Genomic DNA, 48,301 nt, shown 5'->3' on the forward strand with positions numbered 1-48,301 from the left:
CATCCCCTCCTTTCGCCGACGGGGTCGCTCGTGGCCGGGGGGAGGGGTTGTGGCGAGGGGAGGACGTGGAGGGGGGATTGCCACCTCCCTCCGCCGCATCCCCTCCCTCCGCCGACGCGGCGCCCACCGGAAGAACCACGGCACCCGCCGAACGACAGCGCCCCGCGGCCGAGGCCGCGGGGCGCTGGGAGAGGGGGTCAGTCCTCGAGGGGCTTCTTCGCGCTGTCGCGCTTGGCGTCCTCGTCGGCCGCCAGGGTTCCGAGGTACAGCTCGATGACGCGGGGGTCGGTGAGCAGCTCGCGGCCGGTGCCGGTGTACGCGTCCTTGCCCTGGTCGAGCACGTAGGCCCGGTGGCAGATCTGCAGGCAGCGGCGGGCGTTCTGCTCGACCATGATGATCGTCACGCCGGCGCGGTTGATCTCGGCGACGCGCAGGAACGTCTCGTCCTGACGGACCGGCGACAGGCCGGCCGACGGCTCGTCGAGCAGGAGCACCGACGGGTCCATCATGAGCGCGCGGCCCATGGCGACCATCTGACGCTCACCGCCGGACAGCGAGCCGGCGCGCTGACGGCGCCGCTTCCCGAGCTCCGGGAAGAGGCCGGTCACGAACTCGAACCGCTCCGAGAAGACCTTGGGGCGCTGGAAGAGCCCCATCTGCAGGTTCTCCTCGATGGACAGGCTCGGGAACACGTTGTTGTTCTGCGGCACCATGCCGACGCCCTTGCCGACGAGCTTGTCGGCCTTGAGCGCGGTGATGTCCTCGCCGTGCAGGAGCACGGCGCCGCCGCGGATCTTGACCTGTCCGAAGATGGCCTTGAGCAGCGTCGACTTGCCGGCGCCGTTCGGGCCGATGATGCCGATGAGGTCGCCCTGGTAGGCGTCCACGGTGCAGCCGTTGAGGATGTTCACGCCCGGCAGGTACCCGGCGACGAGGTTGTCGGTACGCAGCACCGCGGTGCGGGTGGCGGTGTCGGTCATCGGAGCTTCCCGTCCTTCTCGTCGGCGGCCAGCTCGGCCTTCGCCTCGGCCGCAGCCTCGGCCTCGATGACCTCCAGCTGCGACGTCGTCATGTCACCCAGGTCGGTGTCGTGGTGCGCACCGAGGTAGGCGTCGATCACGGCCTGGTCGTTCATGACCGTCTCGGGCGGACCCTCGGCGACCACGCGACCCTCCGCCATCACGACGACCCAGTCGGAGATGTGGCGGACCATGTGCATGTCGTGCTCGACGAACAGCACCGTCATGCCCTCGCGCTTGAGGTCGAGGATGTGGCCGAGCAGGCTCTGCGTGAGCGCCGGGTTCACCCCGGCCATCGGCTCGTCGAGCATGACGAGCTTCGGGTCGCTCATGAGCGCGCGGGCCATCTCGAGGAGCTTGCGCTGTCCGCCCGAGAGCGATGCGGCGAAGTCCTCGCGCTTGGCGTCGAGCTTGAAGCGGCGCAGCAGGTCGTCCGCGCGCTCCGTGTTCGCCTTCTCCTGCGCGCGCCAGAACGCCGGGATGAGGGCGCGGAAGATGTTCTCGCCCTTCTGCCCGCGGGCGCCGAGGAGCATGTTCTGCAGCACCGAGAGGCGACCGAGCGACTTCGTCAGCTGGAACGTGCGGACCATGCCCTTGCGGGACACCTTGAACGCGGGGACGCTCGCGAGGTTCGAGCCCTCGAAGCTCCAGCGCCCGGTGTTCGGCTTGTCGAAGCCGGTGAGCAGGTTGAACAGCGTGGTCTTGCCGGCGCCGTTGGGGCCGATCAGCGCGGTGATGTGCCCACGGGGGATCTCGAGGTGGTCGACGTCCACGGCCTTGAGGCCGCCGAACTGCCGCGTGACGCCGTCGGCGACGACGATCGGGTCGACCTTCTCACAGCCGGGGCCGACCGCGCCCTTCACCAGCGGGTGGGTGACGGTCGTGTCAGACATTGAACGACAGCTCCTTCTTGTTTCCGAAGATCCCCTGTGGCCGGAAGATGACCAGGAGCATCAAACCGATTCCGACGAGGATGAAGCGCACCTGGCCGGCCTGCGTGCTGCTCATGAAGCCCAGGATGCCGACATCGCGCAGTCCGACGATGATGCCGTTCGACAGCGAGAGCAGGACCCAGAAGAGCATGGCGCCCACGATCGGGCCGAGCAGGGTGGCCGCACCGCCGAGCAGCAGCGCCGTCCACACGAAGAAGGTCAGTGCGGTGCCATAGTTACCCGGCTGGACCGCGCGGGGGAGGATGAACACCACGCCCGCCAGACCGCCCATGACGCCACCGAGCACGAGCGCCTGCATCTTGTAGGAGTAGACGTTCTTGCCGAGGCTGCGCACGGCGTCCTCGTCCTCGCGGATGCCCTTGACGACGCGGCCCCAGGGGCTGCGCATCAGCACGTACACGAGGATCGTCGCGACGATCACGAGGAGCCAGCCGAAGAGACGGACCCACCAGTCGTTCGCCGAGTAGGTCCACGGGCCGATGCCGTAGGTGCCCTCGGGGAGCGGGTTGAGCGCCTGGAACTCGCGGTTGTAGCCGTTCAGGCCCTGCGAGCCGCCGGTGACGTCGGTGAGCCCGACGGTCGACACCACGTAGCGGATGATCTCGGCCGCCGCGATGGTGACGATGGCGAGGTAGTCGGCACGCAGACGAAGGGTCGGGATGCCGAGGATGAAGGCGAACACCACCGAGGCGACGATGGCGATGAGGATCGCCAGCCACACCGGGGCCGAGAGCGACAGCGTCGAGATGGCGAACGCGTAGGCGCCGACGGCCATGAAGCCCGCCTGACCGAAGTTGAGCAGACCCGCGTACCCGAAGTGCACGCTGAGGCCGATCGCCGCGAGGGCGTAGGCCGCGGTGGTCGGGCTGATGAGCTCGCCCGCGGCGTTGTTGAAGATCGAAAGCCAGTCCATGAGTCTTTTCCTCAGCCGATCCGCTCTTTACGTCCCAGTACACCCTGCGGCCGGAAGAGCAGCACGCCGATGAGCACGATGAGGGCCACCGCGTAGCGGAGGTCCGGCGGGATGACGATGGTGGACAGTTCCGTGATGATGCCGATGATGAGCGAGCCGACGAGGGCGCCGAACGCACTGCCCAGGCCGCCGAGGGTCACCGCGGCGAACAGCAGCAGCAGGATCGCGAAGCCCATGTCCCAGGTGACGCCGCGGTACAGGCCGTAGAGCACGCCCGAGAGGCCCGTGAGACCGCCGGCCATCATCCAGACGATCCGGATGACGCGGTCGACGTTGATGCCCGAAGCGGAGGCGAGCGACGCGTTGTCGCTGACGGCGCGGGTGGCCTTGCCGATGCGGGTGCGGGTCAGGAAGTAGGCCACCGCGGCGAGCATCACGACGCTGACGCCCATGCTGATGATCGAGGTCAGCGTGACGGTGACCGGGCCGATCGTGACGGTGTCCGCGATGCCGGTGGCGATGTTCTGCGTGCCGCCGCCGAAGAAGAACAGGTAGCCGTAGCGCAGGACGATCGACAGACCGATGGTCACGATCAGCACCTGCACCAACCCGACCCCGCGTCTGCGGAGTGGTTTGAACAGGACGGCATCCTGCGTGTACCCGAGCGCGACGGAGAGCGCGACGGTGATCAGCAGCGCCAGGATGAGGTTCCACCCCATCGCGGTGAAGATGTAGAAGATGATGGCGCCGAAGGTCAGCATCTCGCCGTGCGCGAAGTTGTTGACGCCGGTGGTGCCGAAGATCAGCGAGATGCCGATGGCGGCCAGCGCGAGCAGCAGGCCGAAGTTCAGGCCGTAGAAGAAGCGCGTGAAGATGGTGTCCCAGATGGACCCGGATGCCGCCGTGCCCTCACCCGTCGGGAACAGCACGTTCACCGTGTTGGTGGTGCCGATGGTGACGTCGCGCGTCACGTTGTCGGGGTCGCGGGGGGCCACGCCCTCGGGCAGGGTGTCGACCTGCAGCGTCGCCGTGTAGGCGCCCGGCCCGGGCACGGCCACCGACCAGCGCCCGTCGGCGCCCGTGGTGCCGATCTCGGAGAACCCGGAGCCCTCGACGCTCACCTCGACGCCTACGAGGGGCTCGTCCTCGGCGCGGATGATGCCGCCGACGGCGTAGGTGCTCGAGACGTCGCCGGTTCCCGCGGATGGCGTGGGAGCGGGCGTCGTCTGCGCGCTCGCGGGTGTCGCGAAGAGCAGGCTCAGGACCGCGATCGCGCTCGCGAGGAGCGAGACGACGAGGGCCATGCGGGGAAGGGTGCGCGATCGTATCGCGGTGGGGGAGGAATGACCCACGGAGTCTCCAGTTCGGCAGCGCTGACGATGTCGCCCGTCAGCTTCGACGTTCGACCGTACGAGCGTAATGTGTCGCCCATGTTTCGCCGACCACCTCGTTAGCGAACCGTGTCGTTGCGTTCTTGTACTCGGTCGGCGGCGGACGGGAATGTTTCCCGCCTCGCGGACGCTTAGAATCGCAGCTGGAGCGCTCATCCGCTCCGGCCGTCGTCGTCCCTTTCGAGCAGGCGCCGCGCGCGCAGGAGGATTAATGGAGCAGCACGACCCCTTCGGTTTCGTCGGACTCACCTACGACGACGTCCTGCTCCTGCCGGGGCACACGGACGTCATCCCGTCCGAGGCCGACACGTCCTCGCGCCTGACGCGCCGCATCACGGTGGCCACGCCGCTCCTCTCCAGCGCGATGGACACCGTCACCGAGGCCCGCATGGCGATCGCCATCGCGCGCCAGGGCGGGATCGGCATCGTGCACCGCAACCTCTCGATCGAGGATCAGGCGGGCATCGTCGACCAGGTCAAGCGCAGCGAGTCGGGCATGGTCTCCGACCCGATCACGACGAACCCGGACGCCACGGTGGCCGAGGTCGACGCCATGTGCGCGCAGTACCGCATCTCCGGTCTCCCCGTCGTCGACCCCGACGGCGTGCTCGTCGGCATCATCACGAACCGCGACATGCGCTTCGTCTCCGGTTTCGAGCGTCAGACCACCCTGGTCAAGGACGTCATGACGAAGGACGGTCTCATCACCGGGCCCGTCGGCATCCACGCCAACGACGTGATCGCGACCTTCGCGAAGCACCGCGTCGAGAAGCTGCCGCTCGTGGACGAGGACGGCAAGCTCGCCGGCCTCATCACCATCAAGGACTTCGACAAGAGCGAGAAGTACCCCCTCGCGACCAAGGACGACTCGGGTCGTCTGCGCGTCGGCGCGGCGATCGGCTTCTTCGGCGACGCCTGGCAGCGCGCGGAGGCCCTGCGCGACGCCGGAGTGGACGTCCTGGTCGTCGACACCGCCAACGGCCAGTCCGCCGGCGTCATCGACATCGTCCGTCGCCTCAAGGCCGACGAGTCCTTCGCCCACATCGACGTCATCGGCGGCAACGTCGCAACCCGCGAGGGCGCCCAGGCGCTCATCGACGCGGGGGTGGATGCCGTCAAGGTGGGCGTCGGCCCGGGCTCCATCTGCACCACCCGCGTCGTCGCCGGCGTCGGCGTCCCGCAGGTCACTGCGATCTACGAGGCCGCGCAGGCGGCGATCCCCGCCGGCGTCCCGGTCATCGCGGACGGCGGTCTGCAGTACTCGGGAGACATCGCCAAGGCGCTCGTCGCCGGGGCCGACACGGTCATGCTCGGCTCGCTGCTCGCGGGAACCGACGAGTCGCCGGGCGAGATCGTCTTCCAGGGCGGCAAGCAGTTCAAGCAGTACCGCGGCATGGGCTCGCTCGGCGCCCTGCAGACGCGCGGCAAGAAGACGTCCTACTCGAAGGACCGCTACTTCCAGGCCGACGTCCCCAGCGACGACAAGCTCATCCCCGAGGGCATCGAGGGCCAGGTGCCCTACCGCGGGCCCGTCGCCGCCGTGGCGTACCAGCTGATCGGCGGCCTGCGGCAGTCGATGTTCTACGTCGGCGCGCGCACCGTCGAGGAGCTCAAGGCCAAGGGCCGCTTCGTCCGCATCACCTCCGCGGGGCTCAAGGAGTCGCACCCGCACGACGTGCAGATCGTCGTCGAGGCGCCGAACTACAAGAAGTAAACGGTTCCGAGGGGCCGGGCAGGCGACTGCCCGGCCCCTCGTCGTCTCCGCGCCGCCGCTACGCTGTGCGCATGATCCGGCGTCGCAGCCATCCCGACGCGTCGGTCTCGACCCGTCGGACCGAGGCGTTCACCGACGGCGTCTTCGCGATCGCCGCGACTCTGCTCGTCCTGGGGCTGACGGACCGTTCGCTGGGGGACATCGACTCGGATGCCGCCCTCGCCGACGCCCTGATCGGCCTGTGGCATCCACTCTTCACCTTCGCCGTCGGGTTCCTCATCCTCTGTCTCATGTGGATGACCCACGTGCAGCAGTTCGAGCACCTGGTCCGCATCGACGCGGTCGGGATGTGGATCAACACCGTCCGGCTGCTGTTCATCGTGCTCGTGCCGTTCACGTCGTCGCTGAACACCGCCTACGCCGACGAGGTGCTCGGACGGGTGCTGCTGCCGGTCAACTTCTTCGTCGCGATCCTGCTCGGGTGGGTGCAGTGGCTGTGGGCCCGCCGCTCCGGGGCGGTCGCGGGGCTGTCGGACGACGACGCCCGCCGCGCGTCGCGGGCCGCGCTCAGCGCGGTGCTGCTCAGCGCCGTCGTCGTGCTCGCGTCGCCGTGGATCGGATCGGCGGCGTTCCTCCTGTTCGTCCTGGACGGGCCGCTGACGCGCCTGCTGCACGGCGACCGTTCCCGCCCGGCCGACGGGGAACGTTCGCGCCCGGCCGACGGGGAACGTTCGCGCCCGGCCGACGGCGAGGGGGAGGGTCGCGGGTAGGCTGGGACGGTGACCATGGAGATCGACCTCGGCCGCGCCAAGCGCGCCCGCCGCGCCTACACCTTCGACGACATCGCCGTCGTGCCGTCGCGGCGCACGCGCAACCCCGAGGACGTCTCGACGGCGTGGACCATCGACGCGTTCCAGTTCGGCATCCCCGTGCTCGGCGCCCCGATGGACTCGGTCGTCAGCCCCCGCACCGCGATCGAGCTGGGCCGTCTCGGCGGTCTCGGCGTCCTCGACCTCGAGGGTCTGTGGACGCGGTACGACGACCCCGAGCCGCTGCTGGCCGAGATCGCCCACCTGCCGGAGGCCGACGCCACCCGCCGCATGCAGGAGCTCTACGCGGAGCCCATCAAGCCGGAGCTCGTGCGCGACCGGCTCGCGGAGGTGCGCGCGGCCGGTGTCACCGTCGCCGGCGCCCTGACCCCGCAGCGCACGCAGGACCTGTACGAGACGGTCGTGGCCGCCGGCGTCGACCTGTTCGTCATCCGCGGGACCACCGTCTCGGCCGAGCACGTCTCGAGCGTCGCCGAGCCGCTGAATCTGAAAAAGTTCATCTACGACCTCGACGTCCCGGTCATCGTCGGCGGCGCGGCCACCTACACGGCCGCCCTGCACCTCATGCGCACCGGAGCCGCGGGCGTGCTCGTCGGCTTCGGCGGCGGCGCGGCGTCCACGACCCGCGCGACGCTGGGCCTGCACGCGCCGATGGCGACGGCCGTCGCGGACGTCGCCGGTGCCCGCCGCGACTACCTCGACGAGTCCGGCGGCCGCTACGTGCACGTCATCGCCGACGGCGGCGTCGGCACCTCCGGCGACATCGTGAAGGCGCTCGCCATGGGCGCGGACGCGGTCATGCTGGGCGTCGCCCTGGCCCGCGCGACCGACGCGCCCGGCCGCGGCTTCCACTGGGGCCCGGAGGCCCACCACGCCAAGCTGCCCCGCGGTCGCCGCGTCGAGGTCGACCGCGTCGGTCCGCTCGAGCAGGTGCTCTTCGGGCCGGCTCCCGTCGCCGACGGCACCGCCAACCTCATCGGCGCCCTGCGCAAGTCCATGGCCACCACGGGCTACTCCGACCTCAAGGAGTTCCAGCGCGTCGAGGTCGTCGTGGCGCCCTACGGTCACTGACATGACCCTCCGCGGCGACGACGCGGTGTCGACGGCCCCGCCCGCCGACCTGTTCCCGCCGACCCTCCGCGAGGTCATGCTGCGGCCGCGGTGGATCGCCCTGCTGGCGTTCTCGCTGCTCGTCGCGGGCGTGCTCGCGTGGCTCGGGCAGTGGCAGCTCAGCCGCGCCGTGGACACCGCACCGCCGGAGCCCGGACTGACGGAGGTCGTCCAACCGCTCGCCGACGTCAGCGAGCCCGGTGCATACCTGCCCGAGCCGCAGGTCGGCCAACGGGTCGAGGCCCGCGGCAGCTGGGTGCCCTCCGACTTCGTCGTCGTGTCGTCGCGCTACAACGGCGACGACACGGAGGGCTTCTGGGTCGCCGGACAGCTGCGCCTCGACGATGTCGACCGCCCCACCTCGATCGCCGTCGCCCTGGGCTGGGCCCCCACGCGCGAGGCCGCGGACGCCGCCGTCACGGCGCTGCAGGCCGACGCCGCTGCCGACCCGGATGCGGTCGTGGACGTCGTCGGTCGTCTCATCTCCGACGAAGGCCCGGTCGCACCTCCGGCCGGCGCCGACCCGCAGACGCTCACCCGCATGTCGCCGCCCGCGCTGCTCGGTCGCTGGAACGACACCGAGGGCGTGGCGGTCTACCGCTCGTACGTCGCCTCGCAGACGGCCTTCGGGCCCCTGGATGCCATCGCCTCTCCCGCGCCCGAGGAGCGGTCGCGGGTCAACTGGCTCAACATCTTCTACGCGGCCGAGTGGGCCGTCTTCGCCGGTTTCGCGCTCTACCTCTGGTACCGCCTCGCGCGGGACGCCTGGGAGAAGGAGGTCGAGGACCTCGAGGACGCGCAGGCCGAGGCCGCGGAGGCGGCGAGCGGAGCGGCAGGGGTCGCAGCATCCCGCGACTAGACTGGCAGCCATGCCCCGCGCCCCCAAGCTCGCCTCGTTCCCGGCGATCCGCGGAGCCCTGAAGTTCTACCAGATCTGCTCCGTGATCACGGGTGTCGGCCTGCTGCTGCTGGTCGCCGAGATGATCCTGAAGTACACGCCCATCCACAAGGAGCTGTTCCTGGGCGGATCGGGCGGCTTTCTGTGGTTCGCGGACGCCATCCCCGGCCCCGGATGCCAGTGGTTCTCGCTCTTCCTCCCGGGCGGCAACGGCTGCGACATCGTCTCCACCGGCGACGGGCTGAACATCTCGCTCGCGATCCTCGTCGCGCACGGCTGGTTCTACGTCGTGTACCTCTTCTCGTGCTTCCGCATCTGGAGCCTCATGCGGTGGCCGTTCCGCCGCTTCATCTTCCTCGCGCTGGGCGGCGTCGTGCCGTTCCTGTCGTTCGTCCTCGAGGTCCGCACCGCCCGCGGCGTGCGCGCCTACTTGGCCGAGCGCGAGGCCGCCGAGGCATCCCCTCCCGCTTCCCCTGCCCGCACCGATAACGAAGGCATCCGGTGACCGAACAGACCGAAACGTCCCAGCGCCCCGTCCTGGTCGTCGACTTCGGCGCGCAGTACGCGCAGCTGATCGCCCGTCGCGTCCGCGAAGCGGGCGTCTACAGCGAGATCGTGCCGCACACCGCGACCGCGTCCGAGATCGCCGCGAAGAACCCCGTCGGCATCATCCTCTCCGGCGGTCCCTCGTCGGTGTACGAGGACGGCGCTCCCCGCCTGGACACCGAGGTGTTCGACCTCGAGGTCCCGACCCTCGGCATCTGCTACGGCTTCCAGGTGATGGCGCAGGCGCTCGGCGGCGAGGTCGCGAACACGGGTCTCCGCGAGTACGGCGCCACCGACGCGACGATCGTCACCGAGGGCACGCTGCTGCAGGGGCAGCCGGTCGAGCAGAACGTGTGGATGAGCCACGGCGACCAGGTCTCCCGGGCGCCCGACGGGTTCGACGTGCTCGCGCGTACCGCGCACACCCCCGTCGCCGCGTTCGCGAACGACGCGCGCCGCATGTACGGCGTCCAGTGGCATCCCGAGGTCAAGCACTCGGATCACGGGCAGAACGTCCTCGAGAACTTCCTCCACAAGGCGGCCGGCCTCCCCGCCGACTGGAACAGCGGCAACGTCATCGCCGAGCAGGTCGAGCGCATCCGCCAGCAGGTCGGCACCGGCCGCGTCATCTCGGCGCTGTCGGGCGGCGTGGACTCCGCCGTCTCCACCGCTCTCGTCCACGAGGCCGTCGGCGACCAGCTGATCGCCGTGTTCGTCGACCACGGCCTCCTCCGAAAGGGCGAGCGCGAGCAGGTCGAGAACGACTACGTCGCCTCGACGGGCGTGCGCCTGATCACGGTGGACGCCCGCGAGACGTTCCTGAACGCCCTCGCCGGCGTCAGCGACCCGGAGCAGAAGCGCAAGATCATCGGCCGCGAGTTCATCCGCGCGTTCGAGCAGGTGCAGGCCGACCTGGTCGCGGAGGCGAAGGCCGAGGGCGAGCAGGTGCGCTTCCTCGTGCAGGGCACGCTGTACCCCGACGTCGTCGAGTCCGGCGGCGGCGCCGGCACCGCGAACATCAAGTCCCACCACAACGTCGGCGGCCTCCCCGAGGACCTGCAGTTCGAGCTCGTCGAGCCGCTGCGTACCCTCTTCAAGGACGAGGTCCGCGCCATCGGCCGCGAGCTGGGTCTGCCCGAGGCGATCGTCGGCCGCCAGCCCTTTCCGGGGCCCGGTCTTGGCATCCGCATCGTGGGCGAGGTCACCGCTGACCGTCTCGAGATCCTGCGTGAGGCCGACGCCATCGCCCGCGCCGAGCTGACCAAGGCCGGACTCGACACCGAGATCTGGCAGTGCCCCGTCGTGCTCCTCGCCGACGTGCGCTCGGTCGGCGTGCAGGGCGACGGCCGCACCTACGGCCACCCGATCGTGCTGCGGCCCGTCTCGTCCGAGGACGCGATGACCGCCGACTGGACGCGCCTGCCCTACGACGTGCTGTCGAAGATCTCGAACCGGATCACCAACGAGGTGCGCGACGTGAACCGCGTGGTGCTCGACGTGACGTCGAAGCCCCCGGGGACCATCGAGTGGGAGTGACGCTCCCTGCGCGCTGACGCCCCGGTATCCCTCGCGGATGCCGGGGCGTCGCCCGTTTCCCGGCGGCTCTGCGTATGCCGGAGTGGCCCCGGGGCCACCTAACGCGCCCCGGGGCCACGTGCGGTGCCGTTGGAGGTCGGTCTCAGTGCGGCGATCGTGCGACCGGCGGCTCTGCCGGGGTACCGGAGTGGCCCCGGGGCCACCTGGCGTACAACGGGGCCACTCGCGGCGCCCCGCTCCATCCGCGGCACGCCACCCCGCGGCTGCTCGGCCGGCGCGGGAGGGTGAAGAACCGGGCCGTGGGCGGTCGGTGCGGGCGGAGTGAGCGAGGATGAAGGGATGCGCGACAGGTTCGTACGCCCGACCCGGGTGGATGCCGTCTTCAACACGCTCGTGGCCGCCAGCACCCGTCTCGGGCTGCCGTTGGCCGGCAGCAGAGTCCTGGCCGTGCGCGGTCGCTCGACGGGGGAGTGGCGGACCACGCCGGTGAACCCGCTGCGTGTCGCCGGAGAGCGCTACCTCGTCGCACCCCGCGGAACCACGCAGTGGGTGCGGAACCTCCGTGCCGCCGGGGAGGGCGAGCTGCGTCACGGCCGGTCGGTGGAGGTGTTCCGGGCGGAGGAGCTCCCGGATGCCGCCAAGCCGCCGATCCTCCGCGCCTACCTCGCCGCGTGGGCCTGGGAGGTGGGCCGCTTCTTCGACGGCGTCGACAAGAACTCCCCGGACACGCGTCTCGCGGAGATCGCCCCGGGTTTCCCGGTCTTCCGGCTCGTCGAGGCGGCCACCCGGTGACCGCGTTCCCCGACGCCTGGTACCTCGTCCTCTCGAGCCGCCTCATCCCCGACCTCGACGGCGGCTACACGATCTCCACCCTCGCCCGCGCGCGGCAGATGGCCGAGGCCGGCGCGGACGGCGGACGCGGGGCGCTCCTGCTGACCGTGGACCCCGGGACGGCGGAGGCGCACGCCGCGCACCGCGAGGAGTTCGTGCGCCGCGGTGCGGCGGCGGCATCCGGAGTCTTCCGCAACCTCTTCGACGAGGCGACCGGTCCCGCGGGGGGCGCGGCGGACTGGGCGCTCGCCGCCGCTCGACCCGGAGGCCCCGATCCGGCCCTCGACTACCGCACGGTGGCCGACGGGGCCATCGAGCTCCCGGTCATCGTGGGCGACCCGGACTGGCACCTGACGACGGCGCCGGTCGTGATCCGGGATGCCACGGGCCGCACCGCCGGCACGGTCGAGGGCTTCGGCGGGCTCTACCGGGCATGGCTCACCGACGTCGTCAGGCGGCTGCGTGCCGAACGCGACCGTCCGGTCGTCCTCGTCTGCGAGTCCCGGCAGCTGGGGGAGCTGCTCGTCGCGTGGGACGACCCGGACGTGCGGATCGTTCACACGGTCCACACCATCCACCTCGACCCGCCGTTCACGGCGGACGCGCCCGTCAACCCGCTGTGGACGCGCTGGCTCGCGCTCGCGCCCCGCTTCGACGCGGTGCTCTGGCCGACGCCGTGGCAGCGCGACGAGGTCCGCGCCCGCTTCGGCGACGACCGTGTCGACGTCGTCGCCCCCCACGGGGTGGCCGGTCCCGCGTCACCGTCGACCGCGGACCGCGCGGGCGGCCCCGTGGCCGTGCTCGGTCGTCTGGCTCCCGGCAAGCGTCTCGACCACGCCGTCCGCGCCTTCGCGCGGGTACTCGCGGCGGTGCCGCACGCGCGCCTCGAGCTCTGGGGCGACGGGGCTGAGCGCGCACGGCTGGAGGCCCTGGTCGCCGAGACGGGTGTGGGGCACGCGGTGACCCTCCCGGGGCTCACGGCCGACCCGGGTGCGGTGCTCGACACCGCCGCGATGTACCTCACCACGTCGGCCTTCGAGGGACAGGGACTCGCGCTCGTCGAAGCGCTCGCGCACGGCGCCCCGGTGGTCGCGTACGACATCCGCTACGGCCCCCGCGACATGCTCGCGCACGGGGGCGGCATCCTGGTGCCCGACGGCGACGAGCAGGCCCTCGCCGATGCGATCACCCGGCTGCTGACCGACGCCGACCTGCGGTCGAGGCTCTCCGCCGAGGCGCTCGCCGCGGCATCCACCCTCACCCCCGACGCGGCGATGCGGACGCTGGCCGCGGTCTGCGTCGACGTCCTGTCGCGACCCGCCCGGCGCTGACGCGGTCCGCGGCGCCGGCCCTCACGGTGGCGCCCTGCGGGTTTCTACCGGTCCTTCTCGCGACGCGCGTCGGCGAACAGCTCCTTCGTCCGCAGCAGCCGCAGCGCCGTCACGAGCACGAGCCCTCCGAGCACGTTGAACAGGAGCGTGTACGCGAACCAGCCGAGCCACTGCAGGTAGGTGATGTCGGCGCCGGACTGGATCGCGCCGAAGACGAGGAGCGAGTCCAGGATCGAGTGGAAGAGCTGCAGGCCGGCCAGCAGGAACCCGCCGATGACGGTGGCGACGATCTTGGCCGGGTCGGAGGTCGTGCCCTGCTGCATCCGGGTCATCAGCGTGATGGTGCTGCCGCCCAGCACGGCGAGGACGATGCTCTGCAGGCCGAACGGCGCGTCGACGTAGTGCGAGGCGGACTCGGCGAGCACGTCGTGCCAGTCGGGGAAGGCGGTGGTGAGCAGCCACATGAACACCCATCCGCCGGCGAGGTTGGCCAGGAGGGTCCCGCCCCAGAGGCGGGCGAGCTGCCCAGCTGTACCCTCCTTGGCGACGAGTGCGGCGATGGGCATGAGGAAGTTCTCGGTGAAGAGCTCGCTGTGGGCGAGGAAGAGCGCGATGAGCCCGACGCTGAACGCGAGGCCGGCGAGGAGCTGATCCCCGGTCTGATAGAGCACTCCGAGATAAGCGGCGACACCCAGCCCCACCTCGAGCCCCCCGAAGAAGCCTGTGATGAGGACCACGCGCCACGGGCGCTGCAGCCGCTCGGCGCCCTCGGTGACGGTGGTGTCGAAGGACTCGGCCAGCTCGTCCTCGACCACCTCGTCCGACTCGCCGACCTCGCGCCGGCGGCCCTCGTCGTCGCTCACGACCGGCCCGCCCACGGGTCGTAGTCGGCGATGAGCTCCTCCTGCGCAGGCCGCTCCTCCTCGGGGACGTGCTGCAGGTTGACCCGCACCCGGTACCAGAGCGAGCTCGACCCCCGCATGCCGTCGACGAGCACGTCGGCGGGGTGCAGTTGCGCAGCGGACTCCGGATGCCGCTGCCTCCAGGTCTCGAGAGCCTCCAGCGCCTCCGGCTTGGTCTTGGTCCGGGCCACCTCGATGAGCGGCATCGTCGAGGCGCGGCGTCCCGAGCCGTCGGAACCGCGGGGAGGCTTCTCGGCAGGGCCCATCTCGGCGGCCAGCGCCAGCAGGCCCTCCAACGACCCGGCCGCGTCGTCGATGCCGGCGTGCGGGTCGCCCAAGGACGCGAAGCGTTCGGGCACGGTGAGCACCGTGAACGCCTCGGGGCGCCGGTCGCGCACCTCGTCCCACGTGAGGGGCGTCGACACGCGTGCGTCGGGGAGCGGTCGGATCGAGTAGGCCGAGGCGACGGTCCGGTCCTTGGCGTTCTGGTTGAAGTCGACGAAGACGCTCTCGCCCCGCTCCTCCTTCCACCAGCGGGCCGTGGCGAGACCGGGGGCCCGGTTCTCCACCTCGCGCGCGAGCGTCTCGGCCGCCAGGCGCACGTCGGCGAACCCCCACTCCGGACGGATGCGCACGAGGATGTGGAGGCCGCGGGAGCCCGACGTCTTCGGCCAGCCGACGAGGCCGTGATCCTCGAGCACCTCGCGCGCGATGAACGCGACGTCGACGATCTGCGCCCAGTCGACCCCCGGCATCGGGTCGAGGTCGACCCGCAGCTCGTCGGGGTGGTCGAGGTCCTCGGCGCGCACCGGGTGGGGGTTGAGGTCGAGGCATCCCAGGTTCACCACCCAGGCGAGGCCGGCGGCGTCGCGGAGGACGGTCTCCTCGGCGGAGGTGCCGGAGGCGTAGTGCAGCGTCGCGGTGTCGATGAAGGCGGGGTGGTTGTCGGGGACCCGCTTCTGGAAGAACGGCTCCTGTCCCAGGCCCTTCGCGAACCGCTTGAGCACCATCGGCCGTCCGCCCGCGCCGCGCAGCGCGCCGTCCGCGACGGAGAGGTAGTAGCGGACGAGGTCGAGCTTGGTCAGACCCGGCTCGGGGAAGACCACCCGGTCCGGGCTCGTGACGCGCACCTCGTGCCCGTCGACGTCGAGGGTCTCCGCGGGCGTCTTCGTGGGACTCATGGCGCGAGGCTAGCGCCGCGGCATCCCGTGTCGAGACCCCTTGCGGGGGATACCGGATGCCACGACCTCACCGCCGCGGGTCGTCAGCTGCCGCTGCGGGCATCACCTGCCGCCGCGGGAACGGCGAAGGCCGTGCCGCGGGAACGGCGAAGGGCCGCCCCGAACGGGACGGCCCTCCGTGCGACGGGATGCGTCAGTTGTTGCCTCGCAGGATCGCGAGGATGCGCAGGATCTCGACGTACAGCCACACGACGGTGACCATGATGCCGAAGGCGCCGACCCAGCCGTAGACGCGGGGAGCGCCGTTGCGCACGCCGCGCTGGATCTGGTCGAAGTCGAGCACCAGCGAGTACGCCGCCATGATGACCACGAAGACGCCGATGATGACACCGAGCGGGATGCCGAAGATCTCGATGCTGCTGCGCAGACCGAAGGCGCCGCCGGCGAGCGGCACGTTGAACAGCATGAGGCCGAGGTTGACCAGGCTGAACACCAGGTAGCCGACCATGGCGATCATGAAGATCTTGGTGGCGCGAGCGGAGGCGCGGATCTTTCCGCTGGCGAAGAGCGCGAGGGTCACACCGACGACGGAGAGGGTCGCGAGCGTCGCCTGGACGACGATGCCGGGGAACTGGAACTCGAAGAACGCCGAGATACCACCGACGAACAGACCCTCGAACGCCGCGTAGGCGACGAAGACGGGGACGGACGGCTTCTTCTTGAAGATGGCGACCATCGCGAGAACGAATCCACCGAGGCCACCGATGATCATCGGGGCGACGTTGGGGCCGGTCGTCACGGAGACGCTGCTCATCGTCCAGATCCAGCCGACGACGGCGGTGACGACGAGCACGCCGAACAGCGCGAGCGTCTTGAAGACGGTGTCTTCGACCGTCATGCGGCCGGTGTCGACCGAGCCGGCGGCGGGGGCGGCGTAAGCCCCCTCGAGACGCGCGTCTGCTGCGGGATCGGCGGCCGGGGGCGGGCTGTAGCGCGTCTGCGCGCCACCGGCTCGGGGGTCCTGGAACGCCGGGGTATTGAATGCCGGGTTGTTGAGGGCCACGGGAACTCACACTCCAAAGTTGTGATCACAGCACCGTGCTGTCAGACAACACTAGCCGAGGGGCCTCGGAGAATGCCGGTGCAGACTGGGATTCCGCTATGAGCGTGCAGGCCGTTCACCCTCCGCGGCTAGCCTGTGCCGGTGGCATCCACGCGCCCTCTGATCATCGGCCACCGCGGCGCCCCCGGGTACCTGCCCGAGCACACGCGATCGTCCTATTTGCGCGCGATCTCGGACGGGGTGGATGCCGTCGAGCCCGACGTCGTGCTCACGCAGGACGGCGTGCTGGTCGTCCGCCACGAGAGCGAGATCGGGGCCACGACCGACGTCGCCGACCGTCCCGAGTTCGCCGACCGTCGGACGACGCGGCTCATCGACGGCGAGAGCGTCACCGGATTCTTCACCCTCGATTTCACCTGGGGCGAGCTGTCGACCCTCCGTTGCCGGGAGCGGATCCCCGCGCTGCGACCGTCGAGCGCCGGTCACGACGACCGCGAGCCGATGCTGCGCCTGCGCGACGTGCTCGCCCTCGCGCGCTCCGGCGGCGTGGGCGTCGTCCTGGAGATCAAGCACGCGGCGTCGTTCGACCGGCTGGGGTTCGACATGGCCGCGCTCGTGCGCGACGAGCTGCGGGACGCCGGGTGGGCGGACGACCCGGCCCTCGTCATCGAGTCGTTCGAGCCGCTCGTCCTGGCGCGGCTGCGGGCCGGCGGCATCCGGATCCCCCTCGTTCAGCTGCTCGAGGCGACGGGGGCGCCCTGGGACCTGCGCGAGCGGGACGGGGCGGATGCCGCGACGTGGGCGTCGATGCTCGCGCCGGACGGCCTGCGGCGGCTGCGCGAGGAGGTCGACGGGATCAGCCCGGACAAACGGATGATCCTCGATCCGGACCGGCTCGGCCGCGTGCGGGGCCCGGCGGCATTCGTCGCCGCCGCGCAGGAGAGCGGCCTGCGGGTGTTCACGTGGACCTGCCGTCCCGAGAACGCGTTCCTGACGCGGGCGTTCCGGCGGCCCGGCGGTCCCGCGGCGTTCGGCGACTGGCAGGGGGAGTGGGCCGTGCTGCGCGCGGCGGGGCTGGACGGGGTGTTCGTCGACCATCCCGACCTGGGCGTGGGGTTCTTCGGCTGAGGCTTCTGCGGCGGCTGGTGTGTCTGCGCCGTCGCCGAACTCCTGTGTTTTGTGGCGGCTGGTGTGTCTGCGCCGTCGCCGAACTCCTGTGTTTTTCGGCTGCGCGCCGCTCACGCTCCCGTGAGGACGGAATCCGGTCGATGTTCAGGAGTTCGGTGGGGGAGCGGCCGCGAGGGGCGGGCGGAGTTCAGGAGTTCGGGGGCGAGGGGCGCGCGGCGTTCCGGAGCGCGGCACGGCGGGCGGTCGAGCCGCAACCCCGACCGGCCGGAGCGGGCCGGACGGGAGGATGGCCGGATGACGAGCGACGTGACGATCGTGGGTGCGGGCATCTCGGGACTGGCGTGCGCGCGGGCGCTGCACGACGCCGGGAGGACCGTGCGGGTGCTCGACCGCGGTCGTCGGCCCGGCGGGCGCCTGTCCAGTCGCACCCTCGACGGTCGGCCCGTCGACCTCGGCGCCTCCTACTTCGTCGTCGGCGACGACGACCGGTTCGGGGCCGTCGTGGCCGACTGGGAGCGACGCGGTCTCGCCCGCCCCTGGACCGACACCTTCCAGGTGATCCAGGACGGTGGCCGGCCGACCCCCAAGACCGGTCCGCTGCGGTGGGCCGCCCCGAAGGGGCTGCGGTCCCTCGCGCTCGACCTCGCCGACGGCCTTGACGTCACGTCGGAGCACACGGTGGCATCCGTCGCCCCTTATCGCGTCGACGACGCCCCCGCGGGGGAGGTCGTCCTGGCGCTGCCCGCCCCGCAGGCCGCACGCCTGCACGACCCGGTGCCCGGTGCAGTGCAGGACTGGGAGCCGGTGATCGCCGTGGTGCTGCGCTGGGAGGCGCGGCGCTGGCCGGCCGACCTGCACGGGGCCTTCGTGAACGGCGATCCCGATGTCGCGTTCCTCGCGGACGACGGCGACCGCCGCGGAGACGGCGTACCGGTGCTCGTCGCCCACACGACCGGCGACCGGGCCCGGCGGCACCTCGAGGATCCGGATGCCGCCATCGCCCCGGTCCTCGCCGCGACCCGGCGCCTGCTCGGCATCGACGCCGACCCCGTGGCGACGTACGCGCACCGCTGGACGTTCGCGCGTCCGGCCGAGACCACCGGCGAGCCGTTCTTCCGGTCCCCCGGACTGTCCGCGTGCGGCGACGCCTGGGGGCAGAGCTCCTCCGTGCGCACGGCGTGGGCGTCGGGGGACGCCCTCGGGCGGGCGCTCGCCGCGGGCTGAGGCGGTTCGCCCGCGGCATCCTGGGTCGGGTGAACGCTCTGCGGCGTGGGTCCCGCGTCGGGTGAACGCTCTGCGGCGTGGGTCCTGCCTCCGGTAAACGCTCTGCGGTGGGGGAAACGCCGTGGCGGGGCGTTTCCGCCGCGAGGGAGCGTTTACCGGGGATCGACGTCGCGGCCTCGAATGGTCCTGCTTCGGGTAAACGCTCTGCGGTGGGGGAAACGCCGTGGCGGGGCGTATCCGCCGCGAGGGAGCGTTCACCGGCGGCCGGGGCGCGGCGTCCTTGGGCGTGTCTGACGGTCCGCCTAGGCTGACCGGATGGATGCCGGAATCGACGCGACGCGAGTGCGACGGGCCTTCGGTTCCGTGCACGCCGTGCAAGAGGTGACCTTCCAGGCCGCGCCCGGGCGGGTCACCGGACTCGTGGGGCCGAACGGCTCGGGCAAGACGACGCTGATGCTCATGCTCGCGTCGCTGCTGCGGCCGGACGCGGGGGAGATGCGCATCGGCGGTGTCGACCCCGTCGCCGATCCGTCCGGTGCCCGTCGGCTCCTCGGATGGATGCCGGACGCCCTGGGCGCGTGGCCCAGCCTGACGTCGCGCGAGGTGCTCGTGGCGACCGGCCAGCTGTACGACCTGTCCCGCACCGACGCCCGGGCGCGCGCCGACCAGCTGCTGGCGGAGGTCGGACTGAGCGCGCTCGCCGGTTCCGCGGCGCGGGTGCTCTCGCGCGGGCAGAAGCAGCGTCTCGCGCTCGCCCGCGCCCTCATGCACGACCCGCGCGTCCTGCTACTCGACGAGCCCGCGTCGGGTCTGGACCCGCAGGCTCGCGTCGATCTGCGGATCCTGCTGCGGCGTCTGGCCGCCGAGGGCCAGACGATCCTCATCTCCAGTCACGTGCTCGCCGAGCTCGAGGAGGTCGTCGACGACGCGGTCTTCCTCGTCGAGGGCCGCACGGTCGCGGGCGACCGCATCGCGGCGGCCGCGACCCGCGTGCGGACATGGCGCGTGCGGCTGACGGCGGACGCCTCGCGCTCGTCCGCGGCATCCCGGGACGCAATCGCCGGGGCGCTGGGCCGGGCCGGCGAGGACGTCCGCGTGGACCGACGCGACGTGCTCGTGCCCTTCACGGACGACGCGGCGGCGGCAGCGGGGCTCCGCGCCCTCGTCGGGGCGGGTCTCCCCGTGGTCGAGTACGCCCCGGCCGTGGGCGACCTGGAGCACACCTTCCTCGACCTCCGGGACGAGGCCGGGCCACCGGACCGCGGGGAGCCGCCGTTCCACGATCGCCCGACCGAGGGGAGCGGCCGATGAACCTCCACCGTCTCGGGACGATCATGGGGATTGAGCTGCGCCAGCGGGTGCGGTCCGTCGCCTGGTACGTGCTGCTCGGCGTCTTCGCCGTCGTGCTCATCGCCGTGATGGCGTTGTCGCTCACGACGTTCGCCGCGTCCAGCGACGGCTCGCAGTGGTTCTTCTCCCTCGTCATCATGCTCGTGCTGCTGCTGACACTGCTCATCTCGCCGACGCTCAGCGGCAGCGCCGTGAACGGCGACCGCGACACCGCGACGCTGGCTCCCGTTCAGGTGACGCTCGTCACGACGGCCGAGATCGTCGTCGGCAAGTTCCTCGCCGCGTGGGTCTCCGGGCTGGCGTTCCTCGTCGTCGCGTTGCCGTTCCTCGTCGTCGCGACGCTCGCCGGGGAGCTCGACCCGGGCACCATCGTGGCCGCCCTCGTCGTGCTCGTGGTCGAGGTCGGCATCGTCGCGGCGATCGGCGTCGGGCTCTCGGCCGTCGTCGCGCGGCCGCTGTTCTCGGTGGCCAGCACGTACCTCGTCGTCGCCGCCCTGACCATCGGCACGCTCATCGCCTTCGGCCTCGGAGGGACGGCTCTGCGGACGGAGCAGACCACGGTCACGCGCGACATCGACTGGGCCGCGCTCCCGCCGGGGTGCGACCCGTACTCGGCGACGGGCTCCGGCACGTGCCCCACCTTCGAGGAGCTCGAGTGCATCGAGTCGACGTACGTGTCCGAGGTGCCGCGCTTCGACCGGGTCTGGTGGCTGCTGGCCGCCAACCCCTTCGTGGTGCTCGCGGACGCCGTCCCGCCGACGTACGACGCTCAGGGCTACCCGCGCGACCTCTTCGGTCAGATCGCCTCGGGAGTGCGCGCGGCCCAGACCCCGCCCGATGACCGCTTCTCGTACGACGGCTGCACGCTGCCGAGCAATCAGCCCGGCGGGGCATCGCCCGAGCAGCAGGCAGAGGGCACGTCGCCGAGCTGGTTCGTCGGACTGCTCGTCCAGCTCGTGATCGCGGCGGGTCTGATGCTGTGGGGCATCGCGCGCACCCGGACACCCGCGAAGCGGCTGCCGCCCGGTACGCGGATCGCCTGAGCGTCCCCGGCGGGGCGCATCGCCGACGGCATCCGGGGGCCCGTCCGTCAGTAAACGCTCCGGGCCGGGGGAAACGCCGTGGCACGGCGTTTCCGGCACGGGAGCGCGTTTACTGCGCCCGTCCTGGCCGCCCGACCGCCTGAGCGACCCGCCCGACCGCCTGAGCGACCCGCCGACTGCGCTCCGGCGTGCGGCGGCAGCGAGCGGCAGGCGGCGGATGGATGCCGTCAGCGCAGACGCTCCGCCAGGTGTACGGCGTCCCACGGCGCACGACCGCGGGCGTCGTTGTCGAAGTAGACGTAGACGTCGCGCGGCATCCCGTCCTCCGATCCGTCGCCGCTCCGCCAGCCGCGGATGCGGGCGGCCCACGCGTCCAGCTCGTCGTCGCCGTACCCGCTGGCGTACAACTCCTGTGAGCCGTGCAGCCGGACGTAGACGTGGTCGGCGGTGACCGCGTCGAAGACGGGCCATCGGCCGGCGGTGTCAGCGAGCACCAGGGAGACGCCGTGTTCGCGGAGGATGTCGGCGGCCCGGGGGTCCGAGAACGACGGCGACCGCGGCTCGAGAGCGTGCCGGAGCGGAACGTCCGCCTCGATCTCCAGCCACGTGCGCCCGTCGAGACGGTCGTCGTGCTGGCGGGCGAGCGCGAGGGCGTCGCCGGTCGTGCGGGGCAGCTCGGCGAGGAAGGCGGCGAGGACGTCGGGGTCGAACTCCACCCGCTCGGGCAACTGCCACAGAAAAGGGCCGAGCGTGGGGCCGAGGGCGAGCACCCCCGAGGCGTAGAAGTTCGCCAGCGCCGTGCGCACCCCGACGAGGCGCAGCATGTGCGTGACGTACCGCGATCCCTTGACGGCGAAGACGAAGCCCTCCGGCACCTCGGCGCGCCACCGGTGGTAGCTCGACGGGCGCTGCAGCGAGTAGAACGACCCGTTCAGCTCGACCGAGCGCAGGCGCTCGCCGACGTACTCGAGCTCGCGGCGCTGCACGAGGCCGCGCGGATAGAAGTCGCCGCGCCACCGGGGGTAGCGCCAGCCCGAGATGCCGACGAACGCGTCAGCGATCAGGCGTGGCCCTCCGCGGCGGGGAAGCCCGGGTCGTCGGCCTTCGGCTCGCCGTCGATCGCGTCGCCGGTGTCGCTGTCGAGGTCGACGTGCTCCTCGTGCTGGGCGGCATCCTCACGGACCTCGTCGGTGACGGCGTCGGTGGGGGCGGCCGAGTCCGCGCGGGCGTCGTCGGCGTGGCGGGAGGGGATGTCAGGGTTGCTCATGCGTCCACGGTGCCTGTTGGCGCGACGACGCGGCACCGGCTTGACACGCGCCGGGTGCCGGCCCGCGGGCCGGGACGGAGCCTCAGTCGGTGGCATCCGGGAGCGAGGACCCCACCACGGACCAGGCCGGGAGGGGATCCTCGTAGTGCGCCCACGCCGCGGGACCCGCCGCGATCTCGTCGTCGGTGAGGGCGGCGTCGTCGAGGAGGCGTCCGAGCACCGCGGGGGAGAGGTCGAGGCCGGTGAGCGCGATCTCCTGTCCGAGCCCCATGCGGCCGTCGTCCGCGCCAATCGGCTCGATCCACATCGCCGACCCGACCTGCTCCCAGCGGGCGAGGATCCCCGGACGCGTCGCCAGGCGGCAGAAGCCGGCGGAGCGGACGAGACGCCCGGCGGCGCCCTCGTCGAGGCGGTCCAGTGCCGCCATCAGGCGACCGGGGTGGAACGGCCGCACCTGGTCGTAGCGGAGGGTCCGGACGCGACGATCGGACATGTACGGGTCGTGCTCGTCGTTGAGCGCCCGCACCCATCCCGCGCGCTCGAGCACCTCGGACTCGCCGTCGCGGACGGCCGGCGAGGCGAGGTCGCGCACGGGATCGAGGGAGAGGCGGACGATCGCGGCCGGGTTGAGGTGCGAGGCGAGCGCCATCTGCACGGCGAGGGCCGCGGTCGGCACCTGCTCCCAGTTCACCCACACGATGCGCGTCGCCAGCTCCAGGGCGGTCGCGGCCTGGCGGGCACGGGCGCCCACGTCCCCGCGGGGGTCTCCGGGCCGGGCGGATGCCACGAGGGCGGCGTCCTCGACCAGGTCCCCAATCATGTGGCGGGCGTCGACGACACAGACGGCCTCGGCCGCGACGCCGCCGTGCGAGAGGAGGGTGTGGACGAGGTCCACGTCCGTGCCGAGGTCGACGACGATCCGGCCGTCATCCGTCCGCGGTCGGGGGCGGGGGAGCGTGTGCGCCGTCCCGTGGTCGGTACGACGAGCGAGGTGCAGCGCGCGTCCCGTCGCGGTCGCGATGCGCTCGGCGTACGCCAGCCGCTCCGGCGCGCACACGCCCATGATCGCGATCGTGGCATCCATGGCATCCACCCTTCGTTTTGTCGTCGGACTCTCGACACCCTACCCTCTTATCGAGAAGAGTTATCAATAAGGAGGTCGCCATGAAGGTGCGCGCATCAATCAAGTCCCTCAAGAACCAGCCGGGGGCGCAGGTCGTCCGCCGGCGCGGGCGCGTCTACGTCATCAACAAGCTCAACCCGCGGATGAAGGGGCGCCAGGGGTAACGAGAACCGTTACCGATTGACTGCACATATTGCAATTCGTTTATGTGTGCGGTGAAGTGGAGGGCGTGGACAAGATCGCGGGCCTGCACGATGCCGCCGAGCTGTTCAAGGTCCTCGGCAGCGAGTCGCGCCTCGCGCTCGTCTGGCTGCTGAGCCGCGAACCGCTGACGGTCGGTGCGCTCGCCGAACAGACCGGTCTGTCGCAGCCGCTGGTGTCGCAACACCTGCGGACCCTGCGGCAGGCCGAGCTGGTGACGTCGGAACGCGAGGGCAAGGAGATCCGCTACGCCCTCGTCGACCAGCACGTCTCGCACGTCGTGCTCGACGCGATCGCCCACGTTCAAGAGCCCACCGAACAGGGGAACGATTCATGAGCACGACCGAGACCCACGCCGAGCACACCGTCGACGAGCACGCCCACGGCGACGACTGCGGCCACCAGAAGATCGAGCACGGCGACCACATCGACTACGTGCACGGCACCCACCACCACGCCCTCCATGGCGACCACTACGACGAGCACGAGTCGCCGGCCGAACACACGGTCGACGAGCACCGTCACGGCGACGACTGCGGGCACGAGAAGATCGACCACGACGGTCACGCCGATTACGTCCACGACGGTCACCGCCACGCCCTCCACGAGACGCACTACGACGAGCACTGAGGCGCCCGTCCCCGACGCACTCGGGACGGAAACGGCCCGTCTTCCCTCCGGGGAGGCGGGCCGTTCGCATGCGGCGTCAGGCCGTCAGGCGGAACGCGCGTCCCTCGAACGTCACGACGTCGCCGACCTGCAGCTGCCGCCCGCGGCGGCGGTCGATCTCGCCGTTGACCTGGACGTACCCGTCGATGATCGCCTCCTTCGCCTCGCCGCCGGAGTCGACGGCGCCGGCGAGCTTCAGGAACGAACCGAGGCGGATGCCCTCGCTGCCGATCGGGACGTCCTGGGGCGCGGGGGAGGTCATGGATCCAGGATGCCAGCACTCCGTGCGCGTCCGTCGCACCGGACGCGCTCGGTCACGCTTCGCGATCGACCAGGCGGATGAGGGTCGGCAGGCCGCGCGACGTCGCCGGAGCGCCCGTGAGGCGTTCGATGACGGGCGTCGCGTTCGACTCGCGGTCGCGCTCGTTCCGGGTGACTGTCCAGCCGACGGCGGTCTGAAGGAGCGAACAGCGACGTCGCGCCGCTTCGCTCGCGGCCCGCTCGTCGAGGGCGATGAGGACGGGGGCATGCAGGGTGAGCTCTCGCCGTGCGGCGTCATCGGCGCCCCGGTGAGCGGCGACGATGTCCGCGAGGTCGTCGAAGCCGTGCACGAAGACCTCGCGTTCGACCCCCGTCCGCACCGCGAGGGCGGACATCGCGTCCGTCGCGAGGGCGGCAGGGCCGGAGAACACCACGGTGCCGTTGCTCTGGAAGGGCGCGACGTCGCGGCATCCGGCATCCTCGAACGACCCGACGAGGTCGGCCGTCGAGACGTGGCCGCGCTGGCCCTGGTTGAGATTGCGGATGAACGCGACGCGGCGCATCGAAGACGGCGTCGGCGAGGACATGACGGTCAGCGGTCGCGGCCCGAGGTGGCGCGCTCCGTCCGCGACGCGCGCGCGGGGTCGGACGGGCTGCTCCACCGGGCCGGCACCCGGCGCATGACGAGGACGTCGTCGAACTGCGCGGAGCCCGCCGGGAGCCCGTCGAAGAAGCTCGACTCGAGGGTGTCGATCGTCGCCGCCTCGACGCGCCACGCGTCCGTGTCGAGTCGCAGGCCTTCCAGGCTCCCGTTACGGGCGGGAGACCATCCGACGGCGTCCTTGCGGAAGAAGTCCGACGCGGATGCCAAGGATGGGAACAGCCCGCTGCGGAACGCCTCGTCGGGAGCGAGCCGCGCATCGACCCGGACCCGCAGGTCGTCGGCGTCGATGTGCACGGAGATCTCGGCATCGGTCTCCTTCGACACGATGCGCGCACGACGGTGGACGCCGGGGAAGACGCGACCGCCCACAAGCCGGGCGAGGCGGGAGGCGCTGTGACGCCGGGGGATGTAGACGCCCGTCCGGGTGCCGCTCGGCGCGTCCCACTCGACGGCGATGCGGTGGGCGGCGTTCTCGCTGCGGTGCCCGATCTCGGGGCCCACCCACGCGGGCCGGAAAGCGCCGAGCCGGATGAGGCAGACCCCGGCGACGGCGCTCCCGTCGATGAGCTGCGGGCGCAGCCCCTGCGGGAGGAGCTCGCGCGCGACGGCGGGGTCGACGCGGTAGTTGACGAGCAGGCGGCGCTCGATGGTCGCAGCCATTGTCGGGATGATGGTCGCCATGGCCCGATCCTCCTCGGCGCGGCCGAGCGGGGCAACGGCGACGGCGGGAAGCGCTACGGCGTCGAGGTATCCGCGACGGTCCAGCTCGCGCTCGGCGCCGGGACGCTCAGAACAGGCGGGTGAAGCGCGGACCGTCGTAGCCGTCGCGGCTGACGTGCTCGGTGAACATGGCGAGGGGGCGCACCCAGAAGGAGTAGTCGTCGTACAGCTTCCGGTAGAACACCATCGGCTCCTCGGTCTCGCTGTGCCGGCCGGTGCCGATGACTTCGTAGCGGGCGCCCTTGAAGTGCTGATAGATGCCGGGCTCGACGGCGACGGGATCAGGTGATGGCATCCCGTGATCGTACGGGGCCGGGTGTGCACCCGGGGGCGTGGACGCGACGGCGGGAGTCGAACCCGCAACGCCTCCGGTTATGAGCCGAGGCCCGGGACCGCCCGGATCGCCGCGATGTCCTCCGACGCTAACCCAGGCCGTCGCGCCGCAGGGTTTCGTTGCGCCGGGTGACGGGATGTGTCCTCAGGCGTCGCGACGACGGCTGTCGAGGATCGCCCGCGTCGAGTGGTCCAGGTGCGCCCGCACGGCGCGTTCGGGGTCGGACAGCGCGGCGGCGACGTACGCGCGATGCTCGGCGGCCAGCGCGCCCGCGGGATAGGCCGGCCGGACATGCGTGAGCAGCAGGTGCATCTCCGAGTCGAGCCGGCGGTACTCCTCGGCGATCCGCGGGCTGCCGGCCGCGTCGACGAGGGCCAGGTGCACGCGCGCATGCGCGTCGAGCGTCGCGGGCCAATCGCCGGACTCCTCCGCGGCGGCGAGGGCGTCGAGGGCGTCGTCGACGTCGGGGGGATGGATGCCGCCCTCCTTCACGATCCGCACGGCCTCTGTCTCGAGGGCGCAGCGCAACTGCTGCAGCGCCACGAGCGCCGCGTCGTCGAGGAGGGACACCCGCACGCCGCGGTACGGCTCGGCGGTGACGAGCCGCTCGGCCGTGAGCCGGGCGAGGGCGGTCCGGGCGGTGTGCCGGGACACCCCGTGGGTCGCGCTCAGCTCCTCCTCGCGCAGCGGCGTGCCCGGGGCGAGCTCGCCGGACAGGATGCCGCTCCGCACCGCCTCCGCGACGAGGTCGGCCGCCCGCGGGCCCGGGGCATCGCCGCCGGTGCGGGCGTTCGGGGCGCCGGCGCGGCCGCCGGCATCGACCGGGCGAACCGCAGCGGCGCGGGCGTTCGCCGCGGGGGAGTGGTCGGGCGCGTCACGCCGAGGGGATGGCATCCAGGGCCCCCTTCCGACGACGCGCGGGGACCGACACGATCGCGAGGCCCACCGCGATGAGGGCGAGGCCGAGGGCGCTGATCGCCGTGAGCTCCTCGCGCAGCACGAGCAGGCCGAGGACGGTGGCGGCGAGCGGCTCCGCGAGGGTCAGCGTCGCGACGGTCACGGCGCTCAGGCGCGCCAGCCCCCAGCCGAACAGCAGGTACGCCACCGCGGTCGTCACGACGCCCAGCCACAGGGCGAGCGCGAGCCCGGCGGGTGCGAACAGCCATGACGTCCCGGCCAGCAGGAGCACCGGCAGGCTGGCCACGGCCGCCAGGCCGAACACCGTGCCCATCACGCGGGTCGAGTCCCACCCCCTCTCGATCAGCGACTTGCCGCCGACCGTATAGAGGGCGTACGACATCCCCGCTCCCGCCGAGGCGAGCAGACCGCCGGGCGCGAGGGCGACGGCGCCGCCGGTGACCCCCGACACGAGGACGACACCCGCGAGGGCGACGGCCGTGGCCAGCATCCAGCGCGAGGTCGGCGGACGGCGGAGGCGGACGGCATCCATGATCCCCGTGGCGATCGGCGCGGAACCGAGGGCGACGACGGTGCCGATCGCGACGCCGTTCTCGCGCGTGCCGAGGAAGAACAGCGGCTGGTACGCGAGGACGCCGACCACGCCGAGGGCGACGAGGAGCACCGTCGCGCGGGACGGGAGGACGGGACGGCCCGGCGCGCGGGTGCGGCCGGCGCGCGCCAGGGCGATGAGGCCCAGGATGCCGCCCCCCACGACGATCCGCGCGGCCCCCACCGCCAGAGGGGAGGCGTCGACGAGGGCGAGCGCCTGCGCCGTCCCCGTGGTGGAGAAGCACAGTGCCGCGGCGAGGATCGCGAGGGCGGGGAGCATGGCAAGATTGTTACACAATCCGCCGAGGCGATGGCGGGGACGCCTCTCGACGGCGGGTAACGTAGGCGCATGGCGATGCGGGCAGGACGGGGGACCCTCGCCGCCGCCACCGCCGTGATGCTCCTCGGGATCGGCGTGCTGCTGGCCGCCCTGGTCGACCCGTTCACCCGTCTGCCCGTCACGGTCAGCGCGGAGACGGAGTGGTACGCCCGGGGCCTGCTCGTGCTCTCCGCGGCCTGGCTCGTGATCGGAATGGTCGCCGCACGAACGCGGCTCGTCCGCCGGCCGGGCGCTGCGGCGGCACGCGCCACGTGGGTCGCCTCGACCCGCCCCTGGCGCGCGAGGGAGTCCGCGCTCGGCGTGCTGCCGCTCGACCGGTGGCTCATGATCGTCGTCCCCGGCGGGCTGCTCGTCGCGACGCGGTTCGTCCAGGCCCCGCACGACGGGGCGCTCAGCGTGCTCGTCGCGCTCGCCGGCTGGCTCGTCTTCGCTCTCGCCGTCCGTCTGCTGCTGGGCCGTCGGTCGCCGTGGCCCGTCATCGCCGCGGTGGGCGGAGCGCTCGTGCTGCGCTGCACGGTCGCGCTCGGCGCGGTGTCGCTGTCCGGCCCGGAGGGCGTCTGGCAGGCGCTGTGGACCCGGCCGACGGTCCGCGTCCTCTACATCAGCATCGCCTTCGCCCTGCTGGCGTGGCTCTTCGTCGCCGCGGGCTGGTCGCTCACGGCGCAGATCGGTGCGCGCCGGGCCACCGGCATCGCCCTCGCCGGCGTGGGCGCCGGATACGCCCTGCCCGCAGCGACCGTCGCCGCCGTCGGCGCGGCCGTCGCCCTCGACTCGTGGAACGACCAGATCGGCGTCCTGCCCTGGAACCTCGGGGAGATGACCGGGGGACGCGGCGGCGGGCTCGCCGTCGAACTCGTCGCGGTCTCTGCCGCCGTCGGCGCCGTGGTCGCGATCATCGGGATCGCGCTCGCGCTGCCCGGGCGGCAGAAGACGCGCGAATCCCTGTAGAAAGCGGCGTCAGCGCGTGATGCTGCGATCGAAGGCGCCGCGCCGGGTCTCGACGACCTCCTTGCCGAGCGGCATCAGCGACACCGGCACGAGCTTGAAGTTGGCGATGCCGAGCGGGATGCCGATGATCGTCAGGCACAGAGCCACCCCGCTGAGGATGTGGCTGAGCGCCAGCCACCATCCGGCGACCACGACCCAGATCACGTTGCCGATGAACGAGAAGACACCGGACGTCGACCGATCGCGGATGTCGCGGCCGAACGGCCACAGGGCGTAGGCGCCGATCCGGAAGGACGCGATGCCCCACGGGATCGTGACGATGAGCAGGCACAGGATGACCCCGGCCACCATGTACCCGATGAAGAGCCAGAAGCCGGAGAGCACCAGCCAGAGGACGTTGAGGATGAGCCGCATAGAGGAATCCTGGCCGCAGGGTCTGTGAGGCGTCCGGGGGTTTGACATCACGTCACCGGGAGGGGCTATCCCTGCGGGAGGCCGCGCGCAAGTGCCCTGTCGCCCACAGGCGGCGCGGTTACCGTGGCGGCGTCACCAGGGAGGGACACATCATGAGCGACTTCACTCGAGCCACCCCCGAGCGCCGCGTCCTGTCGAGCTTCGGCGAGTACGCGGGCGCCCAGGCCGCCGTCGACCGCCTGTCGGACGAAGGCTTCCCCGTCGAGAACACCGCCATCGTCGGCCACGACGTGCGCATCGTCGAGCAGGTCACCGGACGGATGACCCGAGGACGCGCGGCCGGTCTCGGCGCGGCGTCCGGCGCCTGGTTCGGTCTGCTGATCGGACTCGTCTTCGGCATCCTGGCACCCGGTGCCGCGTGGATCGGCCTCCTCCTGTGGGGCGCCGTCCTCGGTGCCGTGTGGGGTGCCGTCTTCGGCTTCGCCGGGCACGCCTTCACCCGCGGTCGCCGCGACTTCTCGTCCGTGCAGGGCTTCGAGGCCGAGCGCTGGGACGTCATGGTGGATGCCGAGCACCTGAGCCGCGCGCAGTCCATCCTCTCCGGCTCGGTCGGCGACGCTCCGGCCGATGTCGTGCCCCCGCGTCCGCCGGCACCGCCGGCTCCCGCGGTCTGATCGTCGAGGCGCCCGCGGTCTCCCGACCGTGGGCGCCTCCGTGCGTCTCGGGGCGGGGCCGATGTCGGAGGCCCCGCCTAGACTTGATCCCGCCATGACCGACGCCTCTCGCACGCCCCTGATCGTCGACGGTCCCGCACCGTCCGATGCCCGTCCCGACGCCGACCTGCTCGTCGGCCTGAACGGGCCGCAGCGCGAGGCCGTCATCTACCGCGGTCAGGCGCTGCTGATCGTCGCCGGTGCCGGGTCCGGCAAGACGAGCGTGCTCACCCGCCGCATCGCCTCGCTGCTCCGCACGCGCGAGGCGTATCCGAGCCAGATCCTGGCGATCACCTTCACCAACAAGGCCGCCGGCGAGATGCGCGAGCGCGTGCACCAACTGATCGGGCAGAAGGCCGACGGGATGTGGATCTCGACGTTCCACTCCGCCTGCGTCCGGATCCTCCGTCGCGAGGCCGAGCAGTTCGGCTTCACGAAGTCGTTCACGATCTACGACTCCGGCGATTCGCGCGCACTCATCAAGCGCCTCGTGAAGGACCACGAGGGCGACTCGTTCGGGCTCACCCCGGCGGGCACGCAGAGCCGCATCTCGAAGCTGAAGAACGAGCTGGCCGACGCCGAGTCCTACGCACGCTCCGCCAACATGAGCGACCCGGCCGAACGCGTCTTCGTCGAGATCTTCTCGTCGTACCAGCGGGAGCTGCAGCGCGCGAACGCGTTCGACTTCGACGACCTCATCGCGCAGACGGTGTACCTGTTCCGCGCGTTCCCGCAGGTCGCGGACGTCTACCGCAAGCGGTTCCGCCACATCCTGGTCGACGAGTACCAGGACACCAACCACGCGCAGTACGCCCTCATCCACGAGCTCACCCGGGCCCCCGGCTCGGACGCCGAGCCGTTCTCGTCCGGCGGGATAATGATCTTCGACGCCGAACCGGCCGCCGAGGAGGCGGCATCCCTCACCGTCGTCGGCGACTCCGATCAGTCGATCTACGCCTTCCGCGGCGCCGACATCCGCAACATCAGCGAGTTCGAGCGCGACTACCCGGGCGCCAAGGTGGTCCTGCTCGAGCAGAACTACCGCTCGACGCAGAACATCCTGTCCGCGGCCAACGCCGTCATCGCCAACAACTTCGACCGCAAAGACAAGAAGCTCTGGACCGACGTCGGCGCGGGCGACCCAATCATCGGCTTCACGGGCTACTCGCAGCACGACGAGGCCCAGTTCGTCGCCGACGAGATCGAGGCGCTGCACAAGAAGGGCGTCGACTACTCGGGCGTCGCGGTGTTCTACCGGACCAACTCGCAGTCCCGTGCGCTGGAGGAGATCTTCATCCGCTCGGCGGTGCCCTACAAGATCATGGGCGGCACCAAGTTCTACGAGCGCGCCGAGATCAAGGACGCCCTCGCGTACCTCGTCGCCGTCGCGAACCCCGCCGACTCGATGGCGCTGCGCCGCATCCTCAACCGGCCGCGCCGCGGCATCGGCGACGTCACCGAGACGGCCATCGCCCGCTACGCCGCCGAACACGGCATCACCTTCCGCGACGCCCTGGCCAACTCGGCGCAGATCGGGGTCGGCCCCAAGCTGCAGAAGGCCATCGACCAGCTCGACGCGGTGCTCACCGAGGCCACGGCCGTCATGCTCCCGGCATCCGGTGAGCTCGCCCCGTCCACCTCGGTGACCGAGGGCCTCACGCTTCTGCTGAACAAGAGCGGCTACTTCGACGCCCTGCGCGCCAGCAAGGACCCGCAGGACGAGGCGCGCCTCGAGAACCTCGACGAGCTCATCGCGGTCACCCGCGAGTTCGCGCGGAACAACCCCGAGGGCACCATCATCGACTTCCTCACGGAGGTCACCCTGGTGGCGGATGCCGATGACCTCGACGACGCGTCGGGCTCGGTGTCGCTCATGACCCTCCACACGGCGAAGGGACTGGAGTACGACGCGGTGTTCCTCACCGGCGTCGAGGAGGACCTCCTCCCGCACCGCATCTCGGCCAACGAGCCGGGCGGACCGCAGGAGGAGCGCCGGCTCTTCTACGTCGGCATCACCCGCGCCCGCAAACGACTGCACGTCTCGCTCGCGATGACCCGCGCCCAGTTCGGCGAGGTCACCGTCGCGATGCCGAGCCGCTTCCTGCAGGAGATCCCCGCGGACCTCATCGACTGGCGTCAGTCGCCAGGCGACGTCAACGGCCGCGGCGGGACGCAATCCCGGGCGCTCAACGCCCGCGGTCGTCGCCCCGGCTCCCCGTCCGGCGGCAACCGGTACGGCGACGACCTCGTCCCCCTGCCCAAGCGCGAGCCGGCGGACCCGTCGAAGTTCCCGAACCGCATCCCCGCCAAGGTCCGCGACAACGGCGACCTGGAGCTCGCGGCCGGCGACCGCATCCGCCACGACGACTTCGGCGAGGGCCGGGTCGACGCCATCACCGGCGAAGGCGCCAAGCGCGTCGCGCACGTGCGGTTCGACAGCGTGGGACCCAAGAAGCTGCTCGTCAAGATCGCGCCGATCGCCAAGCTCTGAGGCATCCCTCCGGTCCGCCGCCTGCCGGTGCGGTGGGGGCGAGGCCCGGCGTGTGTCGGCCGAGTGGTCGGGCGCGCGCTGCGTGGCGGGAACGCACAGGCGGCGGGGGCCGGGGTGGAGCTGCGGGGCGGGAGTGCGCGAGCGGTGGGGCGGGAGTGCGCGAGCGGCGGGGCCGGTGCGGGGGAGCGCGCGGATAGGCTTGCTCAATGGCCCTCTTCTCGCGCCGAAACAAGTCCGACTCCGAAGACGCGTCGGCCGACCGCCCCGACTCGACGATCGAGCCGGGCGAACAGCCCGTCGACCCGGCCGGTCCGAGCGACGCGGACACGACCGCCCCGGGCGACGCCGCCCCGGCCGACGCCGCGCCCACGGTGAACATCTCGATGTCGTCGTTCCGGGGTGTCGGAGCGGCGTCGCCGACCGAGCCCCCGGTGGCCGCCCGCCCGTCGGCACGCCAGCCGGGACCCGCGGAGGCCCCCGTCGGATCCGAGAGCATCCCGGGTCTTCGCGATAACGCGCTGCTCGGCATCGCCCTCTCGGAGCTCACCGACCCGCCGCAGAACGCCGATCTGCTCAACGTCGCCCGTCAGCTGCTGCAGGGGCACGTCTTCCTCCGCGTCAAGGGCGACGCTCGCGCGCTCCTCGCCGAGGGCAAGGAGCTGCCCCTGGCCGTCGCCTCCCGCGGCGACGAGCAGCTCGTCCTCGCGTTCACCGGCGGCAATGCCCTGCGGGCCAGCGTGAGCGCGGACGGCGACCACGACACCTCCGCGATGGGGCAGCCCATCATGGCCCTGCTGCGTCATGTGCTCGCCGGCCCCTACGGCGGCATCGTCCTGGACCCCGCCTCGTCGCCGGCGCGCGCGGTGCTCCCGCGTCCGCTGCTCGAGCGCATGGTCGAGCAGGCCGATCCGGAGCTGCGGATCAAGACCGCGCTGAGCGAGACGCGCACCGACGAGACCGCGGCCGCCGTCGTCGCGGCCATCCTCGCCGAGGTGCCGCTGTGGATCGCCGTCAACCGCACCGAAGAGGGCGGTCCCGTCGGCGTCGCCGAATCGCGGTCGGCTACGGGAGAGCGCTATCTCGAGGTGTTCTCGCACCCGCTCGAACTGCTCGCCCTCGGACGCGGGGACCAGCCCCTGCCGCTCAAGGTCGAGCAGCTCGCCAAGGCCCTTGCGGGCGACGAGGGCCTCACCGGTCTGCTCATCGACCCCGCGGGTCCCTGGATCCGTCTCACCCGCGACGACCTCGCGCCCGTCATCGCCCGCGCGTAGTCCTCGCGTTCGCCGGCTCGGACGTCTGGGCGGGACCCTGGCCGGCTCCGGCGCTGTGCTTGCGCGTGCGCACGTGGCCCCGGGGCGCCGGGGATGGCCCCGGGGCCACTCCGCGACCGTGTGGGGGAGCGGCCTGTGTCGGCCGTGGCCGCGGTTGCGTGTGCGCCTGTGAGGGGAGTGCTCTGCGCCGGCCGTGGTTGTGGCCGCGTGTGGCCCCGGGGCGTCGGGGGTGGCCCCGGGGCCACTCCGCGACGCGCGTCAGTGCGGTTGGACCGAGCGCGAGTCAGTGCGGCTCGACGCCGGGCGCGGGTCAGTGCGGCTCGACCGAGCGCGAGTCAGCTCGGCCCGACGCCGGACGCGGTCAGTGCCCCGACAGCTCCCCGACGGGGACGGCGACCGGCAGGACGTTCCCCGCGGGAGCGAGCGGGCAGGCCCACGCCGGGTCGTAGGCGCACGAGGGGTTGTACGCGAAGTTGAAGTCGATCACGATCGTGTCCGGCGCGGCCCCGGGGCCGAGGTCGGCGCCCTTGATGGTGTCGAGCAGGTAGCGGCCGCCGCCGTAGGTTCCGCCGGGCCGTCCCGCCGCGGCATCCCGGACCGGAATGAAGATCCCGCCGCCGTACGAGGTCAGACGCCACACGTCGAGCGAACCGGTGTCGGGCACCTCGACCCGTCCGATGCGCTCGAAGGCGACCTCGCCGTCCGTGCCGGTGGTGGCGACGAAGGAGGCCTCGTCGGCGTCGAGCAGCGGCAGCTCGAAGCGCCACGCCGCGTCGTACGGTGCGAGCGGGAGCCCGACGAACCCGTCGCGCTGCTCGGGCAGCAGGGGAGTGGCCGGGTGGTCGGCGAACAGCGCATCGCGCTCGATCCGCCACAGCTCGTGCGCGTCCTCGACGTCGTCCATCTCGCGGACGGCGCTGTACAGGGCGAAGACGCGACGGCGCCAGTCGGCGATGTCGAGGGCGGTGCGGGCGGCGCGGGTGGTCATGATCCGAGCGTAGGCGGATGCCGGGAACCGCGGTCCAGGGGTGGACACGCGCGCGCGGGGCCGGGTGACGACGCGGCGATCACGCAACGGGCAGACACGGCCCCGCCCCGGCGGCTAGCGTCGGCACCATGGCAACCCCCCGCATCATGCTCACCGTGCCGGGACCCGACGGCGACCGCGAGATCGGCATCTCCAACCCCGACCGGGTGCTCTGGCCCGACAGCGGCATCACCAAGCGCGAGCTCGCCGAGTACCTCATCGCCGTCGCCGAGCCCTTCCTCGCCGCCACCGGTCACCGCCCCGTCTCGCTCGAGCGGTTCCCCGAGGGCGTGGGCGGCGAGAGCTTCTTCTCGAAGAACCCGCCCAAGGGTGCGCCCGACTTCGTCGAGGCCGTCACCGTCACGTACAACAGCGGGCGGCGGCATCCACAGCTCTTCCTCGGCGAGATCGGGTCGGCGGTGTGGGCGGCCCAGATGAACACGATCGTGTTCCACCCGTGGGCCTCGCTCGCGAGCGACCCCGACCACCCGATCGAGCTGCGCATCGACCTCGATCCGCAGCCGGGCACGGGCATCGCCGAGGCCGTCCCCGCCGCCCGGGAGCTGCGCACGGTCCTGCGCGAAGCCGGCCTTGAGGCGTTCATCAAGACCAGCGGCAACCGCGGTCTGCACGTGTTCTGCCCCATCGAGCCGACGCACGAGTTCCTCGACGTCCGACACGCCGTCATCGCGGCGGCACGCGAGCTGGAGCGACGGATGCCGGATGCCGTGACGACCAACTGGTGGAAGGAGGAGCGCGGCCGGCGCATCTTCGTCGACTTCAACCAGGCCAACCGCGATCGGACGATGGCCGGCGCCTACTCCCCGCGGGCCCTCCCCGCGGCGACCGTGTCCACTCCGCTCTCGTGGGACGAGCTGGACGGCCTCGACCCGCTCGCGTTCACCGTCCGGTCGGTGCCGCAACGGCTGACATCCATCGGCGACCCCTGGGCGGGCTTCTCGGAGAGTCCCGGTCGCGTCGACACCCTCCTGGAGTGGTGGCAGCGCGACGTCGACGCCGGTCTGGGGGAGCTGCCGTTCCCGCCCGAGTTCCCGAAGATGCCCGGGGAGCCGCCGCGCGTCCAGCCGTCCCGCGCACGCACGCCCTCCGCCTGAGCGCACACCTTCTCATCCCGGGACTCGGGATGCCACTTCCCGGCGCAGCGTTCACGGAACCGTGACGAAGCCGGGGGAACGTTCACCTCGACGCTTCCTGAGAGACGTTCTCAGGTCTCCTTCGTTCGTCATGCTCGGGGAAGCCGGCCACCGGTCGGCATCCCCCATACGAAACGGAAGAGACATCATGAACCCTCGCACGACCGGACGCGCGCGTCGTCTGATCGTCATGAGCACCGTCGCGGGCGTCGCCCTCGGTGCCACCCCGGCCGTGGCCGCCTCCGCGGAGACCGCCGAGACGCCCGTCCCGAAGAACGTGATCGTGCTGATCTCGGACGGCGGCGGCTACAACCAGTTCGACGCCGCCCGCCTCTACGAGACCGGCGCGAGCTACCAGCAGGTCGAGGTCGCCCCGAACTCGGGCACCGCGACGAAGGTCCCCGGGACCAAGAGCGAGGTGTACGACGACTTCGCCGTGCAGATCGCGCAGTCGCATTACTCCGCCGGCGGCCGCGCGGCGTACGACCCCGACCTCGCGTGGGGCGACTTCACGTGGGTCGCCTCCGGCGCGACGGACTCCGCCGCAGCGGGCACCGCGCTCGGCACGGGTGTGAAGACCACCAACGGCACCCTGGGCTTCGCCCCCGACGGCACGCGCCTGCTGACCGTCGGCGAGCAGGCCCTCGAGGTCGGCAAGAAGGTCGGCCTCGTCACGTCGGTGCCGTTCAACCACGCCACCCCCGCCGGCTTCATCGCGCACAACAAGAGCCGCAACGACTACCACGGTCTCGCGACCGAGATGATCGACTCGGGTGTCGACGTGATCATCGGCGGCGGTCACCCCAACTACACGGATGCCAACACCTCGCGCTCGTCGCACTTCGGGACCGGCTCGTGGATCTCGCAGACGGACTTCGACCGCGTCACGCAGGGCAAGACCCCGTTCTCGTACGTGGAGAGCAAGGCGGACTTCGAGAAGATCGCCGCCGGTGAGAACGTCCCCGACAAGCTCTTCGGCCTCGCCCGCGTCGCCGAGACGTTCCAGTACAACCGTCCCGGCCTGTCGAACAAGACCGTGCTGCCCTGGACCGACAAGATCAACGCGGACGTGCCCTCCCTCGCGACGTCGGCCACCGCCGCGCTGAACGTGCTCGAGAAGGACGAGGACGGGTTCTTCCTCATGGTCGAGGGCGGCGCCGTCGACTGGGCCGGCCACGCCAACCAGACGACCCGCATCGTCGAGGAGCAGCTGTCGTTCAACGAGTCCGTCGAGGCCGTGACCGACTGGGTCGAGACGAACTCGAACTGGGACGAGACGCTGGTCATCGTCACCGCCGACCACGAGACCGGCTACCTCGCCGGCCCCGGCGCCGGTGTCGAGAAGGGGTGGACCGCGCTCACCGGTACCGCCGGTCAGCTGCCGAACGTGTCGTGGCACTCCGGCAACCACACCAACGCGCTCGTGCCGCTCTACGCGCAGGGCGCCGGTGCGGACGTCCTCCAGGCCCGCGCGGCCAAGTGGGACTTCGTCCGCGGGGCCTACCTCGACAACACCGACCTCGGCAAGACGATCTTCGACCTGCTCGGACACGCGCCGGCCGAGGGCGACGCCGTCGGCGTCGAGGCATCCGTCCCGCTTCCCGCGCAGGCCGGTCAGCTGAGCCTTGCCGTGCCCGCCGTCGAGGGCCCGGTGGCCTTCGCCGGTGACACCTCCGCGCAGAAGGCGGCCCTGCCGCAGGTCGTCGTCACCGACAGCCGCAACGAGGCGCAGGCCCAGGGCCGCGGCTGGACGCTCTCGGGCTCCGCGTCCGCGTTCGTCGCGGGCAACCGCTCCTTCGGCGCCGAGAACCTCGCGTGGACTCCGCGCGTCGTCAGCTCGGCCGCCGGGGCCGTCGCCGGTGGCACCGCCACCCTCGACAAGCCCGCCACCCTCGCCGACGCCGACCGCGTCGGACGTGTGGGCGAGACGGTCGTCGCCGCCGACCTGAACCTCACCATCCCCGCGACCGCCGAGAGCGGCCGCTACGGCAGCGAGATCACCCTCACGCTCTTCGCGAAGGACTGATCGCTCCGGGCCGGTGCGTCCCGACGGGGCGCACCGGCCGTCGTCCTCCTCCCGACTCGAAGGAACCCCCGTGTCCCCCCGCATCCCCGTTCTCACCGCCGCCGTCCTGGCCGGCGGTCTGCTGCTCTCCGCCGGCCCGGCCGCCGCCGCTGTCACGGCTCCCGGCTCCGCCGCTGTTGCGGCTCCCGGCTCCGCCGCTGTTGCGGCTCCCGGCTCCGCCGCTGTTGCGGCTCCCGGCTCCGCCGCTGTCGCGGCTCCCGGCTCCGCCGCGACCCTGGCTCCTGCTTTCGGCTCTGCCTCTGCCGTCGCTTCGGCCTCGGCCGCTGCCTCCGTTTCTGCCGTCGCCCCCGCCTCTGCCGCGGCCGCGCAGTGGAGTGTCGCCCCCGCGAACGCCGACGGCCCCGACGGGCGCATCTCGCTGCGTCACACGATCGACCCCGGCGGCTCGGCGACCGACGCCATCGCCGTCACGAACCTGGGCACCGAGCCCGCGACCTACACGGTGGCGGCGGGCGACGGCGTCGTCGGTGACGACGGTGCGTTCGACATCGCCGCCGGAGCGCCCGAGGACTCCGGCGCCTGGATCACCCTCGAGGGCGCACCCGACGGCACCGTCGCCGTCGCGCCCGGCGAGACCCGCGTCCTCCCGCTGCGCATCGACGTGCCGGCGGACGTGACCCCGGGCGACCACCCGGCCGGCGTCGTCGTCGGCGTCAGCACCGCAGACGACGGCGTCACCGTCACGAACCGCATCGGCGTCCGCGTGCACCTCCAGGTCGCGGGCGACATCGTCCCCGCGCTCGGGGTCGGCGAGGTGTCCACCACGTTCTCACCGTCGTGGATCCCCTTCGCGCCCGGGACCCTCCGCGTCGAGACCGTCGTCACCAACACCGGCAACGTCCGCCTCGGCGCCCTCGCCGCGATCTCCGGTCCGGGGATCACCTCCGCGTCCCTCACCGGCGACGCCACCGAGTTGCTGCCCGGCGACTCCGCGACCGTCATCACCGAGACGAGCGCCTGGCCGATCCTCGCCCTGTTCGGGTCCACTCAGGTGCGTCCCGTCGCACTCGGCGACGATGCAATCACCTCTCCGGCCCCCGTCGACGCCGACTTCGTCGCCGCGGCGCCGTCATGGACCGGCCTCGCCCTCCTCGTGCTCCTCGCGGGGGCCGTCACCGCCCTCGTCCTACGTCGTCGTCGGCGCCGCCAGGCGACTCCGGATGCCACCGAGCCCGAGACCGTCGACGCGACGCGCGAGACCGCCGCGGCAGGGACCCGGTGACGCTCCCGCGCAACCGCGTCGGCGTGCCGGTGCTCACGATGGCGGTGGGCCTCGGTCTGCTGACCGCCGGAATGAGCGGGGCCGTGACGGCGGCGGCATCCCCTCTCGACCCTTCCGACGAGAGCGCGGTCATCCGCCTGCAGGTCGACGTGCCCGCGCGGGCGGGGGTTCCGGATGCCGCCAGCCCCGACCCCCTCGATACCCGGGCCCCCGGTGCGTCCTCCTCGACGCCGGACGGACTCGCCGCGACCGGCGGGTCGCCGTGGCTGCTCGGCGGGGCTGCGGCCGTCGCCCTGGCGGTGATCGGCGCCGCGCTGCGGAGGCGCCCGCGGACGTAGGCTCCTGCCCTGCAGGGCCGGTGGGGCTGGTGGGGTGCTGCGCCGCGAGCGTGCCGGACCCGTGGGGCGGGTGGGGTGCTGCGCCGCGAGGATGCAGGGCCGGTGGGGCTGGTGCGTACTGCGGGGGTGCAGGAGGTGGCATCCGCCCCACCAGTCCTGCAGATGTGCGGACAGCCGCTGCGTCGGCCGTCAGGATGCAGGGCCGGTGGGGCTGGTGCGTACTGCGGGGGTGCAGGGAGTGGCATCCGCCCCACCAGTCCTGCAGACGCGCAGGTCAGTCCAGGATGACGCGCCGGTCAGTCCAGGACGACGCGCAGGTCAATCCAGGACGACGCGCAGGTCAGTCCAGGACGTCGCCCAGATCGTAGGCGCCGACGGACTCCAGCTGGTCGAACGTGCACGATCGGGCTTCGCGGTCGGGGCGCCACCGCTCGAACTGGACGGTGTGGCGGAAGCGCATGCCCTCGAGCTGGTCGTAGCGGACCTCGACCACGCGCTCGGGGCGCAGGCGGACGAACGACACGTCCTTGGATGCCGAGAAGCGGGAACGGTCCGTCTCGCCGACGACCGCGTCGCCGGCGTCGTCGCGCTCGACCAGCGGCTCCAGCTCGTCGATGAGCTCGAGCCGGCGCTTGTCGGTGAAGGCCGAGATGCCGCCCACTCCGTGGAGCCGCCCCTCGCCGTCGTAGAGGCCGACCAGCAGCGAGCCGACGCCGCGACCGGACTTGTGGATGCGATACCCGAGAACGATCACGTCGGCGGTGCGCGCGTGCTTGATCTTGAACATCGTCCGCTTGTTCGGCGCGTAGGCCTGGGCGAGCGGCTTGGCGATGACGCCGTCCAGACCGGCCCCCTCGAACTCGGCGAGCCAGCGACGCGCGAGATCGGGGTCGTCGGTCGTCCGGGTGACGTGCACCGGGTGCGGGACGTCGCCGAGCAGATCGACGAGCTGGGCCCGGCGCTCGGAGAACGGCTCGTCCTGCAGGTCGCGGTCGCCGCGGGCGAGCAGGTCGAACGCGATGAACATCGCCGGCGTCTGCTCGGACAGCATGGTGACGCGCGACGCGGCGGGGTGGATGCGCTGCGACAGCGCCTCCCAGTCCAGGCGCTGCGCCCCCGGCTCGCCGCGGGCGACGACGACCTCGCCGTCGATGAGGCACGGCTCGGGCAGGATCTCCGCGAACGCCGCCACCAGCTCGGGGAAGTAGCGGGTCAGCGGCTTCGCGCCTCGGCTGCCGATCTCGACGTCCGTGCCGTCCCACGACACGAGGGCGCGGAACCCGTCCCACTTCGGCTCGTAGCTGAAGCCGCCCGCGACCTTGCCGTGCTCCGGCACCGCGGGTACCGACTTCGCCAGCATCGGTGCGGGGATGTCGTAGCCCATGGACTCAGGCCTTGCTCTCGTCCCCGGACAGAGGCACGGGGTTCGACCGCTTCTTCTTGCGCGCCCATTCGGCCGGCTTGTCGGGCCCGTTCCACACGGTGACGATGCCCCACACGACGGCGGTGAGCGGCACGGCCAGCAGGGTGCCCAGGATGCCGCCGATCGCGGTGCCGCCGGCGAGCACCACCAGCACGACGAACGAGTGCAGCTTCATCGAGCGGCCCATGAGCACGGGCTGCAGGAAGTTCCCCTCGAGCTGGTTCACGAGCACCACGATCCCGACGACGATCAAGGCGACGACCCAGCCGTTCGTGACGAGCGCGACGAGGGCCGCCAGGATGCCGGCGGTCACCGCACCCACGATCGGGATGAACGCGAGCATGAACACCAGCACGGCCAGGGGCAGGGCGAGCGGGACCTGCAGGATCGCGAGGCCGATGCCGATGCCGATGGCGTCGACGGCCGCGACCGAGGCCGTGCCGCGGACGTACGAACCGAGGACGGTCACCGTCTTGTCGCCGATGCGACGGGCGCGGTCGTAGTCGGCGCCGCGGAAGGGGCGCAGGACGAACTCCCACATGCGGGGCCCGTCCTTGAGGAAGAAGAACAGGATGACGACCATCAGCACGAAGCCCGTGACGAACGAGGCCACCGCGCTCACGCCGGCGAGGGCGCCGGTGCCGAACTGCGCGCTCGTGACGAAGTCCTGGATGCCGCTGATCGCCTGGTTGACCTGATCGGGCGAGAGGGCGAACGGCAGCGTGTGGTACCAGTCCTGTGCCGTCTCGAAGCCCTCGACGGCCTGCGCGCTGAGGTAGTCCCACTGGTCGACGACGGCGTTCACCACGAGCCAGCCCAGCGCGCCGAGCACGGCGACGACGGCGAGCAGCGTCAGCAGGGTCGCGACGACCGCCGGGACGCCTTTGCGTCGCAGCCACATGGTGACGGGGCCGAAGGCCGAGGCGAAGATGAGGGCGAGGATCAGCGGGATGATGACCAGCGTCACCTGCTGGATGCCCCAGATCAACCCGGCGACGAGCACGACGACCACGATGATCTGCACGGCGCGCACGGCGAGGCGTCCGAACCCGTCGGACCAGAGGCTCCGGGGCGTGTCCGCGCCCGGCGGCAGGGCCGCGGGGGCCACGACGGTGCGGGGCTCGGGGCGACGAGAGAACAGGCTCATGGTCCGAAGGTAGCCGGGAGGGCCGACATCCCGCGGGCGGTTGCGCTGCGACCCCGCGGCGGCATACACCGGGCGGTGGTGGGGGTGGTGGCATCCCTCCGCCCGTCCCGCCCGGCTCCGGACCGGGCGGTCGTGGGGGTGGTGGCATCCCTCCCGTGTCAGACGAAGGCGCCGACCCCGGTGATGTCGCGGCCCAGCAGCAGGGCCTGGACGCTCTCGGTGCCCTCGTAGGTGTGGATCGCCTCGATGTCGGCCATGTGCTGCATCACGCCGTTCTCGAGGAGGATGCCGTTGCCGCCGAGGAGGTCGCGCGCGGTCGCCGCGATCCGTCGGGCGGCGCGGGTGTTGTGGTACTTCGCCAGGGACGCCTGTGTGGGACGGAGACCACCGGATGCCTCGAGGTCGGCCAGCCGACGGCAGTAGAGCTGCATCGCGGTGAGCTCGTCGAGCATCTGCGCCAGGCGTTCCTGCACCATCTGGAACGACGCGAGGGGCTTGCCGAACTGCGTCCGCTCCGTCGCGTACGTCCGCGCGGCCTCGTAGCAGGCGGTCGCGTGTCCGAGCGCCGACCACGCCACGCCGGAGCGCGTCGCGTACAGCACCCGCGACGCGTCCTTGAAGGTGTGCGACCCCGGCAGCACGGCGTCGGCGGGAAGGCGCACGTCGTCGAGGGCGATGTGGGCCTGATGGATGCCGCGGAGCGACACCTTGCCGGTGATGACGGTGCCCGTGTAGCCCGGGGTGTCCTGCTCGACGAGGAAGCAGCGGACGGCGCCGTGGCCCTCGCCGCCCTCGTCCGCGACGCGCGCCCAGACGAACGTGATCCCGCCGGAGGCGCCGTTGCCGATCCACTTCTTCGTCCCGCTGAGGGACCAGCCGTCCGCGGTGCGCGTCGCCGTCGTCTCGAGAGAGACGGAGTCGGAGCCGTGGTCGGGCTCGGTCAGGGCGAACGCGCCGAGCACCGTGCCCGCGGCGAGCGGCTGCAGCCACCGGTCCTGCTGCTCCGGCGAGCCGAAGAGCGCGAGGGTGCGCAGCGCGAGGCCGCCCTGCACGGCGAGAGCGGTGGCGAGCGAGCCGTCGCCGCGCGAGATCTCCATGTTCACCAGGCCGGCGGCCAGCGGCGACGAGGCCGGCAGCGCGGGGTGCTCGATGCCGTCGGTGAACAGCTCGAGCTCGCCCATGCGGCGGAGCATCTCGACGGGGTAGGTCGCGGCGTCCCAGTGCCCGTGCATGGTCGTGCCGACCTCGTCGACGAAGGCCTTGGCCCGGTCCCACGCCGCGCGGTCGTCCTGTGGGATGTCGGCGAACAGCGCGTAGTAGTCGGTGTCGCGGCGGCCCAGCACGTCGTAGCGGGCGGTGCGCTCACCGGGGAGGGTGCGGGCGTCAGCGTCGATGCTCATGGTTCCCAGTATCGCGCATGGCGGTACTCAGTGTCACCCTCGTCGCCGTGAGTCGGCTGGGACCCGTGGTGGAGCCGGGGAACGCGCCGGGCCCCGGGCGGGAGCGCGCGGGTCAGCGGGGCAGGGCGGCGGGGCGGAGCGCGAGGCCTGCGTGCGACGCCCCGGCGCCGGGTTCGGGCGGGAGCGCCCGCCCTGCGTGCGACGCACGCGCGGCGGGTTCGGGCGGGAGCGCGCGGGTCAGCGGGGCAGGGCGGCGGGGGCGGAGCGCGAGGCGTGCGTACGACGCCCCGGTGCCGGGTCCGGGCAGGAGCGCCCGCCCTGCGTGCGACGCTCACACGCGGGGTCCGCGGGAGCGCGCGGGTCAGCGGGGCAGGGCGGCGCGCAGGCGGCGGGTCACCTCGGCGGCCGGCATCCGCCGCGGGAACGTCGCCACGACGAGGTCGTCGTCCGCGGAGGCGTCCCCGTCCGGGTGCACGCCGTACCGTCGCATGGCGTCGTCGAGGGCCCGGCGCAGCACTGCCGCCGGCACGCGGCCGCCCCGCAGCAGGCGGCGCAGCACGTGGTTGTGCACCGAGGTGACGAGGGCTGCGAAGCCGACGGCATCCAGGGGGTCCAGTCCGGGCAGGGACTCGCGCAGATACTCGTCGAACAGGCGCTCGTAGCGGAAGACCGTGACGATCTCGCGATCGCGCAGCCCGGGGACCTGGCGCACGATGGCGTAGCGGCGGCGGGCGAGCTCGGGGTCGGCGGCGAAGTGACGGAACACGCGCATCGAGGCGTCGCAGACCGCGGCCCACGGGTCGTCGTGGGGCTGCGCGAGGTAGGCGCGGGACTCGTCGAGCAGCACCTCGTGGTCAGCGAAGACGACGTCCTCCTTGCCGCCGAACTGCCGGAAGAACGTCGAGCGCGACACTCCGGCGGCCTGGGCGATCTGTTCGACCGACGTGTGGTCGTACCCCTGCGAGGCGAAGAGGTCGATGGCCGCGGCGACGACGGCCGTGCGGCTGGGGGCGGGGGACGTGTCGCTCACACCGCGAAGCCTATTGGCCCGGCGCGGGGAGGGCGGGCGCGGCGCGGGTGGGGCGTGGGGCGCGGGGCGCGGGGCGCGGGGTGGGGCGGTGCGGCGAGGATGCAGGAGCGGTGGGGCTGGTGGGGCGCGGCGGCGAGGATGCAGGGGCGGTGGGGCTGGTGGAGGCGTGGGAGTCGCAGGGGGTGGCATCCGTCCCACCGGTCCTGCAGAAGGGAGGGCGCGGGCGAGGGAGGCGGGCGCGGCGCGGCGCGGGTCGGGCGTGGGCGACGCGGCGGCGAGGATGTAGGAGCGGTGGGGCTGGTGGGGCGCGGCGAGGATGCAGGGGCGGTGGGGCTGGGGGAGGCGTGGGAGCCGCAGGGGGTGGCATCCGTCCCACCCGTCCTGCAGACGCGGGCCGGACCCGGGAAGGCGACGTGGGCCGGACCCCGGGAAGGCGACGCGGGCCGGACCCGGGAAGGCGACGTGGGCCGGACCCGGCGGCGACGAGTGCCGGACCCGAAAATGCGGCGCGGGCCGGACCCGGGAAGACGACGCGGGCCGGACCCGGCAGGGAGGCGCGGCGGCCCGTAACCGACTCGGCGGGCCGGGGCAAGTGGATGCCGGCGGCCAGGGTCCCGCAGTGGGATAGGACCATGACTTCGCTCTGGCAGTCCGCGTCCGCCCCCGTCGAGGGCACCCCCCTCGTACCCGACCGTCGGCACGACGTCGTCATCGTCGGGGCCGGCATCACGGGACTCTCGACCGCCGTGCTGCTGGCCGAGGCGGGCGTCGACGTGGCCGTGGTCGACGCCGGACCCGTGGGGCAGGGAGCGACCGGGGCCTCGGCGGCGGAGGCATCCCTCCTCCAGGGGACGACGCTGGCCACCCTGCGGTCGCACCATCCCGCCGGTCTCGTGCGCGCCTACGTCGACGCCAACCGGGCCGGGTTCGACTGGCTCGTCGAGCGCGCGGGGGCCGACGCCGACCGCCGGACGTCGTTCACCTTCGGTCGCGGCCCGGACACCGACCCCGCGCTGGACGCCGTGCTCGCCGCCGCGAAGGAAGCGGGGCTGCCCGTCCGCGAAGACACCCCCGACGACTTCGGCGGACGGTCGCGGGCGCGCGCCGTGGCCCTCGACGACCAGCTCGCCCTCGACCCGGTGCGTCTCGCGACCACCCTGGCGCAGCAGGCGGTCGCCGCGGGGGCGGCGCTGCATACGGGCGTGACCGTGCGCGACGTGCACGCGCTGCCGCAGGGCCGGATCGACACGGATCAGGGCGCGCTGTTCGGCGACACCGTCGTCCTCGCGACCGGGACGCCGCTCACGCGGCGCGGACTCTACGACCTCAAGACCCGGGCGCTCCGGTCCTGGGCGATCGCCTACGAGCTCGCGGACGCGACGCATGCCCCGGGCGGCATGTGGTCCGAGGTGGGCGCCGATGGACGTGGGGTGATGGCGGTGCCCACCTCGTTCGGGCGTCCCGCCCTGCTGGTGACGGGCGCGCGGCATCCGGTCGGGTCGGGGCGGTCCGAGGTCGCTCTGGCCGAGGAGCTCGCGGCCTGGGCGCGGCGCACGCTGCCCGTGGGGGACGAGCTCGCGCGCTGGTCCGGGCAGGACTACCAGTCGCACAACCTCGTGCCCTTCGTCGGAGGGATGCCGCGCGGTCTCGGCCGCATCCGCTTCGCGACGGGGTATGCGGGGTGGGGGCTCACCAACGGACCCGCGGCTGCGATGCGGCTGGCCGACGAGATCCGCGGGGTGTCGCGCCGGAACCGTCCGCAGTGGCTGCGGACCATCGGGACGCGCATGACCGTCCCGGCCGACCTCGGGAGGGGGCTGGCCGAGGCCGCCCGCCGCGCCCGAACCGTGGGCGCGGCTCTGTCGGGTGCGGTTCCGGCCCCGGCCCCGCGGCCGGCCGAGGGCGCCGGAGTCGTCGTGCGTCGCGGCCTGCGGACGGCGGCGGTGTCGACGACCGCGGGGACGACTCGCACGGTGGTCGCTCCGGTTCCGCTCACCTGGAACGACGCGGAGCGGTCCTGGGACAGCCCCGTCGACGGCTCGCGCTTCGCGCCCGACGGTCGCCGGCTCGAGGGCGCCGCGTCGCACGACCTGCCGGAGGTGGGGCGCGCCTCCTGAGCTCCGGCGGGTGGGCCGGCTCGCGGCGCGGCGGTGGTGCGGGGTGGCCGGTGCGGCTCGCGTAACTCCTGAGTCCTGGCGGTGGGTGCGGGGCGCGGTGTGGGGCGGTGCGGCTCGTGTAACTCCTGAGTTCTTGCGGTGGGTGCGGGGCGCGGTGTGGGGGCGGTGCGGCTCGTGTAACTCCTGAGTTTCGGCGGGCGGGTGGGCGCCGGTGTCGGCGTGCCGGGCTCCGGAGGAATGGATGCCGCGGGCCAGCGGCATCCATTCTGGACGGCTCCACCGCGTCGTTCTCCAGCGCGCGGCACCGGATCTGCGCGGCTGCCGCCGGCGTGGGTCGGTGCACGCGATGGGCCGGTGGGCGCGCCGGTTCTCAGGAGTTGCGCGAGTGTCCGGCGGGCGGCGCGGGCCGTGAGCGGCGTGAGCGGGGCGGGTGGGCGCGCCGGTTCTCAGGAGTTGCGCGAGTGTCTGGCGGGTGGCGCGGGCCGTGAGCGGGGTGAGCGGGGCGGGTGGGCCGCCGGCTCTCCGGACGCGCGCGTGCCCGGCCGGCGCGTCAGCTCTTGGCGCCGGTGACGGCGAGGGCGCCGCCCAGGCCGATCATCATGACGCCGCCCGTGCCGGACAGGGTGGAGATGCGGCGGGGGGAGCGGGCGAACCAGTTCCGCGCGGTCCCGGCCGCGAGGGCCCACACGCTGTCGCAGGCGAGCGCGAGCACCTGGAAGGTGAGCCCGAGCAGGAGCAGCTGCAGCCACACCGCGCCCGCGTGCGGGGCGACGAACTGCGGCAGCACGGCGACGAAGAAGGCGATCGTCTTGGGGTTGGTGAGGCCGACGACGAAGCCCTGCCGCAGCAGCGTCCAGGAGGACGCGGCAACCCGCGACGGACCGACGACGTTCGCGTGGCGGTGGCGGATCGCCTGGATGCCGAGCCACACCAGGTACACGGCCCCCGCGATCTTCAGCACGGTGAATGCGACGACCGACGAGGCGACGATGGCCCCCACCCCGAAGGCCACGGCCAGCACCGCCGGGACGGTTCCCAGTGCGTTCCCGACGACGCTCAGCACGCCCGCGCGGCGGCCGAGCGCGATCGACCGCCCGATGACGAACAGCACGCTCGGACCGGGGATCACGATGATGACGACCGAGGCGGCGATGAAGGCCACGACGTTCTCGAGGGGGAGCACTCGCGCAGCGTACTGCCGCTGCGTTTCGTGCGGGTGTCGCCAGCCGTCGGCCCGCCGAACTCCGGAGAAAGTGGATGCCACCGGCTCACGCGGCCGTTCTCGACGGCGTCCTGCCGCGGTTCTCCGGAGTTCGGCGGGAACCCCCGCCCGCCGCCCGTCGCACGCGACTCCCCGGAGTGCGGCAGGAAGCCCCGTCCGCCGTCGGCCCTCCGAACTCCGGAGAAAGTGGATGCCACCGGCTCACGCGGCCGTTCTCGACGGCGTCCTGCCGCGGTTCTCCGGAGTT

At 72.4% G+C, this 48,301-nt stretch carries 47 protein-coding genes and 1 tRNA gene; 24 read left to right on the plus strand and 24 right to left on the minus strand.

What is annotated here, in order from left to right; genetic code table 11:
- Nucleotides 1-197: 197 nt before the first annotated feature.
- Genes ACO03V_RS13505 through ACO03V_RS13520 form a run of 4 tightly spaced genes read right to left on the minus strand, consistent with a single transcriptional unit; the run spans nt 198 to nt 4,189 of the window.
- Nucleotides 198-980: an ABC transporter ATP-binding protein gene (locus ACO03V_RS13505; protein WP_423137928.1), complete on the minus strand. Its 783-nt coding sequence runs from the start codon at nt 978-980 to the stop codon at nt 198-200.
- Nucleotides 977-1,912, minus strand: a complete 936-nt coding sequence (locus ACO03V_RS13510; protein ID WP_423137929.1) for an ABC transporter ATP-binding protein — start codon at nt 1,910-1,912, stop codon at nt 977-979. The genes ACO03V_RS13505 and ACO03V_RS13510 overlap by 4 nt, the downstream gene beginning before the upstream one ends.
- Nucleotides 1,905-2,885 (minus strand): branched-chain amino acid ABC transporter permease, encoded by a 981-nt coding sequence (locus ACO03V_RS13515; RefSeq protein ID WP_367729084.1) that lies wholly within the window; start codon nt 2,883-2,885, stop codon nt 1,905-1,907. The genes ACO03V_RS13510 and ACO03V_RS13515 overlap by 8 nt, the downstream gene beginning before the upstream one ends.
- Nucleotides 2,886-2,896: 11 nt before the next feature.
- Nucleotides 2,897-4,189: a branched-chain amino acid ABC transporter permease gene (locus ACO03V_RS13520; protein ID WP_423137930.1), complete on the minus strand. Its 1,293-nt coding sequence runs from the start codon at nt 4,187-4,189 to the stop codon at nt 2,897-2,899.
- Nucleotides 4,190-4,487: 298 nt separating this feature from the next.
- Between ACO03V_RS13520 and guaB the strand changes: the two genes are divergently transcribed.
- The 8 genes from guaB to ACO03V_RS13560 all read left to right on the plus strand — a co-directional run bounded on the left by guaB (nt 4,488) and on the right by ACO03V_RS13560 (nt 13,072).
- Nucleotides 4,488-5,990, plus strand: coding sequence for an IMP dehydrogenase (guaB, locus tag ACO03V_RS13525; protein ID WP_367729088.1), 1,503 nt, complete (start codon nt 4,488-4,490; stop codon nt 5,988-5,990).
- Nucleotides 5,991-6,061: 71 nt separating this feature from the next.
- Nucleotides 6,062-6,760 carry a TMEM175 family protein gene (locus ACO03V_RS13530; RefSeq protein ID WP_423137931.1) on the plus strand — a complete coding sequence of 233 codons (699 nt, stop codon included), beginning with the start codon at nt 6,062-6,064 and terminating at the stop codon, nt 6,758-6,760.
- Between the two features lie 15 nt (nt 6,761-6,775).
- Nucleotides 6,776-7,891 carry a GuaB3 family IMP dehydrogenase-related protein gene (locus tag ACO03V_RS13535; RefSeq protein ID WP_423137985.1) on the plus strand — a complete coding sequence of 372 codons (1,116 nt, stop codon included), beginning with the start codon at nt 6,776-6,778 and terminating at the stop codon, nt 7,889-7,891.
- A gap of 76 nt (nt 7,892-7,967) precedes the next feature.
- Nucleotides 7,968-8,789 (plus strand): SURF1 family cytochrome oxidase biogenesis protein, encoded by an 822-nt coding sequence (locus tag ACO03V_RS13540; RefSeq protein ID WP_423137986.1) that lies wholly within the window; start codon nt 7,968-7,970, stop codon nt 8,787-8,789.
- 10 nt (nt 8,790-8,799) lie between these two features.
- Nucleotides 8,800-9,333: a DUF3817 domain-containing protein gene (locus ACO03V_RS13545; protein WP_423137932.1), complete on the plus strand. Its 534-nt coding sequence runs from the start codon at nt 8,800-8,802 to the stop codon at nt 9,331-9,333.
- Complete coding sequence (guaA, locus tag ACO03V_RS13550; protein ID WP_367729101.1) at nt 9,330-10,910, plus strand: glutamine-hydrolyzing GMP synthase; 1,581 nt, start codon at nt 9,330-9,332, stop codon at nt 10,908-10,910. Before ACO03V_RS13545 ends, guaA begins: the two co-directional genes overlap by 4 nt.
- A 339-nt stretch (nt 10,911-11,249) precedes the next feature.
- The gene (locus ACO03V_RS13555) at nt 11,250-11,702 is read left to right on the plus strand and encodes a nitroreductase/quinone reductase family protein (protein WP_423137933.1); all 453 of its coding nucleotides are present in this window, start codon (nt 11,250-11,252) and stop codon (nt 11,700-11,702) included.
- Nucleotides 11,699-13,072 carry a glycosyltransferase gene (locus ACO03V_RS13560; RefSeq protein WP_423137934.1) on the plus strand — a complete coding sequence of 458 codons (1,374 nt, stop codon included), beginning with the start codon at nt 11,699-11,701 and terminating at the stop codon, nt 13,070-13,072. Before ACO03V_RS13555 ends, ACO03V_RS13560 begins: the two co-directional genes overlap by 4 nt.
- Nucleotides 13,073-13,116: 44 nt before the next feature.
- On the opposite strand, the gene ACO03V_RS13565 is transcribed toward ACO03V_RS13560, so the two are convergent.
- The 3 genes from ACO03V_RS13565 to ACO03V_RS13575 all read right to left on the minus strand — a co-directional run bounded on the left by ACO03V_RS13565 (nt 13,117) and on the right by ACO03V_RS13575 (nt 16,218).
- Entirely contained in the window at nt 13,117-13,935 is an 819-nt protein-coding gene (locus ACO03V_RS13565; protein WP_423137935.1) for a formate/nitrite transporter family protein, read from the minus strand.
- Nucleotides 13,932-15,155 carry a DNA polymerase domain-containing protein gene (locus tag ACO03V_RS13570; protein WP_423137936.1) on the minus strand — a complete coding sequence of 408 codons (1,224 nt, stop codon included), beginning with the start codon at nt 15,153-15,155 and terminating at the stop codon, nt 13,932-13,934. Before ACO03V_RS13570 ends, ACO03V_RS13565 begins: the two co-directional genes overlap by 4 nt.
- A 193-nt stretch (nt 15,156-15,348) precedes the next feature.
- The gene (locus ACO03V_RS13575) at nt 15,349-16,218 is read right to left on the minus strand and encodes a Bax inhibitor-1/YccA family protein (protein WP_423137937.1); all 870 of its coding nucleotides are present in this window, start codon (nt 16,216-16,218) and stop codon (nt 15,349-15,351) included.
- Nucleotides 16,219-16,359: 141 nt separating this feature from the next.
- Here ACO03V_RS13575 and ACO03V_RS13580 point away from each other — a divergent pair, with 141 nt between their 5' ends.
- The 4 genes from ACO03V_RS13580 (at nt 16,360) to ACO03V_RS13595 (ending at nt 20,963) form a co-directional block, all read left to right on the plus strand.
- On the plus strand, nt 16,360-17,346 hold the full coding sequence (locus tag ACO03V_RS13580; RefSeq protein ID WP_423137938.1) for a glycerophosphodiester phosphodiesterase family protein: 987 nt from the start codon (nt 16,360-16,362) through the stop codon (nt 17,344-17,346).
- A 294-nt stretch (nt 17,347-17,640) separates the two neighbouring features.
- Entirely contained in the window at nt 17,641-18,570 is a 930-nt protein-coding gene (locus ACO03V_RS13585) for an NAD(P)/FAD-dependent oxidoreductase (RefSeq protein ID WP_423137939.1), read from the plus strand.
- A gap of 315 nt (nt 18,571-18,885) precedes the next feature.
- Nucleotides 18,886-19,881 carry an ABC transporter ATP-binding protein gene (locus ACO03V_RS13590; RefSeq protein ID WP_423137940.1) on the plus strand — a complete coding sequence of 332 codons (996 nt, stop codon included), beginning with the start codon at nt 18,886-18,888 and terminating at the stop codon, nt 19,879-19,881.
- Nucleotides 19,878-20,963, plus strand: a complete 1,086-nt coding sequence (locus ACO03V_RS13595) for an ABC transporter permease (protein ID WP_423137941.1) — start codon at nt 19,878-19,880, stop codon at nt 20,961-20,963. Before ACO03V_RS13590 ends, ACO03V_RS13595 begins: the two co-directional genes overlap by 4 nt.
- Before the next feature lie 227 nt (nt 20,964-21,190).
- Here ACO03V_RS13595 and ACO03V_RS13600 read toward each other — a convergent pair whose 3' ends face one another.
- The 3 genes from ACO03V_RS13600 to ACO03V_RS13610 form a co-directional block, all read right to left on the minus strand.
- Nucleotides 21,191-22,024: a DUF72 domain-containing protein gene (locus ACO03V_RS13600; RefSeq protein ID WP_423137987.1), complete on the minus strand. Its 834-nt coding sequence runs from the start codon at nt 22,022-22,024 to the stop codon at nt 21,191-21,193.
- Nucleotides 22,024-22,230 (minus strand): hypothetical protein, encoded by a 207-nt coding sequence (locus ACO03V_RS13605; protein ID WP_423137942.1) that lies wholly within the window; start codon nt 22,228-22,230, stop codon nt 22,024-22,026. Before ACO03V_RS13605 ends, ACO03V_RS13600 begins: the two co-directional genes overlap by 1 nt.
- Before the next feature lie 82 nt (nt 22,231-22,312).
- Nucleotides 22,313-23,314 (minus strand): GTP-binding protein, encoded by a 1,002-nt coding sequence (locus ACO03V_RS13610; protein WP_423137943.1) that lies wholly within the window; start codon nt 23,312-23,314, stop codon nt 22,313-22,315.
- An 80-nt stretch (nt 23,315-23,394) separates the two neighbouring features.
- Between ACO03V_RS13610 and ykgO the strand changes: the two genes are divergently transcribed.
- The 3 genes from ykgO (at nt 23,395) to ACO03V_RS13625 (ending at nt 24,184) form a co-directional block, all read left to right on the plus strand.
- On the plus strand, nt 23,395-23,517 hold the full coding sequence (ykgO, locus tag ACO03V_RS13615) for a type B 50S ribosomal protein L36 (RefSeq protein ID WP_367729123.1): 123 nt from the start codon (nt 23,395-23,397) through the stop codon (nt 23,515-23,517).
- Between the two features lie 65 nt (nt 23,518-23,582).
- The gene (locus ACO03V_RS13620; protein ID WP_367729129.1) at nt 23,583-23,891 is read left to right on the plus strand and encodes an ArsR/SmtB family transcription factor; all 309 of its coding nucleotides are present in this window, start codon (nt 23,583-23,585) and stop codon (nt 23,889-23,891) included.
- Nucleotides 23,888-24,184 carry a hypothetical protein gene (locus ACO03V_RS13625; protein WP_367729131.1) on the plus strand — a complete coding sequence of 99 codons (297 nt, stop codon included), beginning with the start codon at nt 23,888-23,890 and terminating at the stop codon, nt 24,182-24,184. The genes ACO03V_RS13620 and ACO03V_RS13625 overlap by 4 nt, the downstream gene beginning before the upstream one ends.
- Nucleotides 24,185-24,260: 76 nt before the next feature.
- On the opposite strand, the gene ACO03V_RS13630 is transcribed toward ACO03V_RS13625, so the two are convergent.
- The 7 genes from ACO03V_RS13630 to ACO03V_RS13660 form a co-directional block, all read right to left on the minus strand.
- A complete protein-coding gene (locus tag ACO03V_RS13630; RefSeq protein WP_367729133.1) occupies nt 24,261-24,485 on the minus strand; it encodes an RNA-binding S4 domain-containing protein in 225 nt (74 codons plus the stop codon).
- 52 nt (nt 24,486-24,537) lie between these two features.
- Nucleotides 24,538-25,071 carry a DUF1697 domain-containing protein gene (locus ACO03V_RS13635; protein ID WP_423137944.1) on the minus strand — a complete coding sequence of 178 codons (534 nt, stop codon included), beginning with the start codon at nt 25,069-25,071 and terminating at the stop codon, nt 24,538-24,540.
- A gap of 5 nt (nt 25,072-25,076) precedes the next feature.
- Complete coding sequence (locus ACO03V_RS13640) at nt 25,077-25,829, minus strand: DUF2071 domain-containing protein (protein ID WP_423137945.1); 753 nt, start codon at nt 25,827-25,829, stop codon at nt 25,077-25,079.
- A 106-nt stretch (nt 25,830-25,935) separates the two neighbouring features.
- Nucleotides 25,936-26,163 (minus strand): DUF1653 domain-containing protein, encoded by a 228-nt coding sequence (locus tag ACO03V_RS13645; RefSeq protein ID WP_367729138.1) that lies wholly within the window; start codon nt 26,161-26,163, stop codon nt 25,936-25,938.
- Between the two features lie 38 nt (nt 26,164-26,201).
- Nucleotides 26,202-26,277 (minus strand) — tRNA-Met (locus ACO03V_RS13650).
- 69 nt (nt 26,278-26,346) lie between these two features.
- Complete coding sequence (locus ACO03V_RS13655) at nt 26,347-27,096, minus strand: GntR family transcriptional regulator (RefSeq protein ID WP_423137946.1); 750 nt, start codon at nt 27,094-27,096, stop codon at nt 26,347-26,349.
- Nucleotides 27,077-27,991: a DMT family transporter gene (locus ACO03V_RS13660; RefSeq protein ID WP_423137947.1), complete on the minus strand. Its 915-nt coding sequence runs from the start codon at nt 27,989-27,991 to the stop codon at nt 27,077-27,079. The genes ACO03V_RS13655 and ACO03V_RS13660 overlap by 20 nt, the downstream gene beginning before the upstream one ends.
- 69 nt (nt 27,992-28,060) lie before the next feature.
- On the opposite strand from ACO03V_RS13660, the gene ACO03V_RS13665 reads away from it, so the two are divergent.
- Nucleotides 28,061-28,999 (plus strand): hypothetical protein, encoded by a 939-nt coding sequence (locus ACO03V_RS13665; RefSeq protein ID WP_423137948.1) that lies wholly within the window; start codon nt 28,061-28,063, stop codon nt 28,997-28,999.
- Nucleotides 29,000-29,008: 9 nt separating this feature from the next.
- On the opposite strand, the gene ACO03V_RS13670 is transcribed toward ACO03V_RS13665, so the two are convergent.
- The gene (locus tag ACO03V_RS13670) at nt 29,009-29,413 is read right to left on the minus strand and encodes a YccF domain-containing protein (RefSeq protein ID WP_423137949.1); all 405 of its coding nucleotides are present in this window, start codon (nt 29,411-29,413) and stop codon (nt 29,009-29,011) included.
- A gap of 152 nt (nt 29,414-29,565) precedes the next feature.
- Between ACO03V_RS13670 and ACO03V_RS13675 the strand changes: the two genes are divergently transcribed.
- From ACO03V_RS13675 to ACO03V_RS13685, 3 genes are all read left to right on the plus strand, one after another.
- Nucleotides 29,566-30,087 carry a general stress protein gene (locus tag ACO03V_RS13675; protein WP_423137950.1) on the plus strand — a complete coding sequence of 174 codons (522 nt, stop codon included), beginning with the start codon at nt 29,566-29,568 and terminating at the stop codon, nt 30,085-30,087.
- A 94-nt stretch (nt 30,088-30,181) separates the two neighbouring features.
- Nucleotides 30,182-32,617, plus strand: coding sequence for an ATP-dependent helicase (locus ACO03V_RS13680; protein WP_423137951.1), 2,436 nt, complete (start codon nt 30,182-30,184; stop codon nt 32,615-32,617).
- A gap of 206 nt (nt 32,618-32,823) precedes the next feature.
- The gene (locus ACO03V_RS13685) at nt 32,824-33,888 is read left to right on the plus strand and encodes an SseB family protein (protein ID WP_367729153.1); all 1,065 of its coding nucleotides are present in this window, start codon (nt 32,824-32,826) and stop codon (nt 33,886-33,888) included.
- 361 nt (nt 33,889-34,249) lie between these two features.
- Here ACO03V_RS13685 and ACO03V_RS13690 read toward each other — a convergent pair whose 3' ends face one another.
- On the minus strand, nt 34,250-34,876 hold the full coding sequence (locus ACO03V_RS13690) for a DUF1684 domain-containing protein (RefSeq protein WP_367729154.1): 627 nt from the start codon (nt 34,874-34,876) through the stop codon (nt 34,250-34,252).
- Between the two features lie 128 nt (nt 34,877-35,004).
- On the opposite strand from ACO03V_RS13690, the gene ligD reads away from it, so the two are divergent.
- The 4 genes from ligD to ACO03V_RS13710 all read left to right on the plus strand — a co-directional run bounded on the left by ligD (nt 35,005) and on the right by ACO03V_RS13710 (nt 39,715).
- Nucleotides 35,005-36,030 carry a non-homologous end-joining DNA ligase gene (gene ligD, locus ACO03V_RS13695; protein ID WP_423137952.1) on the plus strand — a complete coding sequence of 342 codons (1,026 nt, stop codon included), beginning with the start codon at nt 35,005-35,007 and terminating at the stop codon, nt 36,028-36,030.
- A gap of 187 nt (nt 36,031-36,217) precedes the next feature.
- The gene (locus ACO03V_RS13700) at nt 36,218-38,095 is read left to right on the plus strand and encodes an alkaline phosphatase (RefSeq protein WP_423137953.1); all 1,878 of its coding nucleotides are present in this window, start codon (nt 36,218-36,220) and stop codon (nt 38,093-38,095) included.
- Between the two features lie 70 nt (nt 38,096-38,165).
- Entirely contained in the window at nt 38,166-39,377 is a 1,212-nt protein-coding gene (locus tag ACO03V_RS13705) for a hypothetical protein (RefSeq protein WP_423137954.1), read from the plus strand.
- Complete coding sequence (locus tag ACO03V_RS13710) at nt 39,374-39,715, plus strand: hypothetical protein (RefSeq protein WP_423137955.1); 342 nt, start codon at nt 39,374-39,376, stop codon at nt 39,713-39,715. Before ACO03V_RS13705 ends, ACO03V_RS13710 begins: the two co-directional genes overlap by 4 nt.
- Before the next feature lie 340 nt (nt 39,716-40,055).
- On the opposite strand, the gene ACO03V_RS13715 is transcribed toward ACO03V_RS13710, so the two are convergent.
- The 4 genes from ACO03V_RS13715 to ACO03V_RS13730 form a co-directional block, all read right to left on the minus strand.
- A complete protein-coding gene (locus ACO03V_RS13715) occupies nt 40,056-41,099 on the minus strand; it encodes an ATP-dependent DNA ligase (RefSeq protein ID WP_423137956.1) in 1,044 nt (347 codons plus the stop codon).
- 4 nt (nt 41,100-41,103) lie between these two features.
- The gene (locus ACO03V_RS13720; protein ID WP_423137957.1) at nt 41,104-42,285 is read right to left on the minus strand and encodes an AI-2E family transporter; all 1,182 of its coding nucleotides are present in this window, start codon (nt 42,283-42,285) and stop codon (nt 41,104-41,106) included.
- Nucleotides 42,286-42,443: 158 nt separating this feature from the next.
- A complete protein-coding gene (locus ACO03V_RS13725; protein WP_423137958.1) occupies nt 42,444-43,685 on the minus strand; it encodes an acyl-CoA dehydrogenase family protein in 1,242 nt (413 codons plus the stop codon).
- A 361-nt stretch (nt 43,686-44,046) separates the two neighbouring features.
- Nucleotides 44,047-44,715, minus strand: coding sequence for a TetR/AcrR family transcriptional regulator (locus ACO03V_RS13730; protein ID WP_387055368.1), 669 nt, complete (start codon nt 44,713-44,715; stop codon nt 44,047-44,049).
- Between the two features lie 632 nt (nt 44,716-45,347).
- On the opposite strand from ACO03V_RS13730, the gene ACO03V_RS13735 reads away from it, so the two are divergent.
- Complete coding sequence (locus ACO03V_RS13735; protein WP_423137959.1) at nt 45,348-46,832, plus strand: FAD-dependent oxidoreductase; 1,485 nt, start codon at nt 45,348-45,350, stop codon at nt 46,830-46,832.
- A gap of 550 nt (nt 46,833-47,382) precedes the next feature.
- Here ACO03V_RS13735 and ACO03V_RS13740 read toward each other — a convergent pair.
- Nucleotides 47,383-48,015 (minus strand): LysE family translocator, encoded by a 633-nt coding sequence (locus ACO03V_RS13740; protein ID WP_423137960.1) that lies wholly within the window; start codon nt 48,013-48,015, stop codon nt 47,383-47,385.
- Between the last annotated feature and the right edge of the window lie 286 nt (nt 48,016-48,301).

The organism is Microbacterium sp. HMH0099 (genome assembly GCF_049384025.1).
Taxonomy (GTDB): domain Bacteria; phylum Actinomycetota; class Actinomycetes; order Actinomycetales; family Microbacteriaceae; genus Microbacterium.

Excerpts from the sequence above, each read along its gene's own strand:
- ACO03V_RS13505 (WP_423137928.1), bottom strand. The coding sequence starts at position 980 with ATGACCGACACCGCCACCCGCACCGCGGTGCTGCGTACCGACAACCTC.
- ACO03V_RS13510 (WP_423137929.1), bottom strand. The coding sequence starts at position 1,912 with ATGTCTGACACGACCGTCACCCACCCGCTGGTGAAGGGCGCGGTCGGC.
- ACO03V_RS13515 (WP_367729084.1), bottom strand. The coding sequence starts at position 2,885 with ATGGACTGGCTTTCGATCTTCAACAACGCCGCGGGCGAGCTCATCAGC.
- ACO03V_RS13520 (WP_423137930.1), bottom strand. The coding sequence starts at position 4,189 with ATGGCCCTCGTCGTCTCGCTCCTCGCGAGCGCGATCGCGGTCCTGAGC.
- guaB (WP_367729088.1), top strand. The coding sequence starts at position 4,488 with ATGGAGCAGCACGACCCCTTCGGTTTCGTCGGACTCACCTACGACGAC.
- ACO03V_RS13530 (WP_423137931.1), top strand. The coding sequence starts at position 6,062 with ATGATCCGGCGTCGCAGCCATCCCGACGCGTCGGTCTCGACCCGTCGG.
- ACO03V_RS13535 (WP_423137985.1), top strand. The coding sequence starts at position 6,776 with ATGGAGATCGACCTCGGCCGCGCCAAGCGCGCCCGCCGCGCCTACACC.
- ACO03V_RS13540 (WP_423137986.1), top strand. The coding sequence starts at position 7,968 with ATGCTGCGGCCGCGGTGGATCGCCCTGCTGGCGTTCTCGCTGCTCGTC.
- ACO03V_RS13545 (WP_423137932.1), top strand. The coding sequence starts at position 8,800 with ATGCCCCGCGCCCCCAAGCTCGCCTCGTTCCCGGCGATCCGCGGAGCC.
- ACO03V_RS13555 (WP_423137933.1), top strand. The coding sequence starts at position 11,250 with ATGCGCGACAGGTTCGTACGCCCGACCCGGGTGGATGCCGTCTTCAAC.
- ACO03V_RS13570 (WP_423137936.1), bottom strand. The coding sequence starts at position 15,155 with ATGAGTCCCACGAAGACGCCCGCGGAGACCCTCGACGTCGACGGGCAC.
- ACO03V_RS13585 (WP_423137939.1), top strand. The coding sequence starts at position 17,641 with ATGACGAGCGACGTGACGATCGTGGGTGCGGGCATCTCGGGACTGGCG.
- ACO03V_RS13590 (WP_423137940.1), top strand. The coding sequence starts at position 18,886 with ATGGATGCCGGAATCGACGCGACGCGAGTGCGACGGGCCTTCGGTTCC.
- ACO03V_RS13595 (WP_423137941.1), top strand. The coding sequence starts at position 19,878 with ATGAACCTCCACCGTCTCGGGACGATCATGGGGATTGAGCTGCGCCAG.
- ACO03V_RS13605 (WP_423137942.1), bottom strand. The coding sequence starts at position 22,230 with ATGAGCAACCCTGACATCCCCTCCCGCCACGCCGACGACGCCCGCGCG.
- ACO03V_RS13610 (WP_423137943.1), bottom strand. The coding sequence starts at position 23,314 with ATGGATGCCACGATCGCGATCATGGGCGTGTGCGCGCCGGAGCGGCTG.
- ykgO (WP_367729123.1), top strand. The coding sequence starts at position 23,395 with ATGAAGGTGCGCGCATCAATCAAGTCCCTCAAGAACCAGCCGGGGGCG.
- ACO03V_RS13625 (WP_367729131.1), top strand. The coding sequence starts at position 23,888 with ATGAGCACGACCGAGACCCACGCCGAGCACACCGTCGACGAGCACGCC.
- ACO03V_RS13630 (WP_367729133.1), bottom strand. The coding sequence starts at position 24,485 with ATGACCTCCCCCGCGCCCCAGGACGTCCCGATCGGCAGCGAGGGCATC.
- ACO03V_RS13635 (WP_423137944.1), bottom strand. The coding sequence starts at position 25,071 with ATGTCCTCGCCGACGCCGTCTTCGATGCGCCGCGTCGCGTTCATCCGC.
- ACO03V_RS13640 (WP_423137945.1), bottom strand. The coding sequence starts at position 25,829 with ATGGCGACCATCATCCCGACAATGGCTGCGACCATCGAGCGCCGCCTG.
- ACO03V_RS13645 (WP_367729138.1), bottom strand. The coding sequence starts at position 26,163 with ATGCCATCACCTGATCCCGTCGCCGTCGAGCCCGGCATCTATCAGCAC.
- ACO03V_RS13655 (WP_423137946.1), bottom strand. The coding sequence starts at position 27,096 with ATGCCATCCCCTCGGCGTGACGCGCCCGACCACTCCCCCGCGGCGAAC.
- ACO03V_RS13660 (WP_423137947.1), bottom strand. The coding sequence starts at position 27,991 with ATGCTCCCCGCCCTCGCGATCCTCGCCGCGGCACTGTGCTTCTCCACC.
- ACO03V_RS13665 (WP_423137948.1), top strand. The coding sequence starts at position 28,061 with ATGGCGATGCGGGCAGGACGGGGGACCCTCGCCGCCGCCACCGCCGTG.
- ACO03V_RS13670 (WP_423137949.1), bottom strand. The coding sequence starts at position 29,413 with ATGCGGCTCATCCTCAACGTCCTCTGGCTGGTGCTCTCCGGCTTCTGG.
- ACO03V_RS13675 (WP_423137950.1), top strand. The coding sequence starts at position 29,566 with ATGAGCGACTTCACTCGAGCCACCCCCGAGCGCCGCGTCCTGTCGAGC.
- ACO03V_RS13680 (WP_423137951.1), top strand. The coding sequence starts at position 30,182 with ATGACCGACGCCTCTCGCACGCCCCTGATCGTCGACGGTCCCGCACCG.
- ACO03V_RS13685 (WP_367729153.1), top strand. The coding sequence starts at position 32,824 with ATGGCCCTCTTCTCGCGCCGAAACAAGTCCGACTCCGAAGACGCGTCG.
- ACO03V_RS13690 (WP_367729154.1), bottom strand. The coding sequence starts at position 34,876 with ATGACCACCCGCGCCGCCCGCACCGCCCTCGACATCGCCGACTGGCGC.
- ligD (WP_423137952.1), top strand. The coding sequence starts at position 35,005 with ATGGCAACCCCCCGCATCATGCTCACCGTGCCGGGACCCGACGGCGAC.
- ACO03V_RS13700 (WP_423137953.1), top strand. The coding sequence starts at position 36,218 with ATGAACCCTCGCACGACCGGACGCGCGCGTCGTCTGATCGTCATGAGC.
- ACO03V_RS13715 (WP_423137956.1), bottom strand. The coding sequence starts at position 41,099 with ATGGGCTACGACATCCCCGCACCGATGCTGGCGAAGTCGGTACCCGCG.
- ACO03V_RS13720 (WP_423137957.1), bottom strand. The coding sequence starts at position 42,285 with ATGAGCCTGTTCTCTCGTCGCCCCGAGCCCCGCACCGTCGTGGCCCCC.
- ACO03V_RS13725 (WP_423137958.1), bottom strand. The coding sequence starts at position 43,685 with ATGAGCATCGACGCTGACGCCCGCACCCTCCCCGGTGAGCGCACCGCC.
- ACO03V_RS13735 (WP_423137959.1), top strand. The coding sequence starts at position 45,348 with ATGACTTCGCTCTGGCAGTCCGCGTCCGCCCCCGTCGAGGGCACCCCC.